This window comes from Rhodococcus sp. NPDC057297, from assembly GCF_042667435.1.
GTDB lineage: Bacteria > Actinomycetota > Actinomycetes > Mycobacteriales > Mycobacteriaceae > Rhodococcoides.
Genome location: NZ_JBHUZE010000002.1, coordinates 57,672 through 113,614, shown reverse-complemented (window position 1 = coordinate 113,614; position 55,943 = coordinate 57,672). Strand labels below are relative to the sequence as shown.

General features: G+C 64.9%; 56 protein-coding genes, 4 tRNA genes and 2 riboswitches (2 of these 62 cut by a window edge). Of the genes, 36 read left to right on the top strand and 24 right to left on the bottom strand.

Going from position 1 to position 55,943, the window contains the following annotated elements:
- The 4 genes in view from ACFULT_RS06405 to ACFULT_RS06390 are tightly spaced (at most 33 nt apart) and all read left to right on the top strand, a layout consistent with a single transcriptional unit that may run on beyond the window.
- Positions 1-632, top strand: the 3' portion of a protein-coding gene (locus tag ACFULT_RS06405) for an ABC transporter ATP-binding protein (RefSeq protein WP_037103605.1). 289 nt of this gene lie to the left of the window's left edge; only the last 632 of its 921 coding nucleotides appear in the window; the start codon falls outside the window, past its left edge; the stop codon is at positions 630-632.
- On the top strand, positions 629-1,402 hold the full coding sequence (locus tag ACFULT_RS06400) for an ABC transporter permease (protein WP_037103602.1): 774 nt from the start codon (positions 629-631) through the stop codon (positions 1,400-1,402). Before ACFULT_RS06405 ends, ACFULT_RS06400 begins: the two co-directional genes overlap by 4 nt.
- Positions 1,403-1,435: 33 nt before the next feature.
- Positions 1,436-2,677, top strand: coding sequence for a sensor histidine kinase (locus tag ACFULT_RS06395; RefSeq protein ID WP_037103955.1), 1,242 nt, complete (start codon positions 1,436-1,438; stop codon positions 2,675-2,677).
- A complete protein-coding gene (locus ACFULT_RS06390) occupies positions 2,674-3,279 on the top strand; it encodes a response regulator transcription factor (RefSeq protein WP_037103599.1) in 606 nt (201 codons plus the stop codon). Before ACFULT_RS06395 ends, ACFULT_RS06390 begins: the two co-directional genes overlap by 4 nt.
- Here ACFULT_RS06390 and ACFULT_RS06385 read toward each other — a convergent pair.
- The 3 genes from ACFULT_RS06385 to ACFULT_RS06375 form a co-directional block, all read right to left on the bottom strand.
- Positions 3,247-4,530: an MFS transporter gene (locus ACFULT_RS06385; protein ID WP_378481345.1), complete on the bottom strand. Its 1,284-nt coding sequence runs from the start codon at positions 4,528-4,530 to the stop codon at positions 3,247-3,249. The two genes, ACFULT_RS06390 and ACFULT_RS06385, sit on opposite strands and share 33 nt — an antisense overlap.
- A 120-nt stretch (positions 4,531-4,650) precedes the next feature.
- A complete protein-coding gene (locus ACFULT_RS06380; protein WP_037103593.1) occupies positions 4,651-5,097 on the bottom strand; it encodes a MarR family winged helix-turn-helix transcriptional regulator in 447 nt (148 codons plus the stop codon).
- A 34-nt stretch (positions 5,098-5,131) separates the two neighbouring features.
- Complete coding sequence (locus ACFULT_RS06375) at positions 5,132-6,586, bottom strand: NCS2 family permease (protein WP_037103589.1); 1,455 nt, start codon at positions 6,584-6,586, stop codon at positions 5,132-5,134.
- Between the two features lie 18 nt (positions 6,587-6,604).
- On the opposite strand from ACFULT_RS06375, the gene ACFULT_RS06370 reads away from it, so the two are divergent.
- Together ACFULT_RS06370 and ACFULT_RS06365 are read left to right on the top strand one after the other, a co-directional pair.
- Positions 6,605-6,853: a DUF2530 domain-containing protein gene (locus tag ACFULT_RS06370; RefSeq protein WP_037103586.1), complete on the top strand. Its 249-nt coding sequence runs from the start codon at positions 6,605-6,607 to the stop codon at positions 6,851-6,853.
- A gap of 173 nt (positions 6,854-7,026) precedes the next feature.
- Positions 7,027-7,173, top strand: coding sequence for a hypothetical protein (locus tag ACFULT_RS06365; RefSeq protein ID WP_378480958.1), 147 nt, complete (start codon positions 7,027-7,029; stop codon positions 7,171-7,173).
- Here ACFULT_RS06365 and ACFULT_RS06360 read toward each other — a convergent pair.
- Genes ACFULT_RS06360 through ACFULT_RS06350 form a run of 3 tightly spaced genes read right to left on the bottom strand, consistent with a single transcriptional unit; the run spans position 7,161 to position 11,288 of the window.
- Positions 7,161-7,697 carry a phosphatase PAP2 family protein gene (locus tag ACFULT_RS06360; RefSeq protein WP_037103584.1) on the bottom strand — a complete coding sequence of 179 codons (537 nt, stop codon included), beginning with the start codon at positions 7,695-7,697 and terminating at the stop codon, positions 7,161-7,163. The two genes, ACFULT_RS06365 and ACFULT_RS06360, sit on opposite strands and share 13 nt — an antisense overlap.
- The gene (locus ACFULT_RS06355) at positions 7,687-10,401 is read right to left on the bottom strand and encodes a sacsin N-terminal ATP-binding-like domain-containing protein (RefSeq protein ID WP_378480957.1); all 2,715 of its coding nucleotides are present in this window, start codon (positions 10,399-10,401) and stop codon (positions 7,687-7,689) included. The genes ACFULT_RS06360 and ACFULT_RS06355 overlap by 11 nt, the downstream gene beginning before the upstream one ends.
- Positions 10,398-11,288 (bottom strand): DUF3027 domain-containing protein, encoded by an 891-nt coding sequence (locus ACFULT_RS06350; protein WP_378481344.1) that lies wholly within the window; start codon positions 11,286-11,288, stop codon positions 10,398-10,400. The genes ACFULT_RS06355 and ACFULT_RS06350 overlap by 4 nt, the downstream gene beginning before the upstream one ends.
- Before the next feature lie 40 nt (positions 11,289-11,328).
- On the opposite strand from ACFULT_RS06350, the gene ACFULT_RS06345 reads away from it, so the two are divergent.
- The 3 genes from ACFULT_RS06345 to ACFULT_RS06335 are packed head-to-tail and all read left to right on the top strand — an operon-like array spanning position 11,329 to position 14,367.
- On the top strand, positions 11,329-12,156 hold the full coding sequence (locus tag ACFULT_RS06345; RefSeq protein WP_094719477.1) for a glutaminyl-peptide cyclotransferase: 828 nt from the start codon (positions 11,329-11,331) through the stop codon (positions 12,154-12,156).
- Between the two features lie 43 nt (positions 12,157-12,199).
- A complete protein-coding gene (locus tag ACFULT_RS06340) occupies positions 12,200-13,849 on the top strand; it encodes an MFS transporter (protein WP_170945149.1) in 1,650 nt (549 codons plus the stop codon).
- Positions 13,846-14,367, top strand: coding sequence for a DUF2771 family protein (locus ACFULT_RS06335; protein WP_020111521.1), 522 nt, complete (start codon positions 13,846-13,848; stop codon positions 14,365-14,367). Before ACFULT_RS06340 ends, ACFULT_RS06335 begins: the two co-directional genes overlap by 4 nt.
- On the opposite strand, the gene ACFULT_RS06330 is transcribed toward ACFULT_RS06335, so the two are convergent.
- A complete protein-coding gene (locus ACFULT_RS06330) occupies positions 14,368-14,781 on the bottom strand; it encodes a cold-shock protein (RefSeq protein ID WP_019667303.1) in 414 nt (137 codons plus the stop codon). It abuts the gene before it with no gap.
- 153 nt (positions 14,782-14,934) lie between these two features.
- Here ACFULT_RS06330 and ACFULT_RS06325 point away from each other — a divergent pair, with 153 nt between their 5' ends.
- The 3 genes from ACFULT_RS06325 (at position 14,935) to ACFULT_RS06315 (ending at position 16,649) form a co-directional block, all read left to right on the top strand.
- Positions 14,935-15,153, top strand: coding sequence for a hypothetical protein (locus ACFULT_RS06325; RefSeq protein ID WP_037103577.1), 219 nt, complete (start codon positions 14,935-14,937; stop codon positions 15,151-15,153).
- Positions 15,154-15,168: 15 nt separating this feature from the next.
- Positions 15,169-15,540, top strand: a complete 372-nt coding sequence (locus ACFULT_RS06320; protein WP_037145213.1) for a YccF domain-containing protein — start codon at positions 15,169-15,171, stop codon at positions 15,538-15,540.
- Between the two features lie 246 nt (positions 15,541-15,786).
- A riboswitch (cyclic di-AMP (ydaO/yuaA leader) is annotated at positions 15,787-16,024 on the top strand.
- 10 nt (positions 16,025-16,034) lie between these two features.
- Positions 16,035-16,649, top strand: coding sequence for a transglycosylase family protein (locus ACFULT_RS06315; protein WP_037103573.1), 615 nt, complete (start codon positions 16,035-16,037; stop codon positions 16,647-16,649).
- Positions 16,650-16,726: 77 nt separating this feature from the next.
- Here ACFULT_RS06315 and ACFULT_RS06310 read toward each other — a convergent pair whose 3' ends face one another.
- Positions 16,727-16,915 (bottom strand): hypothetical protein, encoded by a 189-nt coding sequence (locus ACFULT_RS06310; protein ID WP_037103571.1) that lies wholly within the window; start codon positions 16,913-16,915, stop codon positions 16,727-16,729.
- A 61-nt stretch (positions 16,916-16,976) separates the two neighbouring features.
- On the opposite strand from ACFULT_RS06310, the gene ACFULT_RS06305 reads away from it, so the two are divergent.
- The 3 genes from ACFULT_RS06305 (at position 16,977) to ACFULT_RS06295 (ending at position 21,720) form a co-directional block, all read left to right on the top strand.
- Positions 16,977-19,247, top strand: a complete 2,271-nt coding sequence (locus ACFULT_RS06305; RefSeq protein WP_094719479.1) for a helicase-associated domain-containing protein — start codon at positions 16,977-16,979, stop codon at positions 19,245-19,247.
- Positions 19,248-19,369: 122 nt separating this feature from the next.
- Positions 19,370-21,025, top strand: coding sequence for a DNA repair helicase XPB (locus tag ACFULT_RS06300; protein ID WP_037103566.1), 1,656 nt, complete (start codon positions 19,370-19,372; stop codon positions 21,023-21,025).
- Between the two features lie 26 nt (positions 21,026-21,051).
- On the top strand, positions 21,052-21,720 hold the full coding sequence (locus ACFULT_RS06295; protein ID WP_378480956.1) for a DUF3239 domain-containing protein: 669 nt from the start codon (positions 21,052-21,054) through the stop codon (positions 21,718-21,720).
- A gap of 11 nt (positions 21,721-21,731) precedes the next feature.
- Here ACFULT_RS06295 and ACFULT_RS06290 read toward each other — a convergent pair whose 3' ends face one another.
- Positions 21,732-22,718 (bottom strand): LLM class F420-dependent oxidoreductase, encoded by a 987-nt coding sequence (locus ACFULT_RS06290; RefSeq protein WP_037103563.1) that lies wholly within the window; start codon positions 22,716-22,718, stop codon positions 21,732-21,734.
- 104 nt (positions 22,719-22,822) lie between these two features.
- Between ACFULT_RS06290 and ACFULT_RS06285 the strand changes: the two genes are divergently transcribed.
- Positions 22,823-24,040: a pyridoxal phosphate-dependent aminotransferase gene (locus ACFULT_RS06285; RefSeq protein WP_094719480.1), complete on the top strand. Its 1,218-nt coding sequence runs from the start codon at positions 22,823-22,825 to the stop codon at positions 24,038-24,040.
- 4 nt (positions 24,041-24,044) lie between these two features.
- Entirely contained in the window at positions 24,045-25,061 is a 1,017-nt protein-coding gene (locus tag ACFULT_RS06280) for an AraC family transcriptional regulator ligand-binding domain-containing protein (RefSeq protein WP_378480955.1), read from the top strand.
- A gap of 9 nt (positions 25,062-25,070) precedes the next feature.
- On the opposite strand, the gene ACFULT_RS06275 is transcribed toward ACFULT_RS06280, so the two are convergent.
- On the bottom strand, positions 25,071-25,496 hold the full coding sequence (locus ACFULT_RS06275) for a VOC family protein (protein WP_378480954.1): 426 nt from the start codon (positions 25,494-25,496) through the stop codon (positions 25,071-25,073).
- A gap of 40 nt (positions 25,497-25,536) precedes the next feature.
- Complete coding sequence (locus tag ACFULT_RS06270; protein ID WP_378480953.1) at positions 25,537-26,616, bottom strand: ABC transporter substrate-binding protein; 1,080 nt, start codon at positions 26,614-26,616, stop codon at positions 25,537-25,539.
- A 125-nt stretch (positions 26,617-26,741) separates the two neighbouring features.
- On the opposite strand from ACFULT_RS06270, the gene ACFULT_RS06265 reads away from it, so the two are divergent.
- The gene (locus ACFULT_RS06265) at positions 26,742-27,365 is read left to right on the top strand and encodes an alpha-ketoglutarate-dependent dioxygenase AlkB (RefSeq protein WP_378480952.1); all 624 of its coding nucleotides are present in this window, start codon (positions 26,742-26,744) and stop codon (positions 27,363-27,365) included.
- Here ACFULT_RS06265 and ACFULT_RS06260 read toward each other — a convergent pair.
- The gene (locus tag ACFULT_RS06260; RefSeq protein ID WP_037103555.1) at positions 27,362-28,444 is read right to left on the bottom strand and encodes a 3-deoxy-7-phosphoheptulonate synthase; all 1,083 of its coding nucleotides are present in this window, start codon (positions 28,442-28,444) and stop codon (positions 27,362-27,364) included. The two genes, ACFULT_RS06265 and ACFULT_RS06260, sit on opposite strands and share 4 nt — an antisense overlap.
- 202 nt (positions 28,445-28,646) lie before the next feature.
- Positions 28,647-28,884: riboswitch (cobalamin riboswitch) on the top strand.
- A 127-nt stretch (positions 28,885-29,011) separates the two neighbouring features.
- Between ACFULT_RS06260 and metE the strand changes: the two genes are divergently transcribed.
- Positions 29,012-31,267, top strand: a complete 2,256-nt coding sequence (gene metE / locus ACFULT_RS06255; RefSeq protein ID WP_378480951.1) for a 5-methyltetrahydropteroyltriglutamate--homocysteine S-methyltransferase — start codon at positions 29,012-29,014, stop codon at positions 31,265-31,267.
- On the opposite strand, the gene ACFULT_RS06250 is transcribed toward metE, so the two are convergent.
- Positions 31,264-31,734 (bottom strand): MarR family winged helix-turn-helix transcriptional regulator, encoded by a 471-nt coding sequence (locus ACFULT_RS06250; RefSeq protein WP_378480950.1) that lies wholly within the window; start codon positions 31,732-31,734, stop codon positions 31,264-31,266. The genes metE and ACFULT_RS06250 overlap by 4 nt on opposite strands.
- Positions 31,735-31,826: 92 nt before the next feature.
- Here ACFULT_RS06250 and ACFULT_RS06245 point away from each other — a divergent pair, with 92 nt between their 5' ends.
- From ACFULT_RS06245 to ACFULT_RS06230, 4 genes are all read left to right on the top strand, one after another.
- Positions 31,827-32,861: an ABC transporter substrate-binding protein gene (locus tag ACFULT_RS06245; RefSeq protein WP_378480949.1), complete on the top strand. Its 1,035-nt coding sequence runs from the start codon at positions 31,827-31,829 to the stop codon at positions 32,859-32,861.
- Between the two features lie 86 nt (positions 32,862-32,947).
- Positions 32,948-33,394, top strand: coding sequence for a MarR family winged helix-turn-helix transcriptional regulator (locus ACFULT_RS06240; RefSeq protein ID WP_037103548.1), 447 nt, complete (start codon positions 32,948-32,950; stop codon positions 33,392-33,394).
- Entirely contained in the window at positions 33,391-33,813 is a 423-nt protein-coding gene (locus ACFULT_RS06235; RefSeq protein WP_037103546.1) for an organic hydroperoxide resistance protein, read from the top strand. Before ACFULT_RS06240 ends, ACFULT_RS06235 begins: the two co-directional genes overlap by 4 nt.
- An 11-nt stretch (positions 33,814-33,824) precedes the next feature.
- A complete protein-coding gene (locus ACFULT_RS06230; protein ID WP_378480948.1) occupies positions 33,825-34,820 on the top strand; it encodes an NADP-dependent oxidoreductase in 996 nt (331 codons plus the stop codon).
- Positions 34,821-34,870: 50 nt separating this feature from the next.
- On the opposite strand, the gene ACFULT_RS06225 is transcribed toward ACFULT_RS06230, so the two are convergent.
- Genes ACFULT_RS06225 through ACFULT_RS06215 form a run of 3 tightly spaced genes read right to left on the bottom strand, consistent with a single transcriptional unit; the run spans position 34,871 to position 37,731 of the window.
- Positions 34,871-35,767 carry an oxidoreductase gene (locus ACFULT_RS06225; protein ID WP_378480947.1) on the bottom strand — a complete coding sequence of 299 codons (897 nt, stop codon included), beginning with the start codon at positions 35,765-35,767 and terminating at the stop codon, positions 34,871-34,873.
- A gap of 26 nt (positions 35,768-35,793) precedes the next feature.
- Positions 35,794-36,723 carry a glucosyl-3-phosphoglycerate synthase gene (locus tag ACFULT_RS06220; protein ID WP_378480946.1) on the bottom strand — a complete coding sequence of 310 codons (930 nt, stop codon included), beginning with the start codon at positions 36,721-36,723 and terminating at the stop codon, positions 35,794-35,796.
- The gene (locus ACFULT_RS06215) at positions 36,724-37,731 is read right to left on the bottom strand and encodes an alpha/beta hydrolase (protein WP_378480945.1); all 1,008 of its coding nucleotides are present in this window, start codon (positions 37,729-37,731) and stop codon (positions 36,724-36,726) included. It lies immediately after the preceding gene.
- Positions 37,732-37,938: 207 nt separating this feature from the next.
- On the opposite strand from ACFULT_RS06215, the gene ACFULT_RS06210 reads away from it, so the two are divergent.
- The 4 genes from ACFULT_RS06210 to ACFULT_RS06195 are packed head-to-tail and all read left to right on the top strand — an operon-like array spanning position 37,939 to position 42,987.
- The gene (locus ACFULT_RS06210) at positions 37,939-39,363 is read left to right on the top strand and encodes a condensation domain-containing protein (protein ID WP_378480944.1); all 1,425 of its coding nucleotides are present in this window, start codon (positions 37,939-37,941) and stop codon (positions 39,361-39,363) included.
- A gap of 4 nt (positions 39,364-39,367) precedes the next feature.
- Positions 39,368-40,831: an MFS transporter gene (locus ACFULT_RS06205; RefSeq protein ID WP_378480943.1), complete on the top strand. Its 1,464-nt coding sequence runs from the start codon at positions 39,368-39,370 to the stop codon at positions 40,829-40,831.
- 33 nt (positions 40,832-40,864) lie between these two features.
- Positions 40,865-42,064 (top strand): lipase family protein, encoded by a 1,200-nt coding sequence (locus ACFULT_RS06200; RefSeq protein ID WP_378480942.1) that lies wholly within the window; start codon positions 40,865-40,867, stop codon positions 42,062-42,064.
- A gap of 23 nt (positions 42,065-42,087) precedes the next feature.
- Positions 42,088-42,987, top strand: a complete 900-nt coding sequence (locus ACFULT_RS06195; protein WP_378480941.1) for a pseudouridine synthase — start codon at positions 42,088-42,090, stop codon at positions 42,985-42,987.
- A gap of 5 nt (positions 42,988-42,992) precedes the next feature.
- Here ACFULT_RS06195 and ACFULT_RS06190 read toward each other — a convergent pair whose 3' ends face one another.
- Complete coding sequence (locus tag ACFULT_RS06190) at positions 42,993-44,096, bottom strand: hypothetical protein (protein ID WP_094719490.1); 1,104 nt, start codon at positions 44,094-44,096, stop codon at positions 42,993-42,995.
- A gap of 76 nt (positions 44,097-44,172) precedes the next feature.
- Between ACFULT_RS06190 and ACFULT_RS06185 the strand changes: the two genes are divergently transcribed.
- The 3 genes from ACFULT_RS06185 (at position 44,173) to ACFULT_RS06175 (ending at position 45,624) form a co-directional block, all read left to right on the top strand.
- Positions 44,173-44,589 carry a hypothetical protein gene (locus ACFULT_RS06185; RefSeq protein ID WP_378480940.1) on the top strand — a complete coding sequence of 139 codons (417 nt, stop codon included), beginning with the start codon at positions 44,173-44,175 and terminating at the stop codon, positions 44,587-44,589.
- 42 nt (positions 44,590-44,631) lie between these two features.
- Entirely contained in the window at positions 44,632-45,219 is a 588-nt protein-coding gene (locus tag ACFULT_RS06180; RefSeq protein WP_378480939.1) for a helix-turn-helix domain-containing protein, read from the top strand.
- Between the two features lie 108 nt (positions 45,220-45,327).
- The gene (locus tag ACFULT_RS06175; RefSeq protein WP_241483560.1) at positions 45,328-45,624 is read left to right on the top strand and encodes an ANTAR domain-containing protein; all 297 of its coding nucleotides are present in this window, start codon (positions 45,328-45,330) and stop codon (positions 45,622-45,624) included.
- Here the strand turns inward: ACFULT_RS06175 and ACFULT_RS06170 are convergent.
- The 6 genes from ACFULT_RS06170 to ACFULT_RS06145 all read right to left on the bottom strand — a co-directional run bounded on the left by ACFULT_RS06170 (position 45,595) and on the right by ACFULT_RS06145 (position 47,840).
- On the bottom strand, positions 45,595-45,843 hold the full coding sequence (locus tag ACFULT_RS06170) for a hypothetical protein (protein WP_037103515.1): 249 nt from the start codon (positions 45,841-45,843) through the stop codon (positions 45,595-45,597). The genes ACFULT_RS06175 and ACFULT_RS06170 overlap by 30 nt on opposite strands.
- Positions 45,844-45,968: 125 nt before the next feature.
- The gene (locus ACFULT_RS06165; RefSeq protein ID WP_094719492.1) at positions 45,969-46,523 is read right to left on the bottom strand and encodes a DUF6584 family protein; all 555 of its coding nucleotides are present in this window, start codon (positions 46,521-46,523) and stop codon (positions 45,969-45,971) included.
- A gap of 124 nt (positions 46,524-46,647) precedes the next feature.
- A tRNA-Phe gene (locus tag ACFULT_RS06160) sits at positions 46,648-46,724 on the bottom strand.
- Between the two features lie 66 nt (positions 46,725-46,790).
- Positions 46,791-46,864: transfer RNA gene (locus ACFULT_RS06155), tRNA-Asp, on the bottom strand.
- A gap of 132 nt (positions 46,865-46,996) precedes the next feature.
- Positions 46,997-47,069 (bottom strand) — tRNA-Glu (locus ACFULT_RS06150).
- 111 nt (positions 47,070-47,180) lie between these two features.
- Positions 47,181-47,840: a TetR/AcrR family transcriptional regulator gene (locus ACFULT_RS06145; RefSeq protein WP_037103509.1), complete on the bottom strand. Its 660-nt coding sequence runs from the start codon at positions 47,838-47,840 to the stop codon at positions 47,181-47,183.
- Positions 47,841-48,572: 732 nt separating this feature from the next.
- On the opposite strand from ACFULT_RS06145, the gene ACFULT_RS06140 reads away from it, so the two are divergent.
- From ACFULT_RS06140 to phoU, 6 genes are all read left to right on the top strand, one after another.
- Positions 48,573-49,826 (top strand): lipase family protein, encoded by a 1,254-nt coding sequence (locus ACFULT_RS06140; RefSeq protein WP_378480938.1) that lies wholly within the window; start codon positions 48,573-48,575, stop codon positions 49,824-49,826.
- Positions 49,827-49,910: 84 nt separating this feature from the next.
- Positions 49,911-49,983: transfer RNA gene (locus ACFULT_RS06135), tRNA-Lys, on the top strand.
- Between the two features lie 300 nt (positions 49,984-50,283).
- Positions 50,284-51,240, top strand: coding sequence for an acyl-ACP desaturase (locus ACFULT_RS06130; protein WP_037104842.1), 957 nt, complete (start codon positions 50,284-50,286; stop codon positions 51,238-51,240).
- A gap of 150 nt (positions 51,241-51,390) precedes the next feature.
- Positions 51,391-52,530: a tRNA dihydrouridine synthase DusB gene (gene dusB, locus ACFULT_RS06125; protein ID WP_026348172.1), complete on the top strand. Its 1,140-nt coding sequence runs from the start codon at positions 51,391-51,393 to the stop codon at positions 52,528-52,530.
- 150 nt (positions 52,531-52,680) lie between these two features.
- The gene (locus ACFULT_RS06120) at positions 52,681-54,588 is read left to right on the top strand and encodes an LCP family protein (RefSeq protein WP_378481343.1); all 1,908 of its coding nucleotides are present in this window, start codon (positions 52,681-52,683) and stop codon (positions 54,586-54,588) included.
- Positions 54,589-54,661: 73 nt separating this feature from the next.
- Positions 54,662-55,336, top strand: a complete 675-nt coding sequence (phoU, locus tag ACFULT_RS06115) for a phosphate signaling complex protein PhoU (RefSeq protein ID WP_019667345.1) — start codon at positions 54,662-54,664, stop codon at positions 55,334-55,336.
- A gap of 167 nt (positions 55,337-55,503) precedes the next feature.
- Here phoU and pstB read toward each other — a convergent pair whose 3' ends face one another.
- Positions 55,504-55,943: the 3' portion of a phosphate ABC transporter ATP-binding protein PstB gene (gene pstB / locus ACFULT_RS06110; protein ID WP_037104844.1), read on the bottom strand. It continues 337 nt past the right edge of the window; only the last 440 of its 777 coding nucleotides appear in the window; its start codon lies beyond the right edge, outside the window; the stop codon is at positions 55,504-55,506.

The window sequence follows — 55,943 nt, the reverse complement described above, 5'->3', positions numbered from 1 at the left end:
CACTCGAGAGCCTGGAGATGTGGGCGGGCACGTGCAGCAACCCGCTGCCGGCACGCGACGTCCTCGCCCGAGTGGATCTGGCGGACCGCGCGGACACCCGGGTCAAGTTCCTCTCCGGTGGCGAGCAACGACGATTGGACCTGGCCTGCGCGATCATCGGACAGCCGCGTGTGCTGTTCCTCGACGAACCGACGACGGGTCTCGATCCCGAGAGTCGCCGCAACACATGGACGTTGATCGAGGAACTCAAGCAGTCCGGAGTGACCATCATGCTGACCACGCACTACCTGGACGAAGCCGAGCAGCTGTGCGACCGGCTCGCGATCATGCACAAGGGCCGCGTCGTCCGTAGCGGAACCGTCGCGGACGTCATCTCGGGGCATCCTGCGAAGATCCATCTGGAGCTACCACCCGTGACGCTCCCCGAACTACCGGGTGCGACGCTCGACATCGAAGGCGGTCGTCTCGTCATCGCCACCCAGACCGTGCAGGACACGTTGACCGACCTGCTGCTGTGGGCACGACAGTCCGGAGTACGCCTCGAAGGACTCGATGCACGCGCCGCATCGCTCGAGACCGTGTTCCTCTCCATCGCAGACGAATTCGACGATCGTAAGGAAGTTGCAGCATGAGCACCCTGGCCACTCTCTCGCGCTCGGAGTTCACCCTCCTCGTCCGCAACCGAGTACTGCTGTTCAACGCCATGATCATGCCGCTGCTGTTCCCCGTGGTGGTCCTGATCATCGGGCGGAACAGTGACGCGGGGTTGACCGACACGATCGTGTCCTCCGCACTCGAGGTCTTCTCCCTGTTCCTGCTCGTGTTCCTGGTGTACTACAACCTGCTCTCGGCGTACGCCACGAGACGGGACGAGCTGGTGCTCAAGCGACTTCGCACCGGTGAAGCGACGGACAACCAGATCCTGCTCGGCCCGGCGGTACCGTCGTTCGCTCTGACGATTGTCCTGACCATCGTGATCGTCGCCGTCATCGCGGTCCTGGGAGGCGGACTCCCCGTCAACCCGATTCTCCTCGTGGTCGGATTCGGCGGTGGCGCAGCACTGTTCGCTGCACTGGCCCTGATCACCTCGACGTTCACCCGCAACGCCGAGGCAGCACAGATCACCAGCCTGCCGATCATCCTCGTCGCCATGGCCGGAACGTCGTTCCTGCGGGGAATCGTTCCCGAGTCGGTGGACACGGTCATCGACCTGACTCCGATGGCGGCCGTCCTCGACGTCGTCAACCTGGGCTGGCTCGGAACCACCGATCCGGATTCGGCCGCGCTCGCCTTCGCCGACACCTTCTCCCCCGCCCTGAAGCCGATTCTGGTCATCGCCGCGTGGATCGTCGGGTCGATCGTGATCGCCAAGACACACTTCCGTTGGGAACCGCGTGCCTAGAGACCTCGGTCAGGCTCTGGAAAGGTGGTGAACATGAAACTGCGGCGCTACCTCGATCCGCGAACGACATGGCGGGACACCACCGACGTCGACAAAGTACGGCTCTACACCCGTCAGTCGTTCGTGAGCATCGTCGTGCTTCTCGGAGTGGTCGCGCTCGCAGAATCGGTGACCGAGCGACTGTGGGTCTCCGGAGTCGCTCTCGCCGTCACCGCAGGCGCGACCGCGATCACGGTGCACCGAATGCCGATCATCGGCGGAATGCGCAGCGGCGAGATTCGGTGGCCCCTCGCCATCACGGCGGTGTCCGCCGCGGTGGCGGGGATCGCCGGAACGGCCACGTTCAAGATGTGGGCGTTACTGATCGTGGCCATCCCGGTGACGGCCCTGATCCCGCTGCGGTGGTCGGCGGCCATCGGCGTGGTCGTCGGCGTCGCAACCGGCGTCTCCCCCTACGGCCCTCTCGCCGGCGTCGTCGCGTTCGTCGTCGTGGTGGGTATGGCAGCCACGGTCAAGCTGTCCATGTGGCTCCTGGCCGTCGTCACGGAACTCGACTCGTCCCGTGAAGCGGCAGCCTTGCTGTCCGTCGCCGAGGAGCGACTCCGCTTCTCCCGCGACCTGCACGACGTCGTCGGCCGCGCGTTGTCCGCAATCGCGGTCAAGAGCGAACTCGCCGCCACACTGTCCCGGCGCGGCGACGAGCGCGCCGCCGAGCAGATGGAAGAAGTCCGAGACCTGGCTCAGCACTCCATGACCGAGGCCAGACAACTGGTCCGCGGATACCGCTCGATCGACCTTGCGAGCGAACTGAACGGTGCGTGCTCACTTCTGCGGGCCGCGGGCATCGACACGACCGTCACCGGCAGCCCCGACGACGTCTCACCCGACTTCAGCGAAGCCGCCGCCTGGATCGTGCGCGAAGGTGCCACCAACATCCTCCGCCACTCCGACGCCACCCACAGCAGCATCGACGTCACCGAGAACTCCGTCCGCATCACCAACAACGTCCCCCACCAGCAACGGACAACCGACGGCACCGGACTCGCAGGGCTCCGGGAACGACTCGCCGCCGTCGGCGGAACCGTCGACACCACCCTCACCGAGGACGAGTTCACCCTGACCGCGACCTTCGCCTCGGCAGCGACAAGCGCCTCCACCCATGCACACCCCACTCATTCCGCAGGCTCCACTCCCGCCCACCCCGGTCATTCCGCAGGCTCCACTCCCGCCCACCCCGGTCATTCCGCAGGCTCCACTCCTAAGGTTGGTTCATGATCCGCGTACTCCTGGCCGACGACGAGAATCTGATACGTTCCGCCCTCGCGACGATGCTGTCGCTCGAGGACGACATCGACATCGTCGCGCAGTCCGATTCCGGGGAGGCCGCAGTCACCGCGGCGAAGGAACACTCACCCGACATCGCTGTTCTCGACCTGCAGATGGGGGGAATCGACGGTATCGAGGCCGCGGGACTCATCGCCGGCGCCGTCCCGACCTGTGCCGCCATCATCGTCACCAGCCACGGCAGGCCGGGGTATCTCAAGAAGGCATTGGAAGCCGGAGTTCGCGGCTTCCTACCGAAGACGACGTCGGCCGCGACGCTCGCCGAGGTGGTGCGGACCGTGCACGGAGGCGGCCGATACGTCGACCCATCGCTCGCCGCGGAAGCCATCGGCGCGGGAGATTCACCACTGACCCCGCGAGAGGCGGACGTTCTCGAATTCGCAGCCGACGGCGCGACCATCGCCGAGATCGCCTCGCGCGCGCACCTGTCCCAGGGAACCACACGCAACTACCTGTCCTCGGCCGCAGCGAAACTGGGAGCAGCCAATCGGCACGAGGCGTCAGCCGTTGCGCGACGCCACGGCTGGATTTGACGTCACCTCCAGGGACGGCAGCCGACGACCCGGCGCGGCCCAGCTGACCCCGATCCGTAAACCGTTGTGCTTCATCAGGTACACGGCCGCGATCACGCCGGTCAGGAGCGAGACGACGCCGCCGACGACGAGAGGGGCGCGGGGGTCCAGTACGTCCGCCAACCACCCGAGGACCGGACTTCCGATCGGAGTACCCCCGAGGAAACAGAGCATGTAGATACCCATGACCCGTCCGCGCATGTCCGACGGTACGGACATCTGCAGAATGTTCATCGCCGACGTCGAGAACGTCAGGTTCAGTGCACCCGTCGGAATCAGCAGCAGCGCAACGAGCACGTAATTCGGCATCAATCCGACGAGCATTTCGAAGAAACCGAACGCAATGATCGCCCCGAGGAACAACCGGAGCCGAGGCGTCGTCGATCGTCGCGCTGCCAGCGTCGCTCCCAGCAATGTTCCCACCGCCAGCGTCGTCGACAGCAGCCCGTACGCGTCAGCACCGCTGCCGAACGAGTTACGCGCCAACACCGCGAGACTCAGCGGGAAATTCAACCCGAACGTGGACACCACGAACACCGTCGCCAGCAACACTCGCAGATCAGGCCTGCCCCACACGTAGGAAAAGCCGGCTCGCACCTGTCCTTTCGCGCGCGGGGCACGTTCCACGGCGAACAAGTCCTTCGCGCGCATCGCGATCAATGCACCGAAGACGGCAGTGAAGGACGCTGCATTGATCAGAAAGACCCAGCCCGTTCCGACAAGCGTGATCAGGACACCGGAGATGGCAGGCCCGATGATTCGGGCCATGTTGAACGTCATGGAGTTCAACGCAATTGCGTTGGACAGCGTTTCCTTGCCGACCATCTCGATGGTGAAGGATTGACGCACCGGGGCGTCGATGGCCGACGAGCACCCCAACACGAACGCGATGACGTAGACGTGCCACAGTTCGACGACATTGCCCACGTCCAACAGGCCGAGCACCAGTCCGCACACCGCAGCGAAAACCTGCGTGATCATCAGAAGCTTGCGCTTGTCGTACCGGTCCGCCAGCACACCGCCCCACACCGACAGCAGCAACGTCGGACCGAACTGCAACGCCATGACGATCCCGACGGCGAAACCGTTGCCTCCGGACAACGTCAGAACCAGCCAGTCCTGAGCAACACGTTGCATCCAGGTCCCGACTAGCGACACGATCTGCCCCGACGCCCACAATCGGTAGTTGCGCGTTCGAAGCGCGGCGAACATCGGCGAGGCTGCGGGCACTCTATAGATATTAAACCTATCTAACGAGTCGTTCCGCAGGCTCCACTCCTGGCCTAACGAGTCGTTCCGCAGGCTCCACTCCGGCCCTCACGAGGCCCCTGCCTATTCGGACTCGCTCACCAAGGCGCTGATGATCCCCACGGCATCGCGCAGGGTTGCGAGCTGGGTCTCGTTCAACCCGGCCAACTGCGCAGTCATCCACGCCTCACGAGCACTTGCCTCGTCCGCGATGAGCGTGTGCCCGGCGGGCGACAACGACACGATCACCTGACGGCCGTCGGTCGGATGCGCGGTGCGCACCACCAATCCCAGGTCCGCCAGTGACGCGATGACCCTGGTCATCGACGGTGGCTGCACGCGCTCCCGAGCCGCAAGAGCCCCCGGTGTCATGTCACCCTCACGGCTCAGCGTGGCCAAGGCCGACAGCTGAGTCAGCGACACTTGCGAATCGACCCGTCTCCCCCTCAGATGACGAGTCAATCGCACGACGGCAAGCGACAGGTCGCTCGCCAATTCACGGTTGTCCTTAACGTTATTTCCCGACGTCACAGCGAGGAGACTACGCCTAGCAACGAGGATGAGCTCAGGTAACCGCGTCCGTGATGGGTCCGACCACGAAATACGCCACGAACAGTAGAGCGACGACCCAGAGCAGGGGATGTACCGACTTGGCCTTGCCTCGACCGACCGCGAGTATCACCCAGGCGATGAAGCCGACGCCGATACCGTTCGCGATGGAGTAGGTGAACGGCATCACGAGGATGGTCAGGAACGCGGGAAGGGCGATCTCGAACTTCGTGAAATCGATGTCCCTGACCTGTCCGATCATCAATGCGCCGACCACGACAAGGGCGGGGGCCGCTGCTTCGATCGGGACGATGGCGGTCAACGGCGTCAAGAACATCGCGGCGAGGAACAGCACACCCGTGACCACGTTGGCCAGGCCGGTGCGTGCGCCCTCAGCGATTCCCGAGGCGGACTCGACGAACACCGTGTTCGACGACGCCGACGCACCGCCGCCTGCGATGGCGCCGGTTCCCTCGATGACGAGTGCCTTACCGATTCCGGGGAGTGTGCCCTTCTCGTCGACGAGTTCGGCCTCCTTGCCCAGGCCGGTCATCGTCCCCATCGCGTCGAAGAAGTTCGCGAGCACGAGGGTGAACACCAGCAGGCTTGCCGCCAGCACACCGATGCGGGTGAAGGCGCCGAACAGGTTCACGTCTCCGACCAACGACAGGTCGGGGATCTGGAAGAGCTGATCCGGGAGAATCGGAACGCTGAGGTTCCAGCCCTTGGGGTCGACGCCCTGCGACGGACCCACGTCGGTGACGGCCTCGACGATGGCCGCGACGACGGTGGTGACGACGATTCCGATGAGCAGACCACCGCGCACCTTGCGTGCGACGAGGATGCCCATGAGGAGAAGTCCGAAGACGAACACGGCCGTCGGCCACGACGCGATGGAGCCGTCGATGCCGAGCCCGACGGGAACCGTCGTACCGGCAGCGTCGGGGACTCTCCTGACGAATCCGGAGTCGACCAGACCGATGAACGCGATGAATGCTCCGATACCCGCTGCGATCGCAGCTTTCAGCTCGGACGGGATCGCGTTGAACACGGCGGTGCGGAATCCGGTGACGGCCAACAGCACGATGATGATTCCGTCGATCACCACCAGGCCCATTGCCTCGGGCCAGGTGACCTGGGGTGCGATGGTGACCGCCAGGAGGGTGTTGATGCCGAGTCCGGCTGCGATGCCGAAGGGATAGTTGGCGACGATGCCGAACAGGATCGACATGAATCCCGCGACGAGCGCGGTCACGGCGGCGACTTGCGACACCGGCAGGATGTTGCCGAGCACGTCCGTCTTGGCCGCTGCGTCGTCGGCCGAGAAGCTGCCGAGGATCAACGGGTTGAGTACGACGATGTACGCCATCGCCACGAACGTGACGACGCCGCCGCGCACTTCGGATCCAACGGTGGATCCACGTTCGGTGATCTTGAAGTAGTTGTCCAGGAGCCGGGACTGGAAGGCCATGGAGGTAACCTACATTTCGTGGACCCCGAGTCGGAACCGAACGAGCTCAGCCCCAGGCTGACCGATCCGGCTCCGGTGCTCGCGGCCGGACTTGCCCTGTGGATAGCGGCAACCGTCGTCGTTCTGCTCGTCGGCGAGCGGTGGTCGTCGGCGCTGCCCGTCTGTTGGGCCGGAATCGGTGTCGGAGCAACCGGTTACGTGGTGTTTCTGGTCCAACGCGCGGCATCGAGGCGCGGCAGCAAGACCGCGCAGCGCGGCTTGAACTGACTGTTCGACCTTCATAACCCACGTCACGTCGTGCCGCTGCACGTAATCGTCGTCACCCTACACAGCTCTGACGTGCGGAAACTCACCTCTGAATCGGTTGAGTTACACAGATTTAACGTGGACTATTGGTTATGTCAGTTTCAAGCAACCGGATGATCCACGAAAGCAAGGCCATGAAGTTCGTTTCGCAGTTCCGTACCCGCCGTAACCACACCCGCTCGCTCCGCGCTCTCTACGCACGCGCGCACGCAGTCAGCAGCCCCTCGATGCGCGACGAACTCCTCGTCATCGCGCAGCGGTCCGACTTTCAAGGTCGCTGATCACGGCTGATCGCGCGGACCACGACGATCCACAGCAATCCCCACAGGGCTCCGAACACCCAGCCCGCCAGCACGTCCGTCGTCCAATGGGCACCCAGGTAGATCCGGGAGAACCCGATCGCCAGGGTGCCGGCGACGGGCAGCGCCAGCAGGCTGCGCCTGTGCAGCCACGGCGTCCGTGACGTCACCAGGACGGCGATCGTCACCGTTGCGAGGATGGCGGACATCATCGCGTGGCCGGAGGGGAACGAAAAGCTGGAGATTTCGACCAGTCGTTCCGGAACCGGTGGCCTGGCGCGCCCCCACAGCAGCTTGGCCAGACTCATTGCGCCCCAACCCGTCAACATCGCGCCGCCGACCATGATCGCGTCGGGCCGACGGCCGGATGTCAGCAATGCTGCGCATCCCGCGATGGACCAGACGAACATCCACACCGTGTTCCCGAGTGTCGTGATCACCCAGAACAGTGACGTCACCCAGGCCACGCGATGCTCGACCATCCACTGAAGGACGTCAGCGTCCACCTTCGACCTCCCTGCTGTCGGCGATGTGAGTGACGCCGTCCTCGGTCACCCACCAGGCGAGGGTTCGCTCCCCCGCCATAGCTCCGCGAAGTCGAACAATCAACTCGTGGTGCACGACGACCCGCCCCGCGGGCAGGTCGAGTCCCAGTGCCGCGCAGGCCAACACCGACGACGACTCACGATCGAAGGAACTCACCCGTCCCACGCCCCGCACATCACCGTGGACAACGTCCGAGGCGAGGCGCACATCGAGCACCGAAGCCAGCACGGACGCGGACTCCAGTGTCGACAACACGGTGACGTCGGCGTCGACGACGGCGGCGAGCCACGGTCGATCGAGCACCATCGCATCGATCGGGTCGACGAGTGCACCCGACACCGATCGAACCTGCGGCGGCAGGTCCAGATCGTCCTCCTCGACGCGCCCCGACGCCACTGCGTCGGCGATCGCTGTATGAGTTGTCGCGATCACCGCAGGAGTCGGTGCGCGCGAGGGATCGGCGAGACGCTCGATCAGCAGCCGGGTGAACCAGGCGCTGTCGCAGTGGTTCGGCGCCAGCGCAGCTGCGAGATCGTCCGCACTCGGATGCTCGAACACGTCGAGCAGTCCGTCGAACGTCGTGTCCGACGGCGCACGGTACGTTCCGACAGACGCGCCGTCGACGACGGCGTGCCGCCGCAACCACCACGCGGTGTATCCGTCCCGATCCTGCAGCGCGGCGCGTGTTCTCGGGTCCGCCAACAGCTGAGACAGCGCTTCCGGCCAGGCATCGGAGTCCACGAGATCCAGGTCGCGGACCGCGACGAGCGTCTCCGGGTCATCGGCCAGCGACGCCCACCACGCGGCCTCGTCGTCGAGGTCGTGATCCGGCTCGGTCGGCAGGTCGTCGGTGACGACCCCGAATCCCCAGCCGACGCCCACTGCGCGTAGCGCTTCCGGTCCGTGTGAACGTACGACGGCGGGATCGACCGTGCCGAACGGCGAGTCCTCGGACAAGACGGCCGCCAACGGTGCGTCGGGCAGCAACAATTCGTCCGCCGCACGCAGTTCACCGGTGGAACTGGCCAGCGGAATCGATCCGAGCCACCCGGGCAAACCGTCGGCGTTCGCGGCAAGAGTGAGTACGGCGTCGGTCAGCTCGTCGACGGCATCACCGTCGTCCCAGTCCAGTTCGTCCAGAAGAGCTTCCAGCGCAGGATCGGACAGCATCTCCGCGGCGGACAACTGTGCCGCGCCCAGCCTCGTCAACAGAGGTCGGGCGGCATCGGGGTGAACCAATCGAGTCCAGTGCACTCCGATCGCACTGTTGATGCCGTCGCCGAGTACCGTCGTGCGCGGCCCCGTCACCGTACGGCCGTCAGCGAGTGGAACAGGAAGTGCAGCAAGCTCTTCCGATGCAACGCCGTCGACGACCAGAGCCGCGAGCCCGTCGTACAACCGACCCCACCACGCCGGTTCGCGGTCCACACCGGTGAGCATCTCGGCGAAACGCGCCAACCCGATGCGACGAACGTCGACCGCAGCCAACGCCGCTGCGTGTCGTGGACCGGACATCGACGGCGCAACCAAATCCGGGAACGTATCTGCCAGTACCTCCGCCAACTCGTCCGTGAGCCCGGGCAGAACCATGGCTCGGGACGGAACCAGATCCACCCCTCCGACTCCGAGAAGCCATGCAGCGGAGGATGCCTCACGCAGAATCGACTCCCGCAGGACCTCGTCGACGGCACTGCGCGCGAACCCGGGCACCGGGACGAACGTCGGTCGCACCGAGGAAGGCAGGGCCGCCAGCATCCGGCCGTATCCGGCGGCAAGCCCGGCCACATCGGCACCGGGGAGTACCCGTCGGCGGTCGGGTTGCATGGCCACGTCGGCGATCGGCATCGCCGGCAGCGACAACTCCTCGTCCGAACGCGTCGGCGCGCGAAGAACATTCGCGGAATCAGGTACCGGCCGATCGTCGACGGTCGGAATCAGCCACCGCACACGCTCGGTGCGATACTGCCACCACCGGCCCCCGTCCACGTCGACGACTTCCACCCCGTTCCCGACACCGGTGACGGTGCGTTCGAGGCGGTCGCCGGCTATGTCGATGACCGTCAGCGCTTCCAGTTCCAGCAACAGCGACGCCGCTTCCTCGCGCATCGAGGCGAGGATCTCGTCTGCGTCTCGCACCCGCAACACGACTTCGGAGTCGAATCCGTCGGCGGGCGGGACCGAACTCGGCCACGCCAGTCGCAGAACCGGAACACCGGCCGCCGGCGGCACCACCCCGGCGTCCGCCAGCGCCCGCACCGTCCGATCGGCGCTGAAGACCACGCCGCCTGCAGCGGAACGAAATTCGATCTCATCACTGACTGCGCGCACCGCGGTGAAACCGACACCGAACCGCCCGACACCCTCGGTTTTCGCGGACACCCGCAACGCGGTCAGAGCGTGCACCCCACTTCGATCGAGCGGAGCGCCGGTGTTCGCGACGTGCAGGAACTCCCCTTCCGACCACGCACGGAGCGAACCGGGCACCCGGCCGCGTGCGGCAGCGTCGGCGGCGTTCTGCGCCAGCTCGGTCAGCAGCCGTTCGCGATAACCACCGCGCACCAGATCACTCTCGGTGGCAGAGTCCTCCCGCAATCGCGTCGGCGACGACGTCCATGCGGACAGAACCGCCGCACGCAGCGATTCGGTGTCGAATGGATCGCTCAATCGGTCGATCGATCGTCCTGCTCGGCGGCGTCGACGAGAGCCTCCGACTCGGCCTCGGGCGTGATGGCCCCCGGCTCGGCATCAGGCTCGGCATCAGGCGTGGCGGCCTCCGGTGCGGGTGGTGTGGCGACGACCTCGAGAGCCGCGTCGTCGTACGGGTCGAACTGCGGAGACCCGGCGCCGGTGGGCAGCTCGGTGTCGGAGTGCGCGCCACAGCCGTACTCGACGTGCACCACTCGCCCGTCGGCGGAGTACTCGTTGCCGCACACTCCGAAGGCTGCCGACAACGACCCGGCGATCGGCAGGAAGAATCCGCACAGACCGCAGGTCGACGGGGCGGCCTTGGCCATCTCGCTACCCGGCCCGAAGTCACCGTCGTGCCACCGTTCGGCCGCGTCGAGTCGCTCCTCCCGGCTCGGAACCTGCGTACGGCCCAACCCGAGTTCGAGAGCGACGTCGTCGACAGCGGGGTCACCGGTCGCCACGTACCCGGGCACCAGACGTGGATCCTGCTGCCGGGGCGGGAGAAGATCACCCGGTCCGAGGTCGCCCGGACGGATCCGCTCGTCCCACGGCAACCACGCGGGCGCGACGAGAGCGTCGGGGCCGGGGAGCAGCACGATTTCGCTGATGGTCGCGACGTCGGCGTCCTCGGGCGCGGCGACGACCACAGCCCACTGCCATCCGCGGTAGCCCTGCAATTCGGCACGGAAGCGGTGCGTGGCCGCCGAGCGATCCTCGGCGGTGACGCCGAGATATTCTCCGACGCCGCCTTCGGCCGAATCGATCAGCGCCGCACGAGCCAACTCCGCGGCGTCGGCGAGAACGGGGCGAATCTGGTCGAGCTCAGGAGACGATGTGAAACTCACACATTCATTTTGCCGCATCACTTCGGATGCGCCCAGTTCGGGCTGCCATGATGGGGCGATGCCTGCGCCGTTTCGTTCCAGGGTGAAGACCACGGCGGCTGCCGCGCTGGGTCTGCTCACCGCAGTGGGACTGGTGACCGGATGCACCCTTTCAGAACCGGAATCGTCGGCGACACCGGCCGACGCGCTGTCCGTCACCGTTGTTCGCACGCTTCCCCACGACCGGACGTCGTTCACCCAGGGGCTCGAGATCTCCGACGGAGAACTGTACGAGAGCACGGGTCGCAACGGAACGTCCTACGTTCGCGTGAGCGACCTCGACACAGGCGAGATTCTCCGGCAGGTCGACCTGTCCTCCTCGTACTTCGGTGAAGGCATCACCGTCACCGACAGCACGGCCTGGCAGATCACCTGGCAGGACGGTGTCGCGTTCGCCCGCGACCCGCTGACTCTCGCCGAACGCACCCGCGTCGACTACGACGGTGAAGGGTGGGGCCTGTGCGAAGCGACGGACGGTTCGTCGCGCCTGATCATGAGTGACGGCTCGTCGACGCTGACGTTCCGGGATCCGGTGACGTTCGACGTCACCGGCGAGGTCACCGTCACTCAGGACGGTGACCCGCTGTCCGACCTCAACGAGCTCGAGTGCGCCGAGGACGGTTCCGTGTACGCGAACGTGTGGAAGACGTTCGACATCGCGCGGATCGATCCGCAGACCGGCGCAGTCACGGCGACGATCGACGCCCGGCCGCTGTGGGACGCGATGACCGACGAGGAGCGGGCCGGAGCCGACGTCCTCAACGGCATCGCACAGATACCGGGCACCGACCGGTTCCTCGTGACCGGAAAATTGTGGCCGACGATGTACGAGGTGGAGTTCACGTGAGTCGGTGTACTCGCCCATCCGACTTTCAGTGCAGAATTGATCTGTGACCGATCCCCGTGATTCCGACGCCCCCGCGGGTGAGGACCACCCAGGGTTCGACAATTACCGGCCGGCCCCCCGCGCCGCGAGCCGGCGTACCCCGTTGCCTCCTCTGCACCCACCGAATCCCCAGCCTCATGCCGATCAGCCGCAGGCGCAGAAACCGCAAGCGCAGAAACCGCAGGGACCGAAGCCGCCTCCGATCCCCCGAAAGCTGACGGTCACCCGGGTCGCCGCGATGCGCAGCCGAGAACTGACGGGCAAGGGCATCGCGACGTTCCAGCGCGCAGCGAAAGCCGACGGAGCCGACAAGTCCGGCCTGACGGCGCTGACCTACGCGACCATGGCCAACTTCGCGTCCGACGCTGCCATTGCCGTCGCCCTGGCCAACACGTTGTTCTTCTCCGCCGCAACCGGCGAGGACAAGCTGAAGGTCGCGCTCTACCTCGTCATCACGATCGCACCGTTCGCCGTCATCGCGCCGCTGATCGGACCGATGCTGGACAGGTTGCAGCACGGTCGTCGCATCGCGCTCGCCACCTCGTTCGGTCTGCGGACGGTACTGGCGGTGGTGCTGGTGTTCAACTTCGACAGTTGGGTGCTGTACCCGGCCGCACTGGGAATGTTGGTACTCAGCAAATCCTTCGCAGTGCTCAAATCCGCGGTGACGCCGCGCGTACTTCCACCCGAAATAGACCTCGTGAGGGTCAACTCCCGGCTCACGGTGTTCGGCCTCATCGGCGGCACCATCGTCGCGGGCGGAATCGCCGCCGGAATCGCGTTCGTCGCAGGCTCCCCCGGTGCGCTCTGGTTCGTCGCTGCCATCACGGTGTTCGGTGCATACCTCAGCATGCGCATCCCATCCTGGGTCGAAGTCACCGAAGGCGAAGTCCCCGCAACCCTGAGCTACCACGGCGACGACGCCCAGACGGAAGTGATCCGACGCGGCCGAGCCGAGGAAACACCGTCGGCTACGCCTGCGAAAGCGCGGCGTCAGCCTTTGGGCAAGGCAGTGATCATCGGGCTCTGGGGTAACGGAACCATTCGAATCCTGACCGGTTTTCTGACGCTCTACGTGGCTTTCGTCGCGAAAGCGCAGACCGAACACGAGCCGATCAAGCAGGCAGCGATGTTGGGCCTCGTCGGCGCCGCAGCCGCGATCGGCAACTTCGCCGGCAACGCGGCAGGCGCACGGATCAAACTGGGCAGGCCTGCCATCGTCGTTCTCCGGTGCACCACCGCGGTCACCATCGGCGCGATCGTCGCGGCGATCACCGGCAGTCTGCTGACCGCCGCACTTGCCGCGCTGATCGCCTCCGCGGCGAGCGCACTGGCCAAGGTCTCGTTGGACGCGTCACTGCAGTCGGACCTGCCACCGGAATCCATCGCCTCCGGATTCGGTCGATCCGAGACCGTACTCCAGCTCTGCTGGGTACTCGGCGGAACCATGGGCGTACTGCTGCCCACCGAGTTCTGGCTCGGTTTCACCGTCGTGTCGGTGGTGCTTACGGTCGGCCTGGTCCAGACCTTCCTCACCTACCGTGGGAAGTCGCTGCTCCCCGGATTCGGGGGCAACCGACCCGATCACGCAGAACAGGTAATCCCCGACGCCGTCGGACATCCGTCCGCCGCGACCAGTACGAACAGAACGTGAGCACAGTGAATTTCGCACCGAAGACCAAGAAGATACTGGCCATCGGCACCGTCGGCCTCGTAGTCGTCGCAGTTGCGTTCGTCGCGGTTCTCGCGCTGCTCGTCAAGGATGCACCGTCGCATCGGCCGACAGTCACCGCATTCGCCGACGGTAGAACCGTCGTCGTCGAGCCGTACCTCTACTGCCCAGTGAACGAACCGCTGTGCGACACCGACGGCACCAGCGCCACCGTTCCGGTGCGCGAGGGCCACCCGTTGCAGCTGTCGTTGCCCGGTGAGATCACCTCGGCGCCCTGGATCCTCGCCGCGGTCTACGCGGACGGCGACGGAGCCGTCGAGTCGGACACCCTCTACCTGCCCGACGAGAAGCTGGGCATGACGGTCCAGCCCCTCGACGACGAGGGCAGGGAGTTGCTGGGCGTCGAAATTCGACTCCCGTCGGGCGTCATCGACTCCGACACTCAGCAGGAGGAGATCATCAGCCACGCGATCTGGTCGATCGCGACCAAGACCGACTGATCAGCTGTCGAGCTCACGTGCGACGGCACGGACGACCTCGGAGATCTTCTGGGCGGTCTTGCGGTCGGGGTACTTGCCTTTGCGCAGCTCCGGCTGAATGGTGGCCTCGAGCAGCGTGATCATGTCCTCGACCATTCCGTGCAGCTGGTCCGGGGTGTGCTTGCGCTCGACATGCTCGCGCCGACCCTGTGTGTTCTGACGCACGGTCGGCGCCGGTTCGAGGACCTTGAGACTGAGCGCCTGAGGTCCGCGGCGGCCTGCGGCCATGCCGAATTCCACGCGCTGACCTGCCTTGAGGCCGTCGACACCTGCGGGGAGCGCAGACGAGCGAACGTAGACGTCCTCACCTTCCTCCTGAGAGAGAAAGCCGAATCCCTTGTCGACGTCGTACCACTTCACCTTGCCGGTAGGCACTGCGCTCACCCGTCCATTTGTCTCGATTGTTGTTGCTGGCACAAAATTTCGCGCCCCGCACGATCGGCGAGACGCGAATACGACAGTCTACCGCGACTACGCCGGTGCAAGCACCTGGGTTTCTTCCCCGTCGAGCGACTACCGTCGTGCAGTGTGACCGATCGACGACCCCGAGCCGGCTCGGCTCTGCTGCGCGTAGCACTCGTTCTTTTCGTTGCCGGACTGGTTGCCATCGCGGCGATCTTTCTGGTTCCGGCAGTGGGCGGAAACGAGCCGCCGTTGTGGCTGTACCTGACCGCGATGATCGCCGCACCGCTCGGCTTCGTGCTGGCGCTGGTGTTCGCACTGTTTTCCGGCCGACGAGCACGATAGACGGGAGTACCGACCATGCGTCCGATACTGAACATCATCTGGCTGATCTTCGGCGGGCTGTGGCTCGCACTCGGCTATTTCGCAGCGGGGATCATCTGCTGCATCCTCATCGTCACGATTCCGTTCGGAATAGCGTCCTTCCGAATCGGCGTCTATGCACTGTGGCCGTTCGGCAAGACAGTCGTCGAACGTCCGACGTCCGGCGTCGCATCGGTGATCGGCAATGTGATCTGGCTGATCGTCGCCGGTGTGTGGCTCGCCATCGGACACATCGCCACTGCTTTCGCAATGGCCATCACCATCATCGGGATTCCGCTGGCGATCGCGAACCTGAAGATGATTCCGATCTCTCTGATGCCACTCGGCAAGGACATCGTCGACGCCTGATCACTCCAGCCCCTCCCGCCCCAATCCGGATGGGTGTGACTTCCATCACATAACAGTGGGGTAACGGAAGGGCAACGGACGGACGTCGTCGCGGTGCCGAAGCCTCTAGCTGCAGATTCGTTCGTTACCGAAAATCGGACGCGAGCACGCCGCGCGACGGCTCGAAAAAGCAACAGTTACCAAATGGTGACACTCCACGGGAACTTCAGTACGGTCAGTGGCGGCTGAGAAACTTCGGCCGAATCCGTTCCCGCAGCGCCAAACCTCGTCCCGCGGAAACGGACCCCCACCAAGAACACCCAGGGGACGAGGACGGGGGACCCACACGTCCTCTCGGATAACCGGAACGCTCCGCTCCCGCGGAACATTCCTTGGGGTGAAGCCCGACAATCCTGCAGCGGTCTCGCTGCCGGGAACGCCGGGCCGGGCTACCTCTCAGCCCGAACCCGACAGCTGACCTCGCAGGCGCCTGTGGAGAGGATTCGAAGAAAAGTATGAGCGGACGTCATCGCAAGCCGACCACCACCGGCCGCACCGTCGCCAAGGTCGCCGTCACCGGCGCCATCATGGGCACAGCGGGCATCGCCTTCACCGGTACCGCCACCGCAGCTCCCGACTCGGATTGGGACCGTCTCGCTCAGTGCGAGGCAGGCGGCAACTGGGGCATCAACACCGGCAACGGTTTCCAGGGTGGTCTGCAGTTCTCCCCCAGCACCTGGAACTCGCACGGCGGCCAGCAGTACGCAGCCACCGCGAACCAGGCCAGCCGCGAAGAGCAGATCGCGGTCGCCGAGAAGGTTCTCGCATCGCAGGGCTGGAACGCATGGCCCTCCTGCTCCTCGAGCCTCGGCCTCAGCAGCGCACCGTCCGAGCGCAGCGTTCCCGCCTCGCCGAAGTCCGCTCCCGAAGCACCCAAGCTCCCCGACCTGACGTCCATCCCGACGGTCGACGGCTCTGCCGAGGTCATCGACGGCATCACGAGCGCCGTGCAGACCTTCACCAACGACCCGCAGATCGCCTCGATCATCAAGGACGCGACGCAGGGCATTCAGCTCGACCCACAGCTGGTCGAGTTCTACCAGGCCAACAAGGCGTTCCTGCCTCAGTAAGGCACACCGCCGGTACGAGAAAGGCCCCCGAGACCGTTGGTCTCGGGGGCCTTTCTCGTCTGTTCGTATCGGATGTGTCAGCGGTTGACGACGGTCACAGGGTGCGCGTAGGGCAGGTCCTCCACGGGCAGCGGGAACTCGGTCTCCTCGCCGTAGGGCGACAAGCCTCCCGATCGCGTGGACGACAATTCCGTCACCGCATGGTCACCGCGCGCGGTTTCCGGCCAGCCTGGATCGACATAGGGCTTCTTCGACTTGTTCACCATGCGCCCATTTTGACACCTGCGCTGCGGCATACACCAGTCCAGGTCACTAATCTGATACGTGATGACCGATAAAGCAGCGCCACCGGACCTCGCCACGTGGCTGGAGTCCCGCTCCGATTCCGAACTCGTCGGCTTTCTCACGCTGCGTCCGGACCTGACGGTGCCACCCCCGTCGACCATCGGTGTTCTCGCCGGCCGCGCCGAGCAGCGCGCGTCGATTCTTCGCAGCGCCGACTCTCTCGACACGCTCGCGCTGACTATTCTCGAGCTTCTCTCGATCGAGGGTGCGGGTGATCTTCCCGTGTCCCGCGCGCGTCTCGACGACGTGATCGACAAGCGTGCCACCGCCAAAGCCGTCGATCGGGCGCTGACGGCGCTGGGTGAACGCGCTCTGGTCTGGGGCACACGAACACTTCGGATGGCTCCCGCGGCACCGGACGCCGTGCCGTGGCGAATCGGCCGCATCCTGGATGCCGACGACTCACTCACGCCCGAGCGCGTCACCGAAGCGCTCGCCGGTATCGAGTCGAGCGAACGTGGCCTCCTCGAGACTCTCGCGAGGTCTTCTCCCGTCGGTCGAACCCGCGATGCCGCGCCGGGCACGCCGCCGGACCGCCCGGTCCAGAAGCTGCTGCGCGCCGGGCTGCTGACGTGGCTGGACGAGCAGACGGTCGAGCTTCCGCATCAGGTGGGTCAGGCGCTGCGTGGCGAGCCGATCTCCGATCCCACCTCACTGACACCGCCCAAGCCGGCGACGACCAAGTACACGGCGGCCGACGTCGACGCTGCTGCGGCGGGCGAATCGCTCGAGCTGATCAGGCACTGCGCTGCGATCATCGAATCCTTGGCGGTCGCACCCGCCCCGGCGCTGAAGGCCGGCGGTCTCGGCATCCGAGAGCTCAAGCGCATCACCAAAGCGACGGGTCTCGACGAGAACCAGGTGGGACTGCTCGTCGAACTCCTTGCGGCCGCAGCACTGATCTCCAGCGGCACCCCCGATCCCCTTCCCTCGAACGACTCCGGCGACGACTACTGGGCGCCCACCTCCGCTGTCGACGCCTGGACGACGGCAACGCCTGCAGCGCGCTGGCACGCCCTGGCGTCGGCGTGGCTCGATCTACAGCGTGCACCGTGGCTCATCGGTATGCGCGATTCCAACGACAAGCCCGTCGCCGCGCTGTCCGAGGAAGTTCGTTCGCCTGCAGCCCCGCGCGACCGTCGCACGATCCTCGAGTTCCTGGCCGATCTGGGCGCCGGTCGATCGGTGACGCCCACCGACGTCTCGCGTGGACTCGGCTGGAAACGTCCACGGGCAGCGGCCAGGTTCGCGATGCGCCCGACGCAGAAAATGATCGACGAAGCCACGACGCTCGGCATCGTCGCCCGCGGCGCGCTGTCGTCACCGGGCAAAGCGCTGTTGCACGGCGGCGACGCCGAAGCCGCCATGCGATCGGTTCTCCCGAAACCGATCGACTACATCCTCCTCCAGGCCGACCTCACTCTGGTGGCGCCGGGACCTCTCGAACCTGATCTGAACGATCGGATCGAGCTCGTGGCCGACGTCGAGTCGGCAGGCGCGGCGACGATGTACCGGATCACCGAGGACAGTCTGCGCCGAGCTCTCGACGTGGGCATGAGCGCGGCCGAGCTGCACAGTCTGTTCACCACGCACTCCCGTACCCCGGTTCCGCAGGGACTGAGCTACCTGATCGACGACGTCGCCCGGCGCCACGGACGACTCCGGGCGGGTGTCGCGTCGTCGTTCGTCAGGTGCGAGGATCCGGCTCTGCTGGCCGAGGTTCTGGCCTCCCCGGCGAGCGAACAGTTGGCGCTGCGCGCGCTCGCTCCGACGGTTGCCATCTCTCAGGCGCCCCTCGCCGAAGTCATGAACGTTCTCACCGCGGCGGGTCTTGCACCCGCAGGCGAGGATTCCAACGGCGCCATCGTCGACCTCCGCAGCCGCGGTGCGCGCGTCCCGGTCCGCAGAACCCGGGCTCAGTTCCGCAGCCCGGCCGTACCCACCGACGAGCAACTCGCCCGGCTCGTCACCGAACTGCGAGCGGGCGAACGCGCCTCCCGGGCGGGCGGTCACACCGTGCGTTCCGACGGAACCCGCGCGACAGGGACCGCGACGCTCGCTCTGCTCCAGACGGCGCTGCAGGTGCGGCGAAGCGTGACGATCGGCTACGTCGATGCCCAGGGCACCGCGTCGAGGCGCGTCGTGGATCCGGTGGCGATGGGTGGAGGCCTGCTGGAGGCATTCGACCCCGCCACCGGTGAAGTACGCCGCTTCACGCTGCATCGCATCACCTCGGTGGCTCTCGTCGACTGACGTGAGTGGCAATGCAGTTCCGCTCACATGCGCGGGCGGCACGTTATGTGGACAATGGAACAGTTGCGCATTTTCGATGCGCATCAGGCGCGCTGCGCCGAAGAGTTCTGTAGGAGGAACACGTGACCGATGGGCCTTTGATCGTCCAGTCCGACAAGACTCTGCTGCTGGAAATCGACCACCCGCAAGCCGGTGAAGCGCGCGGCGCCATCGCTCCGTTCGCGGAGCTCGAACGAGCGCCCGAGCACGTACACACCTATCGCATCACCCCGCTCGCACTGTGGAACGCGCGAGCAGCGGGCCACGACGCCGAGCAGGTCGTCGACGCACTCGTCAACTACTCGCGCTACGCCGTGCCGCAGCCGTTGTTGGTGGACATCGTCGACACGATGGCTCGGTACGGCCGCCTTCAGCTGGTGAAGAGCCCGATCCACGGACTCTCGCTCGTCAGCCTGGATCGCGCCGTCCTCACCGAGGTCATGCGACACAAGAAGATCGCGCCGATGCTCGGCGCCAAGGTCGACGAGGACACGGTCATCGTCCACCCGAGCGAGCGCGGGCATCTCAAGCAGATGCTGCTGAAGATCGGCTGGCCCGCCGAGGACCTCGCCGGGTACGTCGACGGCGAAGCGCACCCGATCGATCTGGATCAGGAGGGCGGCCACTGGTCGCTCCGCGACTACCAGGAGATGGCCGCGGATTCGTTCTGGGCCGGTGGCTCGGGCGTCGTCGTTCTCCCCTGTGGCGCCGGCAAGACGATGGTCGGTGCCGCTGCGATGGCCAAGGCCAAGGCGACGACGCTGATCCTCGTCACCAACACCGTCGCAGGCCGCCAGTGGAAGCGCGAACTGATCGCACGCACCTCGCTCACCGAGGAGGAAATCGGTGAGTACTCGGGCGAGCGCAAGGAAATTCGCCCTGTGACCATCGCCACCTATCAGGTCATCACTCGTCGCACCAAGGGCGAGTACAAGCATCTCGAGCTGTTCGACTCGCGCGACTGGGGTCTGGTCATCTACGACGAGGTCCACCTGCTTCCGGCGCCGGTGTTCCGCATGACGGCCGATCTGCAGTCCCGTCGTCGCCTCGGCCTGACCGCGACCCTGGTCCGTGAGGACGGCCGCGAGGGCGACGTGTTCTCGCTCATCGGCCCCAAGCGATACGACGCTCCGTGGAAGGACATCGAGGCGCAGGGGTGGATCGCGCCCGCCGAGTGCATCGAGGTTCGCGTCACGCTGACCGACGCCGAGCGCATGGCGTACGCGGTGTCGGAACCGGAAGAGCGATACAAGCTGTGCTCGACGGCGCACACCAAGATCGCCGTGGTGAAATCCATTCTGGCGAAGCACGAGGACGCGCCGACGTTGGTGATCGGGGCCTACCTCGATCAGCTCGACGAATTGGGCGAGGCCTTGAACGCCCCGGTCATTCAGGGGTCGACCAAGAACAAGGAACGGGAAATCCTGTTCGACGCCTTCCGCAAGGGCGAGATTCAGACCCTCGTGGTCAGCAAGGTCGCGAACTTCTCCATCGACCTCCCGGAAGCATCCGTGGCAGTGCAGGTTTCGGGAACCTTCGGATCACGCCAGGAGGAAGCGCAGCGACTGGGACGCCTCCTTCGGCCGAAACACGATGGCGGACAAGCGCATTTCTACTCCGTCGTGTCCCGAGACACCCTCGACGCCGAATATGCTGCGCACAGGCAACGATTCCTCGCCGAGCAGGGATACGCGTATCGCATCACCGACGCCGACGACATGCTGGGGCCTGCGATCTGAGCTGCAGGCGTGCTAATAATGGGCAGGTGCGCCGATTCGATTTTCCCGTAGACGTTGCCCACGCCAACTCGGTGAACGAGACCATGGGCGACGTCCGGCGGCTCCGTGTCTCCGCCGTCGTCACCGCGGTCGTGTTGATCGCCGCCGCCGCGTGGTTCTTCTGGTTGGCGCATCCGTGGTCCTACATTCTGGGCGCGGTGTTCCTGATCACGGCGGCGACGTCCTTGTGGGTGACCGTCTGGGCGCCGCGCAAGGTCGGCACCGTCGAGGACCTCTACGCCGAAGGAGGGCTGGTGCCCGCCGTCATCGCGGAGACGCGTGCACGCGGCGTCACCCTGCTGGCGCTGATCGACATCGCCAAGCCCGACGCGGGCGCGTCGCACTACGCCCTCGTCACGCGCAGCATCCGATCGCTGCCCGGCCACGAACTGGTCGAAGGGGAACTGGTTCCGTCTGTCTCGGTCCTGTCGGATCGCAGCAAGAACGCGATCAGCGACACCTGGCAGATGGTCGCCCCGATGCCCATCGCCTGGGGCACCACGGACGCATCGGTGATCGAGCGCGCTACCGCGGCGATCAGCGAAGCGGAATGGGCTCTGCTGGTCGCCAACATCGGCCTGTCCCCCAAGGTTCGTCAATCCGACAACCAGCAGCTCCTGGTGGATCCGCACGACTTGCCCGACGAACTGCGGTAGCGCACCGCCGATCAGGACAGGGCCGGAATTACCTCGCGCTCGAACAGTTCGATGCCGGAACGGTCGTAGGCGGCTTCCGGGAAATAGAAGATGCCGTACGCGAGCCCCTTCTCCTTCAGCGCCGTCAAATTCTCGACGATCTGCTCCGGCGTGCCGACACCGGGAAGACCACGGAACGCGTCGAGCGCCGCATCCGCCTTCTCGGCCCCCACGTACTGCGTCAGACGCGCCTGAAGCTGATCCAGCCTGTCCTTCACTTCTGCTTCCGTGGTCCCGATCGCGACGTTGTAGTTGGACGAGCGCACGATCGAGTCGAAATCGCGGCCGACGGCGTCGCAGTGCCCCTTCAGCAATTCCGACTTACGCGTGAACCCTTCCGGGGTGCCGTCGAAGTTGGTGTAGTCGGCGTACTTCGCCGCGATCTTCAGCGTGACCTTCTCGCCGCCGCCTGCGATCCACAGAGGGATACCGCCGTCCTGTACCGGTTTGGGCCACACCCGAGCACCATCGACCTGGAAGTACTTCCCGTCCAGCGTCGCTTCTCCGGTTTCCCAGGCCTGCTTGAAGATCTGCACACCCTCGTCGAGTGCACCCAGACGCTGCCCGGCGGGAGGGAAGCCGTATCCGTATGCCCGCCACTCGTGCTCGTACCAGCCCGCACCGATGCCCATCTCGACGCGGCCGGCCGAGATCAGATCCACCGTCGCCGCAACTTTCGCCAGATACGCGGGATTGCGGTACGCCATCGACGTGCACATCTGCCCCAGACGGATGCGCGACGTCGTCGCCGCGAACGCGGACATCAGAGTCCAGGCCTCGTGCGTAGCCTCGTCCGTCGGCTCGGGAACGGTGTGGAAATGGTCGTACACCCACAAGGATTCCCACGGTCCGGCGTCGGCGGCGGACGCGAGATTCCGCATCACGTCCCACTGCGCCGCGGGGTCGATACCGACCAGGTCGAGTCGCCAGCCTTGAGGAATGAAGAGTCCGAATCGCATGACCGGAATCCTACCGATCGAGTAGGAATCACACCCCTCGACCGACAGCGCCGATGACGGGGCGACCGCGATGCCCGAAATGTGACACCAGCTACGCTGCAGGAATGTCCGCGGAGTATCAGAGCCGAACCGTCGAGCGACTACGCCCGTTCGGATCCACCATCTTCGCCGAGATGACCGCGCTCGCCGTGTCCACCGGAGCCGTCAACCTCGGACAGGGTTTCCCCGACACCGACGGACCCGCGTCGATGCTCGACGCCGCGAGAGGCGCCATCGCCGACGGCTTCAACCAGTACTCACCCGGGCCCGGATTGCCCGTTCTGCGCGAGGCCGTCGTCGCCGACAGGCAGCGGCGTCTGAGTGTCGAGTACGACCCGGCAACCGAAGCGCTGATCACCGTCGGCGCCACCGAGGGCATCGCAGCCACCATCCTCGGACTGGTCGAGCCCGGCGAAGAGGTCCTGCTCATCGAGCCGTACTACGACTCCTATGCAGCTGCCATCGCGCTGGCCGGCGCGCGTCGCAAGACCGTCTCGTTGGTACCGGACGGCACCGGATTCGCTCTCGACACCGACGCCTTGGCCGCCGCGATCGGCCCGAACACGAAACTGCTCGTGGTCAACACACCGCACAACCCGACCGGGACCGTACTCACGCACGCCGAGCTGACGCGGATCGCCGAAATCGCCTGCGAACACGATCTTCTGGTCCTCACCGACGAGGTCTACGAACGACTGACCTTCGACTCCCCCGACTCGTCCGGGCGGTCGACGAGATCCACCCATACATCGCTCGCGTCGCTTCCTGGGATGTTCCAGCGCACGGTCACCGTGTCCAGCGCCGCAAAGACGTTCAACGCCACCGGCTGGAAAACCGGCTGGGCCCTGGGACCACGTGAGCTCATCGATGCAGTGCGCGCCGCCAAGCAGTTCATGACCTTCGTCGGCGGAACTCCGTTCCAGCCGGCCGTCGCACACGCCTTGAATCACGAGGACGCATGGGTGGAGAATCTTCGCACGTCCTTGCAGGCAAAACGAGATGTTCTGTCCTCCGCACTCACCGCCGCCGGGCTCGACGTCAAAGCAAGCGACGGAACCTATTTCGTGTGTGCGGACATCTCGTCGGTGGGCGGAGTCGACGCGCTGCAGTTCTGCCGAACCTTGCCGGAAAGGATCGGGGTCGCGGCCGTGCCGGTCAGCGCCTTCGTCGACGATCCGAGGCCCGCCTCCGGGCCGAGCAACTGGACGACGCTGGTGCGATTCGCATTCTGCAAGAAGGACGACGTGCTCGCCGACGCCGCGTCCAGGCTCCTCACGCTGTGATCGCATGAGTGCCCGTACGATTCCTGCCGAGTTCATCGCCAAGGCGGTCGTCCTCGCCGAGAGCGGCGGCGTCGACCTGTCCTACCCGATAACGATCGCCGGGATCGACCGGTCCTCGCTGAACGATCCGAGCAAGCGACTGACCGCCGAGCAGGTCACGCTGTTCACCCAGGCTGCATGGCAGGTCACCGGTGACGAACTGTTCGGACTCGCGTCGATGCCGCTGCGGCGCGGCAGTTTTCGAGTCATCTGCCTGACCTTGATTCACTGTCCCGACCTCTCCGCAGCCTTGAACCGCATGTCCGAAACGACCCGAGTACTGTCCGGAATGCCCCCGATGCTGATCACGGGCGATGACTCGACGACGCGTCTGACCATCCCCCCTGCCGACAACAGTCACCTGCCCGAGCAGGCGCGGGCAGCTGCGGGTCGACTGCTCACAGATTTTCGGATGGTCCTGGTACACCGTTTCGCTGCTTGGCTCATCGGAGGACGAGTCAAACTGCATTCAGTCGAACTACCGTACGACCTCGACGATCCGTCCACCGGCAAGCTCTACGACCGAATGTTCGGCACGAGAGTCACTTTCGGAGCCGAGGTAGCCGCTCTGGAATTCGACAATTCAGCGATGCGAGCACCCATCGTGCAGACCGAGGACACCCTCGCCGAGTACCTCCGCGAATCCCCCAACCTCCTGTTCACCGCCCGCGACTACGACAGCACCGCGTCCGCACAAGTCCGCCGGGCACTCGAACTCGGCCTGCAGGGCCAGGCACCCGGCACCGACGACATCGCGGACATGTTGACCGTCAGCACCGCCCATCTGCGTCGCCTACTGCGGCAGGAAGGTACCTCCGTCAACCAGATTCGTGAGGAGGTCCTACGGGACGCCGCCGTCTCCGGACTGAGCCGCGGCGACTCGGTGGACGACATCTCCAACAGGCTGGGCTTCTCCGAACCCTCCGCGTTCCGCCGAGCCTTCAAACGCTGGACAGGGCAAACCCCCGGCGCCTACCGCTGACCCTCCCTGTCAGGACACGCAGAACTCGTTACCCTCGGGATCGGTCATGGTGATCCACGTGCTCGGACCGACCTGACCACGGTGCGAGATCGCGGCCCCGGCGTCGACCAGCTTCTGAGCGATGGCCTCGCGTTCGTCACCGACCCTGATGTCGAAGTGAAGACGATTCTTGACCGTCTTCGGCTCGGGAACGAGTTGGAAGAGAACACGCGGGGTTCCGGGAGTGTCCGGATCGAAGATCGCCGCGCCGATCTTCCAGACCAGGTTGCCCTCGAACACCACGGCGTCCTCCCGCCTGGCGTGACCCGCCGCGATCAGTCCCTCGATGAATGCACTGTCCGTGGGTTCGACGATCCATCCCAGGGCCTCGGCCCACCATTTCGCCTGCTCATGAGGCTTCCCACTGTCCACCGTGACCTGAAATTCGTATCCCATGTGCACACGATAGGCCGATGCACCGACACGCATACGCCGGTCAGGCGACGTTCTCCGCAGCCGCGTTCAACGCAGACGCAATATCGTCCAGAACGACGGGAATGGTCAGCACGGTGAGTCCACCGAACGCGAAGTTCTTCTCCACCGAGAAGCTTTCGGTCGAGGCGGTTCGTCCATCGGCGACGACGGGCAACTCGGCGATGACCGGTTCCGCCAGGAACGCGGCGAGTGACGGCTTGTCGTACGCGACGACGAAGAGGACGTCCGATGCGATCGCCGACGCCTTCTCGTAACTGAGGTCGAAGTACACGGCCTCGGCGTCGTCTGTCGGATCGGACTGCTGAATCGACTCCTCGTTGACCAGACCGAGTTGCTCGAGGAACTCCACTCGCACGTCGTCGTCCTTGCTCACCGAGAACACACCGGGCTCGTTCGGCAGGGCGACCGTGATCGACTTGTCCTTCAGCGCGGGGTATTTCACCGCGACCTCCGCGATGTTCTTCTCCGTATCCGCGACGACCGCGGCCGCTTCGGCCTGCTTGCCCAGGGCCTCGCCTGCAATCGTCACCTGCTCTTGCCACGAGGCGGTCCACTGTCGCTCCGGATAGGCGACGACTGGCGCGATCTCAGAAAGCGCGTCGAACTCGGCCTGGCTGATACCGGAGTAGGGCGCGAAGATCAAGTCGGGTTCGGCCAGGGCGAACTGTTCGATCGGGGCCTGGCCGGTGCCGTCTCCAGCCAACAATGTGGGAGTCGCGGCGCCGAGTTCACCGAGAGCGGTTCGATCCCACGGCAGCACGCCCTCGGCGTCGGCGCCGTAGCTTTCACCGACGAATGCTGGCATCGCGACCGGCACCACACCCAAGGCCAGCAGAGCATCCTGGTTGGACCAACCCCAGGTGGCAACGTGAGTCGGGGCCGAGTCGATGGTGGCGCTTCCGAGAGCGGAGTCGATGGTGACAGGAAACGAACCCGCCGCCGCGGCCGACCCGGTCGCTGCCAACGTCTCGGTGTCGGCCGACGAGTCACCGGAATCGGTACTGCATCCGACCAGCGCCGTTGCCATCGACGCAGCAACCAGGAACGCGGTGATACGACGCGTCGGCGAACCTATGTACATCGACAGGACCCTCCGAGAGTTGGTTTAGGTTCACTAAAGTAGCACGCCAGGAAGGGTCACCTAACCTCGTAACAGCCACCTCCTTATGGGTGGAACATACGTTCGAAAACCGCTACGCTGTGCCGATGAGCGTGGAACTTCAGGGCTCGCTGTTCACCGATGACGAGGAGCAGTTCGGCCCCCTCGGATCGACCGTGAGCAGGCGGGCACTGTCGAACGGCGCATGGGTGGACGTGCGGCCGGGGTGGGTCGGTTCGATCGACTTGTTCGCCCGTCTCGTCGACGGGGTGGACTGGCGGGCAGAGCGGCGTCAGATGTACGACCGTGTGGTCGACGTACCTCGCCTGGTGCGGTTCTACTCCGACTCCGAACCGTGGCCGGACTCGTCGTTGAACGAAGCCAAGACCGCTCTCGACGCACACTACGGCCCGGAGCTGGGCGAGACGTTCACGACAGCCGGATTGTGTTATTACAGAGACGGATCCGACAGTGTGGCGTGGCACGGCGACAACATCGGCCGCAGCGCCACCGAGGACACGATGGTCGCCATCGTCTCGCTCGGCGCCACCAGGCAACTGATGCTGCGCCCCCGTGGAGGCGGAACATCGCTGAAATTCACACTGGGACATGGCGATCTGATCGTCATGGGCGGCTCGTGTCAGCGCACCTGGGAGCACGCCGTTCCCAAGAGCACCCGCGCGACCGGACCACGCATCAGCGTGCAGTTCCGGCCGCGCGGTGTCCGCTAGCCGCGACGAGTCTCGACGGCAGCAGCCAGCACATCGAGTTGTGCCGCAGTGGTGTCCCAGTCGAGGCACGCGTCGGTGATGGACTGGCCGTAGGTCAGGTCCTCCTTGTGTCCGAGAGTCAGATCCTGACGGCCCGCGACGAGGAAGCTCTCGAGCATGACACCGACGATGCCGTGCTCACCCTCGCCGAGGCGTCGGGCAACGTCGGTGACCACGTCGACCTGCTTGTTGTGGTCCTTGCGGCTGTTTCCGTGGCTGGCGTCGATGACGACGCGCTCGGGGAGCGACGACTTCCGCAGACGCGCGACCGTATCGGCGACGGATTCTGCGTCGTAGTTCGGTCCGTCGGTGCCGCCGCGCAGGATGACGTGGCAGTCCGGGTTGCCGGTGGTGCGAATCAACGCGGCCTGGCCGTCCAGATCGGTGCCGGGGAAGACGTGACTCGACGCCGCCGCACGGGTGCCGTCGACCGCGACCTGGATGTCGCCCTCCGTCGAGTTCTTGATGCCGACGGGCATCGACAGCGCACTGCACAGTTGCCGGTGAACCTGGCTGGCCGCCGTCCGGGCTCCGATCGCGCCGTAGCTGACCAGGTCCGCGATGTACTGCGGCGTGATCGGGTCGAGGAATTCACACCCGACGGGCAGTCCGAGCGCGGAAATGTCGACCAACAGCTGACGCCCCACGCGCAGTCCGGAATTGATGTCGAACGAGCCGTCGAGGTGCGGATCGTTGATCAGACCCTTCCAGCCCAGCGTCGTACGCGGCTTCTCGAAGTAGACGCGCATGACGATGTGCAACCGATCGCCCAGCTCGGACGCTTTCTCGGCGAGCTTGCGCGCGTACTCCATCGCAGCCTCGGTGTCGTGCACCGAGCACGGCCCGACCACCACGATGAGACGGTCGTCCGCGCCGTTCAGAATGTCGACCACACCGGCGCGGCCGCGACGAACCGTCGACGACACCGCGTCGTCGGCGGCGTGCTCACGTCGTAGTAACGACGGCGCCACCAGCGGGCTGATGCTGATGGTGCGCTGATCGTCCAACGACGTATCGGTAGGGGTGACAGCTGTAGTCATGAGAAATCCTTTTCGATTCTCAGACCGGCCCTCGGAGAGCTCCACGCACGCTTCGAGCCGGTCTGCATCCGGCTCGTGGGGTGGGGTCTCAGCGCATGGCGTCGCTGGCTGACCCACCCGGGGCCGGCCTGCTAAACCAGAAATACGTGCGCTGCATGGAACAGACGGTAGCACGCCTGTCCCCGGGGGCATGCGCGGCACTATGCTCATGCGTGCAGTTGGTTCGCCCAGCGGTCGTGAGGAGCCCCGAAGACCACGGACGGCGACGCAAGAGGGAACCCGGTGAGAATCCGGGACTGTCCCGCAGCGGTATGCAGGAACGACCGCCGTCATATGCACTGGAGAAGCCTCTCTGGGAAGCGACGGCCAGTAGGTGCGGCCTCCACCCGAGGACCGCGTGCTTGCGAGTCCGAATACCTGCCTTCTGTGCTGCGCACGCCGTGCGCAGCGGTTCACCGCCCCGTGGAATGGGCGAGTCGACCTGCAGCTGGTGTACGTACATGGGCTCGGTCGTCTCGCGCGCTCGGTGGTGATCCACCCACGTGTGACGTACATGGAGAAATGCCAGTGACATTCGAATTCACCGCCACGATTCTCGGTTCACCCCGGATCGGACCGCGACGCGAGCTCAAGCGCGCAGTCGAGTCCTACTGGGCAGGCACGATCGACGCTCCCGCACTGGAATCGGTGGCCAAGAGCCTCCGTGAGGACACCTGGACGGCGTCGAAGAACGCCGGTCTGGACTCGATTCCGGTGGGCACGTTCAGTTACTACGACCAGGTTCTGGACACGGCGGTCATGTTGGGGGCGCTTCCCGAACGCGTGCTGGGCATCGAGAGCGAACTCGATCGCTACTTCGCGGCCGCTCGCGGCACCGAATCTGTTGTGCCTCTGGAAATGACGAAGTGGTTCGACACCAATTACCACTATCTGGTGCCCGAGATCTCATCCGACACCACGTTCACCCTGCACCCCGAGAAGATCCTCGGCGAGCTGGAAGAAGCGCGGACGCTGGGCATTCCGGCACGACCGGTTCTGGTCGGCCCGGTGACGTTCCTCCTGCTCTCCAAAGCCGTCGACAGCACTGCGCCGCTCCTGGACCGCCTCGAGGAGATTCTGCCGCTCTACGCAGACCTGTTGACGCAGCTGGCCGGCGCAGGAGCCGAGTGGGTTCAGATCGACGAACCCGCGTTGGTCGCGGACCGGACGCAGGACGAGATCTCCTCGGCGAAGCGCGCGTACGACTTCCTCAGTGCACTGGAGACCAGGCCGGCGATCCTGTTGGCGTCGTACTTCGGTGATCTGGGCGACGCGCTCCCCGTGCTCGCATCGACCGGCATCGAGGGGTTGTCGATCGATCTGACCGCACCGGGCACCGTGGAGCAGCTCGCTTCGGTACCGGCTCTGGTGAACAAGCGCATCGTCGCGGGCATCGTCGACGGCAGGAACATCTGGCGTACCGATCTGGACAAGGCTCTGGCCACGCTCGCCAGTCTGCTCGGTAGCGTGGGCGCCCTCGCGGTGTCGAGTTCCTGCTCACTGCTCCACGTTCCGTACACGCTCGACGGTGAGACCGACATCGTGGACCCACTTCGCTCCTGGTTGGCCTTCGGTTCCGAGAAGATCTCCGAGGTGACCGTGCTGGCGCGTGCGTTGAGGGACGGAACCGATTCCGTCGCAGCCGAATTGCAGGAGTCGCGCGCCGCGCTCGCGAGTCGTCGCACCGACCCGCGCCTGCACGACGCCGCCATCCGCGCCCGGCTCGCCGCAGGTGTCTGCGTCGATCGCAGCCCGGCCGACGAGCGACGCCCGGCCCAGGCCTCGCGGCTGAACCTGCCGTCCTTGCCGACGACGACGATCGGCTCCTACCCGCAGACCACCCGGATTCGCGTCGCCCGCGCTGCCGTACGCAGGGGGGAGATCGACGACGCCGAGTACGTACGTCGTATGCAGTCGGAGATCGCCGACGTGGTTGCGCTGCAAGAGAACATAGGTCTCGACGTTCTGGTGCACGGAGAGCCGGAGCGCAACGACATGGTGCAGTACTTCGCCGAACAACTGAACGGTTTCGCAGCGACGGCGAACGGGTGGGTGCAGTCCTACGGATCGCGGTGCGTCCGCCCGCCGATTCTGTTCGGGGACGTCAGCCGAAACGGTGCGATGACCGTCGACTGGATCACGTACGCACAGTCTCTGACCGATAAGCCGGTGAAGGGAATGCTCACTGGACCGGTCACGATCCTGGCCTGGTCGTTCGTCCGCGACGATCAGTCGTTGGCCGACAGTGCCGATCAGGTGGCGCTCGCAATTCGCGACGAGACGGTGGATCTGCAATCCGCGGGTATCCGCATCGTGCAGGTCGACGAGCCCGCACTGCGGGAGCTTCTTCCTCTACGCGGCAAGGACAAGGCGACTTACCTGGCGTGGGCGGTGCGGGCGTTCAAGCTCTCCACGTCCGGTGTCGCGGATTCCACTCAGATCCACACGCATCTCTGCTATTCGGAGTTCGGTGAGGTCATCGACGCCATCGTGGCACTCGACGCCGACGTCACCTCCATCGAGGCAGCGCGGTCGCACATGGAAGTCTTGGATGATCTGGGCGCTGTCGGTTTCGACCTCGGAGTGGGGCCCGGGGTCTACGACATTCACTCACCTCGAGTCCCGAGCGTCGACGAGATCACCGATTCCCTGCGAGAGGCACTGAATTCGGTTCCCGCCGAGAGGTTGTGGGTCAACCCGGATTGCGGGCTGAAGACACGCGGAACCGTCGAGGTCGAGGCGTCGCTGCGCAATCTCGTCGAGGCCGCGCGCGCCGTTCGCTAGCTCTGGCGTCGATCCTCCGGTGAGCGGCGAAGCGCATCGTTCACTTTCGCGAGGATCGGCACGGCGTCCTCCACTGCCCGACGCTCGGCGGCGGAGAGCTTCGCGATTTCGGCCGACAGTACCTCGATCCTGCGGTCGGCCCGGCGTTCGCGTCGGGCCGCCCGTTCGCCGTTCACCCGGAGCACGACGGCTCGGCCGTCGGCCGGATCGGGGTGCCGGTCGACCAGGCCCTTGTCGACCAGTGTGCGCACCAGCGTGCTGACGGTGTTGGGGCGAAGTCGCAGTCTGGCGGCCACGTCACCGATCCGACTGTCCGGGAACGCCAGGATCGTTCGGACGACTTCGGCTTGTGCGAGCGGCAGCGTTTCGTCGGTACCGGAGGTGTCCAGGTGGAGCCGAAGAACGCGGCGTAGGCCGAATGCGACCTCGAGAAGGCCGCGGGCGACGTCGTCATCGGGGTGGCTCATGCCACAGAACTATATCTGACACAGATATTGTTTACCGGCGCTGATGCAGGATAGCGTTACCTCATCTTGTCGATCCCGTACCCAGAGGCCTCGTGAAACGCGCACCGATCTTCCTGTCCCTTCTCGCCACCGCAGTACTCGTCACCGCATGCGGGTCGAGCGAGAACCCCGCTGATCCGAGCACCACACCGGCGACGACCCTGGCGACACCTACGGCCGCCGAGGCCCCTGGCCCGACGGGCATTCCCGACGGGATGGGCTCCCCCGGGGTCGACGACGGCGTCTTCCCCCGCACCGTCGTTCATTTCGGCGGGTCGACGGCAATTCCGGCCGAGCCCAAGCGAATCGTCGTCATCGCCACCGGCCAACTCGACGCGGTACTGACACTGGGCGTCGCTCCCACCGGCGTTGCCTACGGTGACGGAGCAGCCCTGGTTCCGGACTACGTCGGCCGCGAATTCCCGCAGTTCAGCGCCGAGATGGCAGGGTTCGTCGACGTCGGGAACAGGCAGGCCCCCGACCTGGAGGCCATTGCAGCGCTGGAGCCTGATCTCGTTCTCGCGAACAAGGCTGGTTCCGAGGACATTTACGAGACATTGTCGGCGATTGCGCCGACGGTGTTGACCGAAGGCACGGGCGTCAACTGGAAGCAGGATTTCCTGCTGCTCGCGGATGCTCTCGGCCGAACCGAGCAGGCGCAGTCGTTCGTGGACGACTTCGTGGCGCGTGCACAGGATCTCGGAGATCAGGTCGGTGACGACACCGTGTCGTTCGTGCGGTTCACCGCCGACCGCGCCCGAGTGTTCGGGGTGCCGTCGTTCGCCGGCTATATCGCCTGGGATGCAGGTCTTGCACGCCCGGAAAGCCAGCAGTTCGACAAGACGTCACAGGATTTCAGTGAAGAAGAGATCCAATTGGCCGATGCGGACTGGGTTTTCGTCGGCAGCCAGGACAACGGCCCGGGTTCCCGGCAGCAGACGTACACCACCAACCCACTGTGGACCGGGATGAGCGCGTCCACCGAAGGCCACATCGTGACCGTCGACGACGATCCGTGGTACCTCAACGCCGGTCCGACCGCGGCGACGATCGTTCTCGACGGACTCACGGAGACGTTGACCCGGTAGAGCAGTCGAATGGGGAACGTGCGCGTTCCCCATTGCTTCGTCTCGATAGGTTGCACACAACTTAGTTGTGCACTACATTCGTTCTCATGTCAGACGACCTCGCACTCGACCGTCAGGTGTGCTTCGCGCTGTATTCCGCATCGCGGGCTACCACCGCGGTGTACCGCCCGATGCTCGAGCGCCTCGGCGTGACATATCCCCAGTACCTCGTCCTTCTGGTGCTGTGGGAAAAGGACGGACGCGGTGTTCGAGAGATCTGCGCAGAACTGGATCTCGACACCGGCACACTGTCTCCGCTCCTGAAGAGACTGGAAGGACTCGGCCTCATCGAACGTCGCCGCTTGGCGTCGGACGAGCGTCGAGTCGAAATTCATCTCACCGAAGAAGGCAAGGACCGTCGCCGTCATGCCCTCGACATCCCGAGAGAGCTTGCGGGCAAGACCGGCATGACCGTGCAGGACCTCGAACACCTCCGCGACTCGTTGATCACACTGACCGACGCGCTGCACAACACGAAAGGCGTATCCGAATGAAGACGATCTACACCGCAGAAGCACTGGCCACCGGCGAGGGACGCAACGGGCATGCCCGCACATCCGACGGCCGTCTCGACCTCGACCTCGCGATCCCCGAGGCCATGGGAGGAAGCGGCAACGGCACCAACCCCGAGCAGTTGTTCGCCGCCGGATACGCCGCATGTTTTCACTCTGCCCTGCAGATGGTCGCTCGCCAGGACAAGGCCGACGTCACCGACTCGGCAGTCGGCGCCCGCGTCGACATCGGACCCAACGACGCCGGCGGCTTCCAGCTCGCTGTGACGCTCGAGGTGACGCTGCCCAACCTGGCGCGTGACGACGCTCAGGCTCTCGCAGACAAGGCCCACCAGGTCTGCCCGTACTCCAATGCCACCCGCGGCAACATCGACGTGACCGTGACGGTCACGGAAGACTGAGGCGATACCGCATGCAAGCCAAGGAAATTCATCTCGCATCCAGGCCACACGGCGAGCCCGCGCCGGAGAACTTCCGGACGGTGACCACCGATCTGCCCGCCCTCGAGGACGGTCAGATCCTGGTACGCAACCTCTTCATGTCGGTGGATCCGTACATGCGCGGACGAATGAACGACGTCAAGTCCTACGTACCGCCATTTCAGATCGACGCCCCCCTCGACGGAGGAGCCGTCGGAGAGGTCGTGGAATCCAAGAACGACAACATCGCGGTCGGCGACGCCGTCTCCCACGGCAAAGGATGGCGTGATCTCGCTGTTCTCGACGGTGATTCGGCTCGTGTCGTCGACCTGAAGAAGGCGAACGCGTCGGCGTACCTCGGCGCGCTCGGCATGACAGGTCTGACCGCATACTCCGGACTGACTGCTGTTGCCCAGTTCAAGCCAGGTGACACAGTGTTCGTTTCCGGCGCGGCCGGCGCCGTCGGTTCACTCGTCGGACAAATTGCCAAGGCTCTCGGCGCTGCGCGCGTGATCGGCAGTGCAGGCTCGCCGGCGAAAGTGAAGCGGCTGCTGGAGCTCGGTTTCGACGCAGCGTTCGACTACCACGACGGACCGGTGAAGAAGCAGCTCGCGGAGGCCGCACCGGACGGAATCGACGTCTACTTCGACAACGTCGGCGGCGATCACCTCGAAGCAGCCCTTGCGTCCGCCAACAAGTACGGCCGATTCGCACTGTGCGGGGCGATCTCTCAGTACAACGCCACCGAGCCGACCCCGGCTCCGCGCAACCTCGCCCTCGCCATCGGAAAAGAGTTGACGCTGAAGGGATTCATCGTCGGCTCCTACAGCCACCTCGCCGGAGAGTTCTCCGAGAAGATGGCCGGATGGCTCGCCGACGGCGTCGTCGAATGGGACGAAACCGTCGTCGACGGTCTCGAGAATGCGCCTCGCGCGTTCATCGGGCTGCTCCGCGGTGAGAACACGGGAAAGATGGTCGTCAGCATCTGACGTCCAGGCGCCGTGGAGGGGCGACCCGATACCGGTCACTCCCCACGGCGTCATAGCCCGCCCAGCGATGGAAAGCTCACGCCGGTAAGCCTTTCCGATCTGTCCCACAGCGCCTCCTGCACCGCCCGGTCACGCGCGGGCCGACTGGGAGCGACGATCGTCGGATACCCACGCAGCTCTTGACGGCCACCAGGTCCGATGTACAAGCCGCCGGTGACCTCTGGGGATGTCGCCGCGTACAACTCCGGCAGAGCACCCATCCCTGCGGACTGAGCCACGATTCGGTTCCCCACCGACAACAACGCATCCTGCACGGACTCCGTGTGGCCCTGCAGGTTCGTCGTGGCGTACCCGGGATGTGCGGCAACGGACTTGATCGGCGACGTCGCCGCGTTCAACCGTCTGTCCAAATCGAGCGCGAACATCAAGTTCGCCAGCTTCGACTGCCCGTACGCCGGCCACCGACGATACCGCCGGCGCGAGTAGTTCAGATCGTCCAGATGTATCCGACCGATCCGGTGCAGGCCACTCGACATGGTGACAATGCGGTCCGTGATCTTCTCGATCAACAGTCCCGTCAGAGCGAAATGCCCCAGGTGGTTGGTGCCGAACTGCATTTCGAACCCATCGGCCGTCCGACGCTCCGGCAGCGCCATCACGCCCGCATTGTTGATCAACACGTCGACTGTGTCGACGGTGTTCGCGAACGACCTCACGGACGACAGGTCCGCCAGGTCCAACCGGCGCACATGGGCACGAGGCCCGATGCTGCGTGCGACTTCGTCGCCTTTGCCGGTGTCGCGGCAGGCGAGTACCACGTCGGCACCGGCTGCCCCGAGGGCCCGGGCCGTCACCTCCCCCAGCCCGCTGTTGGCCCCTGTGACGATGAATCGTCTGCCCGTCTGATCCGGGATGTCCGACGTGGTCCAGCCTCGCTGCGCGCTCACCGACCGAGCCTAACTCTGCACCGGCGTCAGGACGCCCTTATCTTCTCGCTCGCTGTCGCGGACACCTCGTTCATCGGCGGCCGGTCGAGTCCGAGGACATCACTCGTCACGCCGAAGAACGGGTCGCCCTCGGAGCCGAACGCCGTCAACCCGACGGCGGAGTCCGCAATACCGAGTCGTCCGAACATCGTCGCCATTATCTGCCTGCTCATCACCGCCAGCTCGGACGTCGGCCGGTTGCGATGCTCGCGCACACCGAGGCCGACCTGACCGATCGAGTCGACGCCCAGACGCCGGTACGTGTCGATGAGAATACCGATCTCGACGCCGTATCCGGGGGCGAACGGTATCGACGTGAGGAGCTCGCGTGTCCCGCCGTACTCGCCACCCAACGGTTGCAGAACTCCGGCGAGGTCCGGTAGCAACGCGGCCAGCAGGGGACGCGCCACCATCTCGGTCACTCGCCCACCGCCGCTCGGAGAGGTCATCCCGTCGACTCGGAGTGGCCGACGATAGAACCCCTTGACCAACTGCACCCCGGTGTCCAGCAGTAGCGGTCCCAGAAGCGATGGTACGAACCGAGGGTTCGGGTCGAGCAGGTCGGAGTCGACGAACACCACGATGTCTCCGTCGGTCGCGGCCAGCGATCGCCACAGAACTTCGCCCTTGCCGGGTCGGGGTTGCAGATGCGGTACCGCCTGCTCACGGGTGACAACCCGGGCGCCCGCCCGACGCGCCTCGGTTGCCGTCGCGTCGACGGAGCCCGAGTCCAGGACAAGGAGATCGTCGACGAGACCGCCGAGCAGAGGCCGAATGGACCGAACCACAGCCGCTACCGTCGCCTCCTCGTTCAACGCTGGCAGAACGACCGACACGGTTCTGCCCTGTTTCGCGTCCGTCAATTCTTCGACGGTCCACAGCGCCTCGCGCCACGAATTGCGCACGACGTCGCTCATCTACGCCACCCCGAGCGACCGGGCAAGCAGCGGCCAGGAGTCGTGCATGTCGCCTTCCCAGTACCCCCACGAATGTGTGCCGTTGTCTCGGAAGTTGTAGGTCGCCGGGATCCCCAGAGCATCGAGGCGAGCCCGCATCATGCGCGAACACCGGTCGGTCGCCGACTCGATCAACGCTCCGACGGCCAACTGTTCCACGAGCTTTCCCGGACTACCTGCCACATCCGGACCGTCGATGGTGTCGAGTGGCCCCGGCAGTCCGCTTCCACTGGAGATGTAGAGCTCGGTGCCGCGCAGCTTCTCCGCGTTCACGTAAGGATCGTTGTCCACCCATGCCCGATCCGAGTCCGGGCCCCACATGTTGAGAGTGTTTCCACGACCGCGCATTTCGACGACGGACTTGACATACGCGCGCCCGACCGGATCCGATGTCATTGCGCATCCCGAGTACGACGCAGCCGCCGTGTAGAAACCCGGATGGGCAAGGGCCAGTTGGAACACCGAGGTTCCCGCCATGGAGATACCTGCGATCGCGTTGATCCCGTTACCGCGAAATTCTGTGTCGACCACCGCGGGCAGTTCGCGAGTGAGAAAGGTCGCCCACTGGTTGCGCCCGAGAACGGGATCGTCGCGGTACCAGTCGGTGTAGTAACTTGCCGCGCCTCCTGTGGGTGCGACGACATTGACCTGCTCGTCGCTGAAGAACCCGGCGATGTCCGTGCGGTCGAACCAACTGCTCCCACCGTCGCCACCTGCTGCCCCGTTGAGCAGATACAAAGTCGGAGCGGCAATTTCGGGGTTCGCCGCCCGGTACACCGTGACCGGAATCGGCCTGCCCATCGAGGGAGAGAAGACGTCCACGACGCTTGTCCGATCACCGATCACCCGGTTCGAGACGATCGCGGCACCGCCGCCGGGTTCTGCTCCCGCACCTCCAGCGGCAACGCAGGACAGCAGGCACGCCGACACGACGGCGGCAAGCAGTTTCAGAGCAGGGCGGTGGGGCATTCGTGAAATGGTATGTCGGACTGCATTACCGATCGGGTCGACAGTCGAGAATTAAGAGAAGTAGGTGCTGGAGCAGGCCATGTTTGGGCCGTCTCACAAGCCGAAAACCGTCGCCAAGCACTGCCTGCACGACCATGATGGATCCCGCGTCGGCGCGCTTCGCGCTGCGCATCCGAATACACCTTGTTGTCGGGAAAAGGGGTCCACGTGGTCAGTTTCGGTCTCATCGGCGATTGGAAACCACAGCCAGGACTGGTGACGACATGGACCGCGACACCCGAGTCGAGGGCACGAGTGCACGCGGCGCCGCCGCATTCGACACCCGCGTCGCACATCCAGGAGGAGTACCTGAAGTCCGCGTACCGAAATCGCGACTCGGGCTTTCGGTTCTCTCGATTGTGCCTGGTGACCTTCGACATCTTCGAACCACTGGACCCGGCGTCCATGGATCGCGCGATCAACGGTTTCGTCCGACGACACGACACGTTCTCGACGTGGTTCGTCACCGACGACACCGGTGTCGTGCGCCATCAGGCCTCCGCGGACGACATCGAACTCGCACCGACGGAACACGGCAGATTCGACGACGAGGAAGCCCTGCGTGTCCACGTACAGAACACCACACCAGGACCGACGTCGTGGGACTGCTTCTCGTTCGGCGTGATCGATCGCGGCGAGGAGTTCACCGTCTACGCAGCGGTGGATCATCTCGACACCGACGGCATATCCCAAGCTCTGACCTTCTTCGAGCTGCGCTCGCTCTACACCGATGCGGTCGCCGGGACGCTGGACGTGCGGCCCTGCCTCGGCAGTTACCTCGAGTACTGCGCCCGCGAACGCACCGCATCCGCCGAGTTGTCGCTCGATTCGCCCGACGTGCGTCAGTGGGTCGATCTGGTGAAGGCCAATGGCGGAGACTTACCGTCTTTCGCTCTTCCCCTCGGTGCGCTCGAGAGATACACACGATCCGAGGTGTCCACGCACCCCCTCTTCGACCGGGCCGAGGGCGAGGCGTTCGACGAGGCCTGTGCCAGGTTCGGAGCGAAGTTCATCGGAGGCATTTTCGCTGCGGCAGCGATCACCGAGTACGAACTCGCCGGCCACCACACCTACCTCGGCCTGACCCCGAAGAGCACCAGGAGCATGCCCGCCGAGTTCGGCGCGATCGGCTGGTTCTCCAGTCTCATCCCCGTTCAATTTCCTGTCTCGGGGACACAGACGTTCTCCCATCTCGCCGGGGTCGCGCAGCGCGCGTTCGACGCAGGAAAGGCGCTGTCCGACGTCTCGTACCACCGGGTCCTCGAACTCGTGACACCCGACATGGGGATTCGAACCCAACCCGGCTGGTCAGCGCCGATGATCTCCTACGTCGACGTCCGTACGTTGCCTGGCGCGGACATCGTCTCGAGCGTCAACGGTGGCCTCTTCGGAAATCAGGGCAGTTCCGACGAGGTGTACCTGTGGATCAACCGATTCGAGGACGAGACCGGGACGACCTTCATGTACCCGGGCACCGACGTCGCACGGGACTCGGTGTCGCGGTACAACGCCAAGATCAGTGAGATTCTGCAGTCCGTCGCGACCACCGGCGACTACTCGTTCGCGCAGGCGATGACCGGAAAAACCGCGTAGGACAGTGCAACCCCCACGGCGCACGGCACGGCGCAGGCTCGCCGCGTGCCTGTTGGCCGTGTTCATGCTGATGATCGACGTCACGATCGTCAACGTGGCTCTTCCGTCCATCGCCACCGACATCGCCGCCGGGTCGAGCGCGCAATCGCTGATCGTGTCCTCCTACACGTTGGCGTTCGCGTGCACCCTGCTGACCGGGGCGTGGCTGGGCGGGATCGTGGGCCGCAGAACCGTGTTCGTGTCCGGCATGTCGGTGTTCGTCGCTGCGTCGATTCTGTGCGGGGCAGCCGATTCGCCTGCGCTGCTCATCTCCGCGCGAGTCCTGCAGGGCATCGCGGGCGGAATGGTGTCCGCGCAGACCGTCGCGATCATCGCCACGTCGTTCCCACGCGAGCGCCACAGCGTCGTGTTCGCGCTGTACGGTGCCACCGCGGGCGGCGCGGCGATTCTAGGTCCGTCGATCGGAGGGATCCTCGTCTCGTTGGACATGTTCGGTTGGGGCTGGCGGTCGGTGTTCCTCGTCAACGCACCGCTCGGCGTGGGCGCGATGGTGATCGCGGCCGCGAGCTTGTCGCGTGAGAAACCCGCAGGGGTTCAGCATCTCGACGTTCTCGGAGTTGTTCTGTCCACCCTCGGACTGATCCTTCTGATCTATCCGTTGGCCCACAGCTACGAGCACGGATGGAGTATCGCAGGCACCTCGGCAGTGCTCGCCTCGCTCGCGGTCCTTGCGCTGTTCGTACTCCACGAACGCCGATGGAGCCGAGCCGGACGAAACCCCATGCTGAGGCTGGATCTGTTCCGGCAACGTACGTTCGCACTCGGCTGCGCGCTGTCCGTCCTGATGTTCGGCTCGTTCACCGGTTTCTTCTTCACCGTCTCGCTGAGCCTGCAGTTCGGACTGGAGTTGTCACCGATGCGCACCGGCGTGATCACACTGCCGTTCGCCGTCGGTGCCGCAGTGTTCTCGGTTCTGTCTCCGACCTTGTTCGCCAGGCTGGGAACTCGGATGCTCCCGCTCGGTTTCGTACTCTTCGGAGTATCCATGATGTGCTTCGCCGCCCTCACCTACCGCGAGGACACAGCACGCAGCCTCGCCCTGCTGGCACCACCACTGTTCGTCGGCGGCGCTGGAATCGGTGTCTTCGTCGCACCGTTGCAGACGACGATCGTCTCGGGCACCGACGACACGACCGTCGGGTCGGCGTCGGGGTTGATCCCGACCGTCCAACAGGTCGGTCAAGCCGTCGGAATCGCCCTCGTGGGACTGCTGTTCTTTCAACAACTGTCGGCGCTGTCGGACGCACTACCACCGGACAGCACCGGGTGGGTTGCCGCACAGCCGTACATCGTCGCTCAGCGTCACGTGTTCTTCGTACTGTCGGCCGTCGTCGCGTGTGCGGCGGTGCTTGCCCTCGCCTTGCCCAAACGGGTCACAGGTCCTCCACCCGTTCCCGTACCTGTCTGATCAGCCGCCCCGCCCGAGAAGAAGGAAAGATCCGTGCGTTCTCGCATCACCGCTCTGTTCGTAGTGCTGGCAGCCGTCGGCGCCTTGGTCGGATTTCCGGCCGCCGCTGCCGCGGACCCGGTCGACCTGATCGCCGACCCCGATCCGTTCTACGCCGCACCCGCCGACGTGGCCGACGCCGCCAACGGCGACGTCCTCGACAGCCGACGCGTCCCGACGTCTGCGTACCCGGGCACCGACGTGTGGCAGGTCAAGTTCCGCTCCACCGACTCCGCAGACGATCCGATCGCGGCCGTGACGACGGTCCTGATGCCGCAGGGACGCGGCGCGGGCACCCCACTCGTGTCGTACCAGGCGATCGTCAACGCCCTCGGCACCAAATGCGCCCCGTCGCACGGATTGTTCTCCGATGAATTGATCGAGGCGCCCGCCGTGTATCTGGGCATGGTCGCCCGCGGCTGGGCAGTTGCCGTGCCGGATTATCTCGGCCCGACGGCAGCCTACGGCGCCGCGCGAATGGCCGGCCAGATCACCCTCGACGGCGTACGAGCGGTGAAGCAGTTCGAGCAATTGCCGCTCCGTGACTCCCCGGTCGGCCTACTGGGCTATTCCGGCGGCGGTCTCGCGACATCCTTCGCTGCTGCGCTCGCGCCGACGTACGCGCCGGATCTCGACATCGCCGGAATCGCCGAAGGCGGAATCCCGTCCGACCTGGCGCAGATCGCCCAGAACCTGGCGTACAGCCCGCTACCGCACCCGGGCTTCGGCATGGCGATGGCGGTGGCGCTCGGGCTCGAACGCGAGTACCCGGGCCGATTCCCCATCACCCCCAACCTCAACGACCGGGGAATCGCACTGCGCAACAAGATGTTCAACGAGTGCCGACGCTCGATCCTGATCGACGGTGCCTTCAACAGCGCTCGTGACCTGAGCACCGCCGCATCACTGGCGGACACACCGAGCGCGCAACAAGTACTCCGCGAGAACAGTGTCACCTTCTTCGACGGAGTCCCGACGGCACCGCTGTTCGTATGGCAGGGCGTCAACGACTTCATCGCTCCGTACCAGCCTGTCGCCGACATGGTCGACCGATACTGCCGATCGGGCGCCGACGTCGTGTTCCGCGGATACCCTGCGGCCGAGCACTTCTCCGCGACCGTCCTCGGCCTCCCCGAGGCCTACCTCTGGCTCGACGCCCGGTTGCGTGGCGAGCCCGCGCCGAGTGACTGCTGACGGCCGGCAACTAGGGTGGGTGCATGGCGCGTGCTCCCCTACCCGTGCGCGACGGGCTCGGTCCGACTCGGGTTCGTATGCCCGACGAACCGAGCACTGTCACCGTGTTGCAGTATCTGATTTCGCGGTTCCCGCAGGACGAGAGGAGGCTCCGCGAGAAGGTTGCACTGGGTGAGGTCGTCGATGCAGGCGGCAATCCCATCTCGCCGGATTCCGTGGTGCGTCCTCGCGCCGATATCTATCTGTACCGAGACCCACCCGTCGAGCCGGTCGTGCCGTTCCCGATGGAGATTCTGCATCGCGACGAGAACCTTCTGGTCGTGGACAAACCGCACTTCTTGGCGACGACACCCCGCGGTGCCTACGTAGCGCGGTCCGCGCTGGTGGTTCTCCGTCGGGAGCTCGACCTGCCGGATCTGTCACCCGCGCATCGCCTGGATCGACTCACGGCAGGTGTTCTCGTGTTCACGACCAGGCCGGAGGTGCGGCGCGCGTACCAGGAGCTGTTCGCGGCTCGTGCCGTCACCAAGATCTACGACGCCATCGCTCGCCACGACCCGAATCTGGCCGTTCCACTGGTGATCAGAAGTCGAATGGTCAAGGAGCGCGGTGTTCTTCGCGCCGAGGAGGTACCGGGCGAACCGAATGCCGAGACACGGGTCGAGGTCGCAGCCGTCCGCGACGGCTGGGCAAGATACACGTTGACACCGAAAACCGGCCGCACACATCAACTTCGGTTGCACATGAGCTCACTGGGAGTGCCGATCGTCGGGGACAACTTCTACCCGACGTTCCACGAGGTCGCCCACGACGACTATTCCTGTCCCCTGGCACTGTTGGCGCGAGAGCTCAGCTTCGACGATCCTTTCTCCGGCGAACGGCGTGTCTTCGCAACCCGTCGAACGCTCGATTTTCCGTCCTGACAGCCCTACTTCGGCATCGAGACGACGTCGCCCCGCGACGCGTTTTCCTCGGCGATCTCGGCCGTCCGCACCGAGATTCGGTGGGAAAGAACAGCCAATGTGAACAATCCGATCGCAACATTGATCAGCGCCGTGAATCCCTCTTGCGCAAAATCGACCAAGGCATTCAGCAGAGTGAACACCAATGCGGCGATACGCAGTGATCGGAGTGGCCACAATCTGCCCTTGCGAAGCCGGAGTACTGCCGGAAACGCGAGCAGGAATGTGATCGCCGACGACGCGAACAGAATTCCCCCGGCAATTCCCATTTCGTCGATATCGATGGTCGTGTCGCGCGTGTCGAGATCCAGTCCACCGAGCGTCAGTTCGACCACCCCGAAGATCACCCCCACGAACGACGCAGCCGTCATCGCCCACGCCACCACCGGAACCAGGCGCGGGCTCTTGAAGAATCTCGGGATCAACCGCGGCGCGAACATACGAGCGTCGTACAACCGCGAACGCGTCGCCGGTGCTCCTTCCAGCAACAATCGAAGGCCGGCGACGGTATCGACCTCGGCGCCCTCCGCCTCAGCGCGGTCGACCATGCGCAACGCCCATTCGCGGCGATGATCCGGCAACCCGTGTGCGACGCCTTCTGCCGCGATCGAGGCCGCGTTGGCCAGAGTCTCCTCGTGGGAAGGCCGTCGGGAATCCCGCACGATGCGGTTCAGCACGAGGACGACGACGACGAGGACGTACATGATCTCCGACGACGGCCCGTAGAAGTAGTCGTTGTCCTTGGTGACGAACTTGCCCACCTCGTCGAGGAACAGCCCGAATCCGACGCCTCCGAGTACGACGGCGAGCGCTCGGACCCCGAACCCGATGAACAGCCACCCGACCAGCAACGCCACCATCATCAGCGCGCCACCGTACAGCGCGTGTGCGATGTGCAGGGTCTTGCCGCCCACCTGCGGGTAGTCGGTCAGTTCCAGGTAGAGGCGGGTGACGAGAATCGTCACGATCGCGATGATCATGAATGCTTCGGCTGCGGTGCTGCCGTACGCGTCACGATGCACGCGCGAGTGTCGAACTCGGACGGTCTTGGGTGCGACGTCGGGGGGCACCGATCGAGTATGAGCGCGATCGTGGGCCGATGAGGGCGAAAAGGCCACGTCGGTGATGCGCGATAGCATCGCCGGCATGACGATCGTTGCGCGAACACGTACTGCGGCCCTGTCCGTCGTGATCGGTGCACTGCTTCTCGCGGGGTGCACTACGGAGGATCGATCCGATGCGGATCGGTCGCTCGAGAACGCCGCCGGTTCGGCGAGCAGCATCGCGACAAGTGTCCGGGATCGCGCTGGAAGCGTGTTCGACGAGGCCAAGGTGCACGCGTTCGTGGTCGCGTTCCGTGCCCAGTTCGGCGGGTTGGCCGAGGGCAGAGACGACACTGCGATCGAGAACCTTCTGTCCAGTACGTGCACGGAGATCGCCGGGGGTACGCCCGAGTCGGACATCGTTGCGCAGTTGGAGGTGGAGGCCGCCAAGGGCGACGCCGTTCCGACGACGGAGCAGGCACAACGGATCTACGACCAGGCCGCCCTCGCCTGCCCATGACACTTGCTTGACAAAATCGTTTGCCGAAACTGCAATATCCTCATGAGTACTTCCGAGGACGATGTCGGTTCGGTCATCGCAGGCGTCGGCCCGCGCCTGCGCAAGGTGCGCACCGAACGCGGAACCACACTGTCCGCGCTGGCGGACACGACGGGCATCTCCGTCAGCACGCTGTCGCGGCTGGAATCCGGCTCACGTAAACCGAGCCTCGAGCTGCTTCTACCGATCGCACGGGCCCACCAGATTCCGCTCGACGAGCTGATCAGCCCGCCACCCGTCGAAGACCCTCGCATCAGGAGCACCCCGGTGCGCCGCGAGCACGTCACCATTCACCCGCTGACCCGTCGGCCGGGCGGGATGCAGGCGTACAAACTGGTCGTGGATCCGGTGCGCAGCGAGCCGTCGCCCCGTGTCCACGAGGGGTACGAATGGTTGTACGTTCTCGACGGTCGGTTGCGCCTCGTTCTCGGTGAACACGACATCGTCATGAAGCCCGGCGAAGCCGCCGAGTTCGACACACGGGTACCGCACTGGTTCGGTGCAGTCGACGATCGCCCGGTGGAAATCCTCAGTCTTTTCGGTCCGCAGGGCGAACGGATGCACGTTCGAGCCAAGCCCACCGATTCGTAGCTGTTTCGCTACTTTCCAGTCGGATCCATATGGCAGAGTGAGCGATCCGAGAGCCGACGATGTCGGCTCCGGAACCACCGAAGCACACGAGAGGTACGAGGAACGTTCATGACTGAGAGAAATCCCGAAACAACGGTGTCTCGGGGACCCGCATCGCGCTCGGATGTGGATATCGCGACGGGTGTGCTCGTCGGCCGATGCGGCGTGACCGTCACCGCCGCGGTGAACGACCTGTTCGCCACCGCACGTGACAACCGGGTGAGCCTGTTCGAGTTGGCGCGGACGGTCATCACGATCGCCGAGGGCCGCGACAGCCTCGATTCGGAGTCACGCCGGATAGCGCTGACGCGCTGGGGACACGTGTTGGCGCCGGGCTCAGTTACGCAGAGCGGGGTCCCCGCGTAGCTCGGGAAAGCGGGCGGTCATGTTGTCGATCTGGCGATACATCTCGTAGAGCTCACGCCGCAACGTGGCCGCTTCGCTGTCGAGTTCACGTGCCCGGGTCATGGCCTTGTCCGCTCGCGCACGAAAAGATCTGGCCTGTGCAACCTCGATGGCCGCCGAACACTTCTCGATGTGCTCGGCGAGACTCCTCGCGAAGACGCGAGCCTGCGCGAGATTCACCGCGTAGTTGGCGTCGCGGTAATTCGTCTCCTGCGGGGTGGAATCGATGATCGTGCCTTCTGTCCCTGATGGTGTCGGAAAACAAACTTTACGCCTGCAGTATCTCCGACCGCGCAGGCAGTGTGTCAGGAAAACACGATGGCCAATACCACCGATGCCGACGTTGCCGCGATCGCGACGATCACCAGGGTCGCCAACACACGCTGCCTCAAAGGCCTGCCCCGTCGAGTCACGCTTCCATCCGAGAACTCGTCGTCGACGAAATCGTCCACATCGACGCCCACCTCGTCGAAGTACACCGTGTCCCGGGGCGGCACCCATTCCTGCCCGCTTGCTGCGATCCCGGTGACCAATCGGTCCAGCCGCGCGCGAGCGCGCTCCGGGTAGTACCGGGACGGGGCGTTGATAGGCAGCGACTTCGCCAGCTCGAGAGCAGAACGGTGACGTGCAGCCAACGCCTCGAACGCAGACGATGCAGTCGGGTCGTCATCGGCTTTGTTCGTCAGGAACCACGCCGCCCCGGCGGAGGCACGATCACCCCGCAACAGGTGCGTGTACGCGAGCAGTTCCAGAACGGGCTGGGATGCCGGTGCAGTCCTCAGCGCCTCGTACAGGCGTTCCCGAGCACCGTCGAGGTCACCCGCAGCCAAGGCCCGCTGTGCGCTGTCGATCACGTCCACAGCGAGAAGCGTAACCGTCCGGCGACTCGGGCAGGGCGGTGACCGTGAGGCGAAGCGTGCAGCACAACCCGGAAACGAAACAAGCCCCCGACCGAATTCCTCGGCAGAGGGCTTGTGGACTTCATGGTGGCCAGGGCCGGGATCGAACCGGCGACCTTCCGCTTTTCAGGCGGACGCTCGTACCAACTGAGCTACCTGGCCGGGCGGCACCGGTGACAATGCCATCTCGTGTACTACACGCAAGCCGACACTTTCGTATCGGATTTGCGACCCTGACGGGACTCGAACCCGCGACCTCCGCCGTGACAGGGCGGCGCGCTAACCAACTGCGCCACAGGGCCTTGCTGTGAATCATTCCCGGAGGAACTTCCCGCCGTAGACCTTAGCAGGCTTTCGACCTGCTTCGAACCGCGGCGGCCTGCAAGAGACTGCTGTACTGCCGACCGGTTTGTCAATTCCGATCGTTTCCTGCGTACCCCCTACGGGATTCGAACCCGCGCTACCGCCTTGAAAGGGCGGCGTCCTAGGCCGCTAGACGAAGGGGGCCCGACGGAATGACCCGGACCCGAATTTCTCCGGTCCCGAACTGCTCCGCCGCTACCCTCAACGGCGTTCCGTTGGGAGCTGGGATAGCTTAGGACACTTTTTGCGGAAAACTCAAACCGGCAGGTCAGACTCGGTTTCTGCGGCATTTTCGCGCCAACCCTCAGCCTTCCACCGGTCCAGCCAAGCCGGCGACGCCATCGCGTGAAGAACAACTTCGAGCGATTCCTCGAACATCACGCGCAGATCGCGACTGTCGGAGACGAGGTCGGCCATGTACCGCTGGCCGGCAAGTGACGCAGACAGAACTCGGATGAATTTCTCCGGACCGAACTCTGGGTCGAGGTCACCCATCTCCTGCGCCTTTCGCGCGAGCTGCACACCCGCACGGCCCCATACACGCCCTCCACCGGATTGAATCTCGGCGTAGAACTCGGGCTCGACTATCAGCCGGAACTCGGCACGAACGATCACGTCGTTCTGGAACCCGAGCGCCAGGTCGTCGATGATCCCTCGGATCACCTCGAAGGGATGGAGCGGCGAATCGATCCACTTCTCCGTGATCGCGACGTACCGGTCCAACGCAGACGTCAGAACCGCACGGGCCAGGTCTTCCTTGGATTGGAAGTGGAAGTACATCGCACCCTTGGTGGCATTCGAGCCCTCCAGGATGGTGTTCACCGACGCAGCCGCGTACCCGCGGCGTGCAAACTCCGATGCCGCCGCTTCGACTATCGCAGCTCGGGTTCGCCGAGCGCGCTCTTGTTGTGCCATTGCTTCCGTGCCTCCGAACCCAAGCGACCTGCATCTATCAGCAGGCAGTACCGCTAGTCGAGAGTACGTCAACCAGCGCACACAGGACCGACCACTCGCTCGGAAAATGCGTTGGAAACAATAATTCGGACAAATCTCCGAGCTGTCTTCAAACAATCCGAGTGGTACGATCAGGCAGGCTCGAGTGCGCTGCAGGGGGTGCGCACTCGAGCCGTTTCTTCGTCGCGCGCCCCACAATTCGGGCTGTGCCAACGGGCCTTCGTCGAAGGCCTTACAAATATGCCCACGGTGTAAATCCGACAGTTTCGGACATTCCGAATCGAGACCTCCACCACACCGCCGCCACAATTGAGTGACGTGCCTCCCCTGAGTGACGTGCCTCCTCTGGGGAACTCGATTCGCAGCCGTCCGTCGGCCGTGCATCCGAAACACGCCCGCCCAGCCATCGAGAGGCAGAGCCGGAGCCGTCACGAACTCCCTGCGACACAGACATTCTGGACCGATCGACCACACCGACCGCGTCGAAACAATCGGAGTGCCCGGAATTCGTTGCCAGTTCGATTCATCAACATGTCTCGACGCCGATACCGCTGTGGCCGTACGAATCTCAGAAGGGGTTCGTATAACGGTTTCGCCTCTGTCCACGCCGGAAGCACTCACCCACTCGAACACCCCTTTACTGTGACCCACAACACATCGTGGTCAACGACGACAACGAATTCGGGTGCACGCATGACTCTTCGAACCATTCTCCGCCGCTCGGCAGCAACAGCCTTCAGCATCGCGCTGCTGACCACCGCCACCTGGACGGCGAACGCCGATCCGGTGTCGGATTTCGTAGATCCGGCCCAGGACCCCGCACTGGCCGAGGCGACACCACTGGGTGAGCCGTGGTTCGATCCGCCAGCCGGGTTCGAAAATTACTCCCCTGGAACGGTTCTCAACACCAGAGCAGTCACCGTCGGTCCGTTGCTGACCCCTGTCCGATCGACACAGATCCTCTTCCGGACCACGGATTCCAAGGACCGGCCGGTAGCCGGTGCGACCACCGTCATCGTGCCGACAGCACCCTGGGCAGGGCCGGGCACCCGACCCGTCGTCGCCTACAACATGGCAATCGACTCGCTCGGCCAGACATGTGCACCGTCATGGACACTGCCTCGCGGCATCGCACCGGAAATTGCTGCGGTACAACTCTTCCTGGCCAAGAACTACGCGGTCGTCGTCACCGATCATCAGGGTCCGCGTCAGGCGTACGCCGCCGGACGCATGGCGGGACACGCGGTCCTCGATTCCCTCCGCGCCATGGTGAATCTGCCATCACTCGAGCTGCCTGCCGAATCGCCGATCGCCATCACAGGTTATTCCGGCGGAGCCATCGCGTCCGGGTGGGCGGCCCAACTCGCACCGGAGTACGCACCCGACGTCAACATCGTCGGAACGGCATTCGGAGGCGCTCCCATCGACTACCGCATCCTTCTCGGGTCGATGAACGGCAACAACGCCGCATCGACACTGTTCCTGTCGGCCGCGATGGGGGTCGCACGTGAATACCCCGAGATGTTCCAACTGATGAACGCCAACGGGCTACGACTCGCCCAGATCGCCAAGGACATGTGTGTGTACCTGCTCGCGCCCGGCGGGCTCGTCGCACCCATCCCTGTTCAAGCTCTCTCCGATGTACCGAACGTCGACCGAACGCCCATCGCAGAAGACATCATCCGGCAGACCCGCATGGGTGGAGACCTCACACCGTCGGCTCCGGTTTTCATCTATCAGGGCCAGCACGAATTCTGGATCCCCAGACAAGGCGCCGAAACCCTGTACGACGAGTGGTGTGCGGGTGGCGCTCAGGTTCGGCTGGAGGAGTACGTCGGCGAACACCTCGTCGTCGCCGTCTCCGGGCTCCCCGGCTCCCATCAGTGGATCGACGACAGGCTCGCCGGAATACCCGCCCCGGAGGGATGCAGCAGTTTCGGTCGGTGACCGAACCCTCCCGGTGTTCTTTTCGGGGGCGCGCCAGGGGGCGTGGCGGAGCGCCAGGGTGGACCCACTACACTTTCGATCCGCGCCCCTATAGCTCAGTTGGTAGAGCTACGGACTTTTAATCCGCAGGTCGTAGGTTCGAGTCCTACTGGGGGCACTTCACCACCTCTCCCGCCACTGGGCCGAGCGGCCCCTCCCGCCACTGGGCCGAGCGGGCCCTCACGTCGGGCCGCCGAGGGATCGGCAGCACACTCCCAGCTACGAGTACGCACACTTCCGAGGTGCACGGTCGTACACTCGGTAACGGTTCGACTTCGGGGAACGAACTCAGTCCTTGGGGGATTCTCCGACAAATCAGCCGGTGACGTGCTGCGCCCAACGAACTCAGCGGAGTTCACAGCGTGGTTACGGTGCCGTAAGCTCGAGACCGTTGTCCGCAATGTATGGAGGCTATGTAATGGCGAGGGATCTGACACAGCTGGAGCTGCTCCAGGAGCTCGTTCCGGTTGCGGAAGACAACGTCAACCGGCACATGTCCATGGCGAAGGAGTGGCATCCCCACGACTACGTGCCGTGGGACGAAGGCCGCAACTTCGCCGAACTCGGCGGCATCGACTACGACCCGGAACAGAGCAAGCTGTCCGAGGTCGCCAAGGCCGCGATGATCACCAACCTCCTCACGGAGGACAACCTGCCGTCGTACCACCGCGAGATCGCCGAGAACTTCTCGCAGGACGGCGCCTGGGGAACCTGGGTCGGTCGGTGGACCGCAGAAGAGAACCGCCACGGCATCGTCATGCGCGACTACCTGGTCGTCACCCGCGGGGTCGATCCCGTGGCTCTCGAAGAGGCTCGCATGATTCACATGACCAACGGGTTCGCTTCACCCGCGGGCTCGCAGACGGGTCTTCTTCATTCCGTCTCGTACGTGACGTTCCAGGAACTCGCGACCCGCGTGTCGCACCGCAACACCGGCAAGGTGTGCGACGACCCCATTGCCGACCGCATGCTCCAGCGCATCGCAGCCGACGAGAACCTGCACATGATCTTCTACCGCAACATCAGCGCTGCGGCACTCGACATCGCACCGGATCAGACACTCGACGCACTGTCGGACATCGTCATGAACTTCCAGATGCCCGGCGCGGGAATGCCCAACTTCCGTCGCAACGGTGTGTTGATGGCCAAGCACGGCATCTACGACCTGCGTCAGCACCTCGAGGACGTCGTGTGGCCGGTGCTCCGTAAGTGGCGCATCTTCGAGCGCGACGACTTCACCGGACGCGGAGAGAACAAGCGCGAAGAACTGGCCGCGTTTCTCGAGGACCTCGAGAAGCAGGCGACCAAGTTCGAGGAAATGCGTGACCGCTCGCTCGCCCGCGAGGCGAAGAAGGCAGAGAAGCAAGCTTCCTGATCTCGAGCTTGCTGATCTACAGACCAGCGATCGAAGCCCTACACCTCGACCGCGGTGTAGGGCTTCGATCGTGAATCCCACGGGCAGCACCGCAGGCTTTGCTCCCAGCCGACAGACCATCTCCGAAAGAACACGAACGAGGCTTCACCCATGACATTGCGGATCGGTTCACTCGAACTCCGGAGCCCGGTGGTACTGGCACCGATGGCCGGTGTGACCAACGTGGCATTCCGCACCCTGTGCCGCGAGCAGGAACTCGAGCGCGCAGGCAGCACCTCGGGTCTGTACGTCTGCGAGATGGTGACGGCGCGCGCACTCGTCGAACGCCAGCCCGCCACGATGCACATGACCACGTTCGGACCGACCGAGACGCCCAGGTCACTCCAGCTCTACACCGTCGACCCGGACACGACGTACGCGGCCGCGAAAATGATCGTCGACGAGAACCTCGCCGACCACATCGACATGAACTTCGGCTGCCCGGTCCCCAAGGTCACCAGAAAAGGTGGCGGTGCGGCACTGCCGTACAAGCGCAACCTGTTCGGACGGATCGTCGCCGCAGCCGTGAAAGCAACGGAGGGAACCGACGTTCCGGTGACGGTCAAGTTCCGCGTCGGCATCGACGAGGAGCACCACACCCACCTCGACGCCGGACGAATCGCAGCTGCCGAAGGCGCCGCCGCCGTCGCACTGCATGCGCGGACGGCGTCACAGCGGTACTCCGGCACCGCCGACTGGACGCAGATCGCACGCCTGAAGGAACACGTCACCGACGTGCCCGTCCTCGGCAACGGCGACATCTTCTCGGCGTCGGACGCGGTCCGAATGATGGCCGAAACCGGTTGTGACGGTGTGGTCGTCGGTCGCGGGTGCCTCGGCAGGCCGTGGCTCTTCGCCGAGCTCAGCGCCCGGTTCGCCGGGCGCGAGGAACCCACTGCCCCGACGCTGGGCGAGGTGGCCGTCGTCATCAGGCGGCACGCCGAGCTCCTGGCGGAACACCACGGCGAGGACAGGGGCCTGCGCGAGCTCCGCAAGCACGTCGCCTGGTACCTACGCGGCTTCCCCGCCGGCTCGGACCTGCGGGTGTCCATGGCGTTGGTCAAGACTCTTCCCGAGCTCGACGACCTACTGGGACAACTGGACCCGTCGGTTCCTTTCCCGAAGGACGCCGAAGGTCCTCGTGGCCGCCAAGGCTCTCCCGGTGCGGTGTCGCTGCCGGAAGGATGGCTCGACGATCCGGAGGACATCTCGGTCCCGGCGGGCGCAGACCTCATGCATTCCGGCGGCTGACCTGTGCCGACGCCCATCCGGGCGTACTGAAGTGGACCACATCGGATTCCTCAGTATCATTGCTGGGATCGCCCGATCGACGGCGAGAAGATGTGTTCGAGGAAGGTCAGGTTCGAATCCGTGGGTGACGATCGAGATTCGGGCTCTTCCATGTCCGACGGTCGCGCGCCGTGGGAACGACCGATCTCGCGGATCCACAACCCCGACTCCGAGTCCGTTCGGCCTTCCGCCGCGCCGAGGCCTCCGGAACCCGAGCGTGAGCCGGAGCAGGAGCAGGAATCGAACGGCGGTCTGCTGAAGAGATTCGGTAAGAAGCCACCTTCCAAGCCGGATGCCGTGTCCGTTGCCGAACTCATGGATCGCGGTTCCGAGGACGAGCGACCGGCCCCGCGAGAACCGAGGGCGTCGACCGGAGAACGCGCTCGGCGAGAGCCCGACGTCGAGGCCCCTACCGAGAAGATCGATCCGATCACCGACAGCACGCCTCCCCCGGTGACCGCGCTCCCGGAAGCAGTCGGTGTACCGGCCGAGTCTCGCCCCGCGCTGACCCGTCTCGCGATGAGCAAGGTGCGCCGCCGCAAGCGCATGCAGAACATGGCTCGAGGCGTGGTCTCGATCATCGCCATTCTGTCCGTGGCACTGACCGGTGTCGTCTGGGGCTATCTCCGCAGCACCGACCGCGGATTCGCACAAGTTGCCGCGCTGGACCCGAACTCCACCGACGTCGTCGACGCCGACGGGCAGTACGGCGACGAGACCTACCTGATCGTGGGAACCGACACCAGGGCCGGTGCCAGCGGCGAGATCGGTGCAGGAACCGTCGACGACGCCGAGGGCGCCCGATCGGACACCGTGATGCTGGTCAACATCCCGGCCGACCGAAGCCGCGTCGTCGCCGTGTCCTTTCCTCGTGACCTCGACGTCGAACGCCCCGAATGCGAAGCGTTCGACAACGACACCAACAGCTACACCGGCGAGATGTACCCGGCTGCCGACGGAGACAAGCTCAACGCCACCTATGCACTCGGCGGACCGAAGTGCCTCGTGAAGACCATCCAGAAGATCTCGGGCCTGAGAATCGGCCACTTCGTCGGTATGGACTTCGCCGGCTTCGAGTCGATGGTCGACGAAATCGGTGGAGTCGACGTATGCACGGCACAACCACTCGTCGACTACGAGCTGGGCACCGTCCTCCCCAATGTCGGAGAACAGAGGATCGACGGCAGGACTGCGCTGAACTACGTCCGTGCGCGGCACGTCGACACCGAGGGCAACGGCGACTACGGGCGTATCAAACGCCAGCAGCGATTCCTGTCGTCACTGCTGAGGTCCGCGCTCTCCAACCAGGTCCTACTCGATCCCGGCAAGCTCAACGGCTTCGTCAGCGCGTTCACCCGCGACACCTTCGTCGAGAACGTCAAGACCCAGGACCTCATCACACTCGGCCGTTCGCTGCAGAACGTCGACGCAGGCGCCGTCACGTTCCTCACGCTCCCGACGGACGGCACCAACGAATGGGGCAACGAAATCCCCGTCGACAGCGCCATCGCAGCCCTCTTCCGAGCGATCATCGACGACCTCCCCCTCCCCGGCGAAGAGCGCGTCGAACCGACGCCCGCTCCCGAATCCCCCGCGGAGCCGACGGTCCCCACACTCGCCGTCGACCCGGCAACCGTCTCCGTGCAGGTCTCCAATGCATCGGACACCGCCGGTATGGCAGCCACTGCGTCGAGCGAGCTCGCGTCGTACGGCTTCCAGATCCTCGACGTCGGCAACTTCGTCGGATCCGCCGCGCAGACCGTCGTACGTTTCTCGCCCGGTCAGGAATCGGAGGCAGCTACCGTTGCCTCCGCCATTCCCGGTGCCGTCATCGAACAGTCCGCTGGGCTGGACAGTGTGGTCGAGGTCGTCCTCGGCGCCGACTACCCCGGCTACACCACCGCGCCGACCGTCTTCGGACAGCCGATCGAAGCCACCCAGGTCGAGGGCAGCACCGAAGCTCCGGCGCTGCCCGAGAACCTCGCTTTCACCAACGCTGCCGACGACACCTGCGCATAGCGCGAATCCATTCATGCCCCGTTCACCCGGTGGACCATGAATGGATCTGTGTGACGCACTAAACTTGCGCCTTATGCGCGTCGCCTACAACGAACAGATGAACGATTTGGCCGATACCCTCGGCGAGATGGCCACCCTGGCCGGCTCCGCCATGGACAAGGCCACCCAATCCCTCCTCCAAGCCGACCTCGTTCTCGCCGAACAAGTCATCTCCGATCACGACAAGATCACCGACCTCAGCGCGGTATGCGAGGAAAAAGCGTTCTCCCTGCTCGCTCTGCAGGCACCGGTCGCCGGTGATCTGCGTTCGGTGGTCTCCGGAATCCAGATCGTCGCCGACATCGACCGCATGGGCGCCCTCGCCCTGCACGTCGCCAAGATCACGCGTCGACGCCACCCCGCCCACGCCCTTCCCGAAGAAGTCAACGGCTACTTCGCCGAAATGGGACGTATCGCAGTTCAGCTCGGCGCATCCGCCCGCGAGGTGCTCGAAACCCGCGACCCGGAACGCGCCGCCAAGCTGCGTGAAGAAGACGAGGCCATGGATGATCTCCACCGCCACCTCTTCACCGTCCTCATGGACCGCGAATGGCAGCACGGCGTGGCCGCAGCCGTCGACGTGACGCTCCTCGGTCGGTTCTACGAGCGCTTCGCCGACCACGCCGTCGAGGTCGGGCGCCGCGTGATCTTCCTGGTGACCGGCGAACTGCCTGTCGACCTGAACGCTCCCAAGCTCAGCAACTCCTGATCGTTCTTCTGTCTACCTCAGGAGCGAATGTGCCGTCTGGTCAGTCTGAGTGACCGCACGGCACATTCGCTCCACACACCCCGGTCGAACTCGCTTCCGACGTCCACGCGCAACGAGAAAACCCCCGACTACCCAAGGCAGTCGGGGGTTTCGTCGTGTGGTGCGGGTTATCCGAAGCGTCCGGAGATGTAGTCCTCGGTGGCTTTCTGGGTCGGGTTGGAGAAGATCTTCTCGGTGTCGTCGATTTCGATGAGCTGGCCGGGCTTACCGGTGGCTTCGAGGTTGAAGAATCCGGTCTGGTCGCTGACGCGCGCGGCCTGCTGCATGTTGTGCGTCACGATGACGATGGTGAAGTCTTTCTTGAGCTCACCGATGAGGTCCTCGATGGCGAGGGTGGAGATCGGGTCGAGGGCCGAGCAGGGCTCGTCCATCAGCAGCACGTCGGGCTGGACGGCGATGGCGCGGGCAATGCACAGTCGCTGCTGCTGGCCGCCGGAGAGTCCGCCTCCCGGCTTGTCGAGTCGATCCTTGACCTCGTTCCAGAGGTTCGCTCCCTTGAGGGAACGCTCGGCGATTTCGTCGAGCTCCTTCTTGCTCTTGCCGCCCT

What these genes read in the sequence shown, in the direction of transcription:
- ACFULT_RS06400 (WP_037103602.1), top strand. Translation starts at nt 629, where the DNA reads ATGAGCACCCTGGCCACTCTCTCGCGCTCGGAGTTCACCCTCCTCGTC.
- ACFULT_RS06395 (WP_037103955.1), top strand. Translation starts at nt 1,436, where the DNA reads ATGAAACTGCGGCGCTACCTCGATCCGCGAACGACATGGCGGGACACC.
- ACFULT_RS06390 (WP_037103599.1), top strand. Translation starts at nt 2,674, where the DNA reads ATGATCCGCGTACTCCTGGCCGACGACGAGAATCTGATACGTTCCGCC.
- ACFULT_RS06385 (WP_378481345.1), bottom strand. Translation starts at nt 4,530, where the DNA reads ATGTTCGCCGCGCTTCGAACGCGCAACTACCGATTGTGGGCGTCGGGG.
- ACFULT_RS06375 (WP_037103589.1), bottom strand. Translation starts at nt 6,586, where the DNA reads ATGGCCTTCCAGTCCCGGCTCCTGGACAACTACTTCAAGATCACCGAA.
- ACFULT_RS06365 (WP_378480958.1), top strand. Translation starts at nt 7,027, where the DNA reads ATGAAGTTCGTTTCGCAGTTCCGTACCCGCCGTAACCACACCCGCTCG.
- ACFULT_RS06350 (WP_378481344.1), bottom strand. Translation starts at nt 11,288, where the DNA reads ATGCGGCAAAATGAATGTGTGAGTTTCACATCGTCTCCTGAGCTCGAC.
- ACFULT_RS06345 (WP_094719477.1), top strand. Translation starts at nt 11,329, where the DNA reads ATGCCTGCGCCGTTTCGTTCCAGGGTGAAGACCACGGCGGCTGCCGCG.
- ACFULT_RS06320 (WP_037145213.1), top strand. Translation starts at nt 15,169, where the DNA reads ATGCGTCCGATACTGAACATCATCTGGCTGATCTTCGGCGGGCTGTGG.
- ACFULT_RS06315 (WP_037103573.1), top strand. Translation starts at nt 16,035, where the DNA reads ATGAGCGGACGTCATCGCAAGCCGACCACCACCGGCCGCACCGTCGCC.
- ACFULT_RS06310 (WP_037103571.1), bottom strand. Translation starts at nt 16,915, where the DNA reads ATGGTGAACAAGTCGAAGAAGCCCTATGTCGATCCAGGCTGGCCGGAA.
- ACFULT_RS06305 (WP_094719479.1), top strand. Translation starts at nt 16,977, where the DNA reads ATGACCGATAAAGCAGCGCCACCGGACCTCGCCACGTGGCTGGAGTCC.
- ACFULT_RS06290 (WP_037103563.1), bottom strand. Translation starts at nt 22,718, where the DNA reads ATGCGATTCGGACTCTTCATTCCTCAAGGCTGGCGACTCGACCTGGTC.
- ACFULT_RS06285 (WP_094719480.1), top strand. Translation starts at nt 22,823, where the DNA reads ATGTCCGCGGAGTATCAGAGCCGAACCGTCGAGCGACTACGCCCGTTC.
- ACFULT_RS06280 (WP_378480955.1), top strand. Translation starts at nt 24,045, where the DNA reads ATGAGTGCCCGTACGATTCCTGCCGAGTTCATCGCCAAGGCGGTCGTC.
- ACFULT_RS06275 (WP_378480954.1), bottom strand. Translation starts at nt 25,496, where the DNA reads ATGGGATACGAATTTCAGGTCACGGTGGACAGTGGGAAGCCTCATGAG.
- ACFULT_RS06270 (WP_378480953.1), bottom strand. Translation starts at nt 26,616, where the DNA reads ATGTACATAGGTTCGCCGACGCGTCGTATCACCGCGTTCCTGGTTGCT.
- ACFULT_RS06265 (WP_378480952.1), top strand. Translation starts at nt 26,742, where the DNA reads ATGAGCGTGGAACTTCAGGGCTCGCTGTTCACCGATGACGAGGAGCAG.
- ACFULT_RS06260 (WP_037103555.1), bottom strand. Translation starts at nt 28,444, where the DNA reads ATGACTACAGCTGTCACCCCTACCGATACGTCGTTGGACGATCAGCGC.
- ACFULT_RS06250 (WP_378480950.1), bottom strand. Translation starts at nt 31,734, where the DNA reads ATGAGCCACCCCGATGACGACGTCGCCCGCGGCCTTCTCGAGGTCGCA.
- ACFULT_RS06240 (WP_037103548.1), top strand. Translation starts at nt 32,948, where the DNA reads ATGTCAGACGACCTCGCACTCGACCGTCAGGTGTGCTTCGCGCTGTAT.
- ACFULT_RS06235 (WP_037103546.1), top strand. Translation starts at nt 33,391, where the DNA reads ATGAAGACGATCTACACCGCAGAAGCACTGGCCACCGGCGAGGGACGC.
- ACFULT_RS06230 (WP_378480948.1), top strand. Translation starts at nt 33,825, where the DNA reads ATGCAAGCCAAGGAAATTCATCTCGCATCCAGGCCACACGGCGAGCCC.
- ACFULT_RS06220 (WP_378480946.1), bottom strand. Translation starts at nt 36,723, where the DNA reads ATGAGCGACGTCGTGCGCAATTCGTGGCGCGAGGCGCTGTGGACCGTC.
- ACFULT_RS06215 (WP_378480945.1), bottom strand. Translation starts at nt 37,731, where the DNA reads ATGCCCCACCGCCCTGCTCTGAAACTGCTTGCCGCCGTCGTGTCGGCG.
- ACFULT_RS06195 (WP_378480941.1), top strand. Translation starts at nt 42,088, where the DNA reads ATGGCGCGTGCTCCCCTACCCGTGCGCGACGGGCTCGGTCCGACTCGG.
- ACFULT_RS06185 (WP_378480940.1), top strand. Translation starts at nt 44,173, where the DNA reads ATGACGATCGTTGCGCGAACACGTACTGCGGCCCTGTCCGTCGTGATC.
- ACFULT_RS06180 (WP_378480939.1), top strand. Translation starts at nt 44,632, where the DNA reads ATGAGTACTTCCGAGGACGATGTCGGTTCGGTCATCGCAGGCGTCGGC.
- ACFULT_RS06175 (WP_241483560.1), top strand. Translation starts at nt 45,328, where the DNA reads ATGACTGAGAGAAATCCCGAAACAACGGTGTCTCGGGGACCCGCATCG.
- ACFULT_RS06145 (WP_037103509.1), bottom strand. Translation starts at nt 47,840, where the DNA reads ATGGCACAACAAGAGCGCGCTCGGCGAACCCGAGCTGCGATAGTCGAA.
- ACFULT_RS06140 (WP_378480938.1), top strand. Translation starts at nt 48,573, where the DNA reads ATGACTCTTCGAACCATTCTCCGCCGCTCGGCAGCAACAGCCTTCAGC.
- ACFULT_RS06130 (WP_037104842.1), top strand. Translation starts at nt 50,284, where the DNA reads ATGGCGAGGGATCTGACACAGCTGGAGCTGCTCCAGGAGCTCGTTCCG.
- dusB (WP_026348172.1), top strand. Translation starts at nt 51,391, where the DNA reads ATGACATTGCGGATCGGTTCACTCGAACTCCGGAGCCCGGTGGTACTG.
- ACFULT_RS06120 (WP_378481343.1), top strand. Translation starts at nt 52,681, where the DNA reads ATGTCCGACGGTCGCGCGCCGTGGGAACGACCGATCTCGCGGATCCAC.
- phoU (WP_019667345.1), top strand. Translation starts at nt 54,662, where the DNA reads ATGCGCGTCGCCTACAACGAACAGATGAACGATTTGGCCGATACCCTC.